At 65.2% G+C, this 55,051-nt stretch carries 57 protein-coding genes, 1 tRNA gene and 2 pseudogenes (2 of these 60 only partly in view); 19 read left to right on the forward strand and 41 right to left on the reverse strand.

Annotated features, from left to right (window positions below):
• Positions 1–400: the 5' portion of a host attachment protein gene (locus JQ603_RS31855; protein ID WP_212345817.1), read on the reverse strand. 62 nt of this gene lie to the left of the window's left edge; only the first 400 of its 462 coding nucleotides appear in the window; it begins with the start codon at positions 398–400; its stop codon lies off the left edge, out of view.
• 320 nt (positions 401–720) lie between these two features.
• Here JQ603_RS31855 and JQ603_RS31860 point away from each other — a divergent pair, with 320 nt between their 5' ends.
• Both JQ603_RS31860 and JQ603_RS31865 read left to right on the forward strand, forming a co-directional pair.
• Positions 721–999, forward strand: coding sequence for a hypothetical protein (locus JQ603_RS31860; protein WP_212345819.1), 279 nt, complete (start codon positions 721–723; stop codon positions 997–999).
• A 439-nt stretch (positions 1,000–1,438) separates the two neighbouring features.
• Positions 1,439–2,401, forward strand: a complete 963-nt coding sequence (locus JQ603_RS31865) for an AraC family transcriptional regulator (RefSeq protein ID WP_212345822.1) — start codon at positions 1,439–1,441, stop codon at positions 2,399–2,401.
• Positions 2,402–2,469: 68 nt separating this feature from the next.
• Here the strand turns inward: JQ603_RS31865 and JQ603_RS31870 are convergent.
• The 3 genes from JQ603_RS31870 to JQ603_RS31880 form a co-directional block, all read right to left on the reverse strand.
• Positions 2,470–2,546 (reverse strand) — tRNA-Arg (locus tag JQ603_RS31870).
• 153 nt (positions 2,547–2,699) lie between these two features.
• Positions 2,700–3,200, reverse strand: coding sequence for a hypothetical protein (locus tag JQ603_RS31875; RefSeq protein WP_212345825.1), 501 nt, complete (start codon positions 3,198–3,200; stop codon positions 2,700–2,702).
• A 172-nt stretch (positions 3,201–3,372) separates the two neighbouring features.
• Positions 3,373–3,939: a hypothetical protein gene (locus tag JQ603_RS31880; RefSeq protein ID WP_212345828.1), complete on the reverse strand. Its 567-nt coding sequence runs from the start codon at positions 3,937–3,939 to the stop codon at positions 3,373–3,375.
• Positions 3,940–4,121: 182 nt separating this feature from the next.
• On the opposite strand from JQ603_RS31880, the gene JQ603_RS31885 reads away from it, so the two are divergent.
• Entirely contained in the window at positions 4,122–4,508 is a 387-nt protein-coding gene (locus JQ603_RS31885; RefSeq protein ID WP_212345831.1) for a VOC family protein, read from the forward strand.
• Positions 4,509–4,568: 60 nt separating this feature from the next.
• On the opposite strand, the gene JQ603_RS31890 is transcribed toward JQ603_RS31885, so the two are convergent.
• Positions 4,569–5,066 (reverse strand): hypothetical protein, encoded by a 498-nt coding sequence (locus tag JQ603_RS31890; RefSeq protein ID WP_212345833.1) that lies wholly within the window; start codon positions 5,064–5,066, stop codon positions 4,569–4,571.
• A gap of 258 nt (positions 5,067–5,324) precedes the next feature.
• Between JQ603_RS31890 and JQ603_RS31895 the strand changes: the two genes are divergently transcribed.
• Positions 5,325–5,678 (forward strand): GrlR family regulatory protein, encoded by a 354-nt coding sequence (locus JQ603_RS31895; RefSeq protein ID WP_212345836.1) that lies wholly within the window; start codon positions 5,325–5,327, stop codon positions 5,676–5,678.
• On the opposite strand, the gene JQ603_RS31900 is transcribed toward JQ603_RS31895, so the two are convergent.
• The 9 genes from JQ603_RS31900 to JQ603_RS31940 all read right to left on the reverse strand — a co-directional run bounded on the left by JQ603_RS31900 (position 5,679) and on the right by JQ603_RS31940 (position 19,375).
• Positions 5,679–8,366 (reverse strand): PAS domain S-box protein, encoded by a 2,688-nt coding sequence (locus JQ603_RS31900; RefSeq protein WP_212345837.1) that lies wholly within the window; start codon positions 8,364–8,366, stop codon positions 5,679–5,681. It abuts the gene before it with no gap.
• A 123-nt stretch (positions 8,367–8,489) separates the two neighbouring features.
• A complete protein-coding gene (locus tag JQ603_RS31905; protein ID WP_212345839.1) occupies positions 8,490–9,404 on the reverse strand; it encodes a DMT family transporter in 915 nt (304 codons plus the stop codon).
• A gap of 79 nt (positions 9,405–9,483) precedes the next feature.
• Positions 9,484–10,278: an NUDIX hydrolase gene (locus tag JQ603_RS31910; RefSeq protein WP_212345841.1), complete on the reverse strand. Its 795-nt coding sequence runs from the start codon at positions 10,276–10,278 to the stop codon at positions 9,484–9,486.
• A gap of 4 nt (positions 10,279–10,282) precedes the next feature.
• A complete protein-coding gene (locus JQ603_RS31915; protein ID WP_212345843.1) occupies positions 10,283–11,236 on the reverse strand; it encodes a dihydrodipicolinate synthase family protein in 954 nt (317 codons plus the stop codon).
• Positions 11,237–11,265: 29 nt separating this feature from the next.
• Positions 11,266–12,144, reverse strand: a complete 879-nt coding sequence (locus JQ603_RS31920) for an SDR family oxidoreductase (protein ID WP_212345845.1) — start codon at positions 12,142–12,144, stop codon at positions 11,266–11,268.
• 168 nt (positions 12,145–12,312) lie between these two features.
• Entirely contained in the window at positions 12,313–13,173 is an 861-nt protein-coding gene (locus JQ603_RS31925; RefSeq protein WP_212345847.1) for a MaoC family dehydratase, read from the reverse strand.
• Positions 13,174–13,393: 220 nt separating this feature from the next.
• The gene (locus JQ603_RS31930; RefSeq protein WP_212345850.1) at positions 13,394–13,783 is read right to left on the reverse strand and encodes a Zn-ribbon domain-containing OB-fold protein; all 390 of its coding nucleotides are present in this window, start codon (positions 13,781–13,783) and stop codon (positions 13,394–13,396) included.
• Complete coding sequence (locus tag JQ603_RS31935; RefSeq protein WP_212345853.1) at positions 13,783–14,940, reverse strand: thiolase domain-containing protein; 1,158 nt, start codon at positions 14,938–14,940, stop codon at positions 13,783–13,785. The genes JQ603_RS31930 and JQ603_RS31935 overlap by 1 nt, the downstream gene beginning before the upstream one ends.
• 943 nt (positions 14,941–15,883) lie before the next feature.
• A complete protein-coding gene (locus tag JQ603_RS31940) occupies positions 15,884–19,375 on the reverse strand; it encodes an indolepyruvate ferredoxin oxidoreductase family protein (RefSeq protein ID WP_212345856.1) in 3,492 nt (1,163 codons plus the stop codon).
• 292 nt (positions 19,376–19,667) lie between these two features.
• Between JQ603_RS31940 and JQ603_RS31945 the strand changes: the two genes are divergently transcribed.
• On the forward strand, positions 19,668–20,906 hold the full coding sequence (locus JQ603_RS31945) for a cytochrome c (protein ID WP_212345858.1): 1,239 nt from the start codon (positions 19,668–19,670) through the stop codon (positions 20,904–20,906).
• A gap of 16 nt (positions 20,907–20,922) precedes the next feature.
• On the opposite strand, the gene JQ603_RS31950 is transcribed toward JQ603_RS31945, so the two are convergent.
• The gene (locus JQ603_RS31950) at positions 20,923–21,567 is read right to left on the reverse strand and encodes a trimeric intracellular cation channel family protein (RefSeq protein ID WP_212345860.1); all 645 of its coding nucleotides are present in this window, start codon (positions 21,565–21,567) and stop codon (positions 20,923–20,925) included.
• A 165-nt stretch (positions 21,568–21,732) separates the two neighbouring features.
• Between JQ603_RS31950 and JQ603_RS31955 the strand changes: the two genes are divergently transcribed.
• Complete coding sequence (locus tag JQ603_RS31955; RefSeq protein WP_212345862.1) at positions 21,733–22,125, forward strand: hypothetical protein; 393 nt, start codon at positions 21,733–21,735, stop codon at positions 22,123–22,125.
• Positions 22,126–22,310: 185 nt separating this feature from the next.
• Here the strand turns inward: JQ603_RS31955 and JQ603_RS31960 are convergent, their stop codons facing one another.
• From JQ603_RS31960 to JQ603_RS31970, 3 genes are all read right to left on the reverse strand, one after another.
• Complete coding sequence (locus tag JQ603_RS31960) at positions 22,311–23,120, reverse strand: isocitrate lyase/PEP mutase family protein (RefSeq protein WP_212345864.1); 810 nt, start codon at positions 23,118–23,120, stop codon at positions 22,311–22,313.
• A gap of 51 nt (positions 23,121–23,171) precedes the next feature.
• On the reverse strand, positions 23,172–23,522 hold the full coding sequence (locus tag JQ603_RS31965) for an antibiotic biosynthesis monooxygenase family protein (RefSeq protein WP_212345866.1): 351 nt from the start codon (positions 23,520–23,522) through the stop codon (positions 23,172–23,174).
• Positions 23,523–23,618: 96 nt separating this feature from the next.
• Entirely contained in the window at positions 23,619–23,927 is a 309-nt protein-coding gene (locus JQ603_RS31970) for an NIPSNAP family protein (RefSeq protein ID WP_018647290.1), read from the reverse strand.
• A gap of 148 nt (positions 23,928–24,075) precedes the next feature.
• Between JQ603_RS31970 and JQ603_RS31975 the strand changes: the two genes are divergently transcribed.
• The 3 genes from JQ603_RS31975 to JQ603_RS31985 all read left to right on the forward strand — a co-directional run bounded on the left by JQ603_RS31975 (position 24,076) and on the right by JQ603_RS31985 (position 26,422).
• Positions 24,076–24,774: a winged helix-turn-helix domain-containing protein gene (locus JQ603_RS31975; RefSeq protein WP_212345868.1), complete on the forward strand. Its 699-nt coding sequence runs from the start codon at positions 24,076–24,078 to the stop codon at positions 24,772–24,774.
• Between the two features lie 194 nt (positions 24,775–24,968).
• Entirely contained in the window at positions 24,969–25,979 is a 1,011-nt protein-coding gene (locus JQ603_RS31980; protein WP_212345871.1) for an alpha/beta fold hydrolase, read from the forward strand.
• A 191-nt stretch (positions 25,980–26,170) separates the two neighbouring features.
• Positions 26,171–26,422 (forward strand): GCG_CRPN prefix-to-repeats domain-containing protein, encoded by a 252-nt coding sequence (locus tag JQ603_RS31985; RefSeq protein WP_212345873.1) that lies wholly within the window; start codon positions 26,171–26,173, stop codon positions 26,420–26,422.
• Positions 26,423–26,585: 163 nt separating this feature from the next.
• Here the strand turns inward: JQ603_RS31985 and JQ603_RS31990 are convergent, their stop codons facing one another.
• Positions 26,586–26,867, reverse strand: coding sequence for a twin-arginine translocation signal domain-containing protein (locus JQ603_RS31990; RefSeq protein WP_212345875.1), 282 nt, complete (start codon positions 26,865–26,867; stop codon positions 26,586–26,588).
• Between the two features lie 190 nt (positions 26,868–27,057).
• The gene (locus JQ603_RS31995; protein WP_212345877.1) at positions 27,058–27,372 is read right to left on the reverse strand and encodes a hypothetical protein; all 315 of its coding nucleotides are present in this window, start codon (positions 27,370–27,372) and stop codon (positions 27,058–27,060) included.
• 106 nt (positions 27,373–27,478) lie between these two features.
• Between JQ603_RS31995 and JQ603_RS32000 the strand changes: the two genes are divergently transcribed.
• Positions 27,479–29,437, forward strand: a complete 1,959-nt coding sequence (locus JQ603_RS32000; protein WP_212345879.1) for an alpha/beta hydrolase domain-containing protein — start codon at positions 27,479–27,481, stop codon at positions 29,435–29,437.
• Between the two features lie 114 nt (positions 29,438–29,551).
• On the opposite strand, the gene JQ603_RS32005 is transcribed toward JQ603_RS32000, so the two are convergent.
• The 3 genes and pseudogenes from JQ603_RS32005 to JQ603_RS32015 all read right to left on the reverse strand — a co-directional run bounded on the left by JQ603_RS32005 (position 29,552) and on the right by JQ603_RS32015 (position 31,396).
• Entirely contained in the window at positions 29,552–30,316 is a 765-nt protein-coding gene (locus JQ603_RS32005; RefSeq protein WP_245003992.1) for a protein-L-isoaspartate(D-aspartate) O-methyltransferase, read from the reverse strand.
• An 85-nt stretch (positions 30,317–30,401) separates the two neighbouring features.
• A complete protein-coding gene (locus JQ603_RS32010) occupies positions 30,402–30,887 on the reverse strand; it encodes an adenosine-specific kinase (protein ID WP_212345881.1) in 486 nt (161 codons plus the stop codon).
• A gap of 166 nt (positions 30,888–31,053) precedes the next feature.
• A pseudogene (locus tag JQ603_RS32015) lies at positions 31,054–31,396 on the reverse strand (hypothetical protein).
• Between the two features lie 276 nt (positions 31,397–31,672).
• Here JQ603_RS32015 and JQ603_RS32020 point away from each other — a divergent pair.
• Together JQ603_RS32020 and JQ603_RS32025 are read left to right on the forward strand one after the other, a co-directional pair.
• Positions 31,673–32,307: pseudogene (locus tag JQ603_RS32020) on the forward strand (glutathione S-transferase family protein); the annotation flags it as partial.
• A 93-nt stretch (positions 32,308–32,400) separates the two neighbouring features.
• Entirely contained in the window at positions 32,401–32,553 is a 153-nt protein-coding gene (locus JQ603_RS32025) for a hypothetical protein (RefSeq protein ID WP_212346073.1), read from the forward strand.
• A gap of 21 nt (positions 32,554–32,574) precedes the next feature.
• On the opposite strand, the gene JQ603_RS32030 is transcribed toward JQ603_RS32025, so the two are convergent.
• The 3 genes from JQ603_RS32030 to JQ603_RS32040 all read right to left on the reverse strand — a co-directional run bounded on the left by JQ603_RS32030 (position 32,575) and on the right by JQ603_RS32040 (position 35,096).
• The gene (locus tag JQ603_RS32030) at positions 32,575–32,922 is read right to left on the reverse strand and encodes a hypothetical protein (protein WP_212345883.1); all 348 of its coding nucleotides are present in this window, start codon (positions 32,920–32,922) and stop codon (positions 32,575–32,577) included.
• 89 nt (positions 32,923–33,011) lie between these two features.
• Complete coding sequence (locus JQ603_RS32035) at positions 33,012–33,437, reverse strand: hypothetical protein (RefSeq protein ID WP_212345886.1); 426 nt, start codon at positions 33,435–33,437, stop codon at positions 33,012–33,014.
• 126 nt (positions 33,438–33,563) lie between these two features.
• A complete protein-coding gene (locus JQ603_RS32040) occupies positions 33,564–35,096 on the reverse strand; it encodes an acyl-CoA carboxylase subunit beta (RefSeq protein WP_018647278.1) in 1,533 nt (510 codons plus the stop codon).
• Between the two features lie 139 nt (positions 35,097–35,235).
• Here JQ603_RS32040 and JQ603_RS32045 point away from each other — a divergent pair, with 139 nt between their 5' ends.
• The 3 genes from JQ603_RS32045 to JQ603_RS32055 all read left to right on the forward strand — a co-directional run bounded on the left by JQ603_RS32045 (position 35,236) and on the right by JQ603_RS32055 (position 37,444).
• A complete protein-coding gene (locus JQ603_RS32045; protein WP_212345889.1) occupies positions 35,236–35,640 on the forward strand; it encodes a DUF4260 domain-containing protein in 405 nt (134 codons plus the stop codon).
• A 143-nt stretch (positions 35,641–35,783) separates the two neighbouring features.
• The gene (locus JQ603_RS32050; RefSeq protein ID WP_212345891.1) at positions 35,784–36,380 is read left to right on the forward strand and encodes a hypothetical protein; all 597 of its coding nucleotides are present in this window, start codon (positions 35,784–35,786) and stop codon (positions 36,378–36,380) included.
• Positions 36,381–36,451: 71 nt separating this feature from the next.
• On the forward strand, positions 36,452–37,444 hold the full coding sequence (locus JQ603_RS32055; RefSeq protein WP_212345895.1) for a dienelactone hydrolase family protein: 993 nt from the start codon (positions 36,452–36,454) through the stop codon (positions 37,442–37,444).
• A gap of 143 nt (positions 37,445–37,587) precedes the next feature.
• On the opposite strand, the gene JQ603_RS32060 is transcribed toward JQ603_RS32055, so the two are convergent.
• The 5 genes from JQ603_RS32060 to JQ603_RS32080 form a co-directional block, all read right to left on the reverse strand.
• Entirely contained in the window at positions 37,588–38,244 is a 657-nt protein-coding gene (locus JQ603_RS32060; RefSeq protein WP_212345898.1) for a carboxymuconolactone decarboxylase family protein, read from the reverse strand.
• A 66-nt stretch (positions 38,245–38,310) separates the two neighbouring features.
• Positions 38,311–39,129 (reverse strand): class D beta-lactamase, encoded by an 819-nt coding sequence (gene blaOXA, locus JQ603_RS32065; protein ID WP_212345901.1) that lies wholly within the window; start codon positions 39,127–39,129, stop codon positions 38,311–38,313.
• A gap of 75 nt (positions 39,130–39,204) precedes the next feature.
• Positions 39,205–39,468: an EscU/YscU/HrcU family type III secretion system export apparatus switch protein gene (locus JQ603_RS32070; protein WP_212345904.1), complete on the reverse strand. Its 264-nt coding sequence runs from the start codon at positions 39,466–39,468 to the stop codon at positions 39,205–39,207.
• On the reverse strand, positions 39,465–41,084 hold the full coding sequence (locus tag JQ603_RS32075) for a flagellar hook-length control protein FliK (protein WP_212345907.1): 1,620 nt from the start codon (positions 41,082–41,084) through the stop codon (positions 39,465–39,467). The genes JQ603_RS32070 and JQ603_RS32075 overlap by 4 nt, the downstream gene beginning before the upstream one ends.
• Before the next feature lie 56 nt (positions 41,085–41,140).
• Entirely contained in the window at positions 41,141–41,935 is a 795-nt protein-coding gene (locus JQ603_RS32080) for an ATP12 family chaperone protein (RefSeq protein WP_212345910.1), read from the reverse strand.
• Positions 41,936–42,010: 75 nt separating this feature from the next.
• Between JQ603_RS32080 and JQ603_RS32085 the strand changes: the two genes are divergently transcribed.
• On the forward strand, positions 42,011–42,457 hold the full coding sequence (locus tag JQ603_RS32085) for a hypothetical protein (RefSeq protein WP_212345912.1): 447 nt from the start codon (positions 42,011–42,013) through the stop codon (positions 42,455–42,457).
• 197 nt (positions 42,458–42,654) lie between these two features.
• Here JQ603_RS32085 and JQ603_RS32090 read toward each other — a convergent pair whose 3' ends face one another.
• From JQ603_RS32090 to JQ603_RS32100, 3 genes are read right to left on the reverse strand one after another with little or no spacing between them, the layout of a single operon-like run.
• Positions 42,655–43,896, reverse strand: coding sequence for an RluA family pseudouridine synthase (locus tag JQ603_RS32090; protein WP_212345915.1), 1,242 nt, complete (start codon positions 43,894–43,896; stop codon positions 42,655–42,657).
• Positions 43,897–43,948: 52 nt separating this feature from the next.
• Complete coding sequence (locus tag JQ603_RS32095) at positions 43,949–45,286, reverse strand: replication-associated recombination protein A (RefSeq protein ID WP_212345917.1); 1,338 nt, start codon at positions 45,284–45,286, stop codon at positions 43,949–43,951.
• The gene (locus tag JQ603_RS32100; protein ID WP_212345918.1) at positions 45,283–46,689 is read right to left on the reverse strand and encodes a DegQ family serine endoprotease; all 1,407 of its coding nucleotides are present in this window, start codon (positions 46,687–46,689) and stop codon (positions 45,283–45,285) included. Before JQ603_RS32100 ends, JQ603_RS32095 begins: the two co-directional genes overlap by 4 nt.
• 327 nt (positions 46,690–47,016) lie before the next feature.
• Between JQ603_RS32100 and JQ603_RS32105 the strand changes: the two genes are divergently transcribed.
• Positions 47,017–48,630: an OprO/OprP family phosphate-selective porin gene (locus tag JQ603_RS32105; protein ID WP_212345920.1), complete on the forward strand. Its 1,614-nt coding sequence runs from the start codon at positions 47,017–47,019 to the stop codon at positions 48,628–48,630.
• A 94-nt stretch (positions 48,631–48,724) separates the two neighbouring features.
• Here the strand turns inward: JQ603_RS32105 and JQ603_RS32110 are convergent, their stop codons facing one another.
• Positions 48,725–49,099, reverse strand: coding sequence for a winged helix-turn-helix transcriptional regulator (locus JQ603_RS32110; RefSeq protein ID WP_211410565.1), 375 nt, complete (start codon positions 49,097–49,099; stop codon positions 48,725–48,727).
• A 131-nt stretch (positions 49,100–49,230) separates the two neighbouring features.
• On the opposite strand from JQ603_RS32110, the gene JQ603_RS32115 reads away from it, so the two are divergent.
• The gene (locus JQ603_RS32115; protein WP_212345922.1) at positions 49,231–50,244 is read left to right on the forward strand and encodes a zinc-binding alcohol dehydrogenase family protein; all 1,014 of its coding nucleotides are present in this window, start codon (positions 49,231–49,233) and stop codon (positions 50,242–50,244) included.
• A gap of 126 nt (positions 50,245–50,370) precedes the next feature.
• Here the strand turns inward: JQ603_RS32115 and JQ603_RS32120 are convergent, their stop codons facing one another.
• Entirely contained in the window at positions 50,371–50,667 is a 297-nt protein-coding gene (locus JQ603_RS32120; RefSeq protein ID WP_212345924.1) for a DUF1330 domain-containing protein, read from the reverse strand.
• 9 nt (positions 50,668–50,676) lie between these two features.
• On the reverse strand, positions 50,677–51,465 hold the full coding sequence (locus tag JQ603_RS32125; RefSeq protein WP_212345926.1) for an SDR family NAD(P)-dependent oxidoreductase: 789 nt from the start codon (positions 51,463–51,465) through the stop codon (positions 50,677–50,679).
• A 188-nt stretch (positions 51,466–51,653) separates the two neighbouring features.
• Between JQ603_RS32125 and JQ603_RS32130 the strand changes: the two genes are divergently transcribed.
• The gene (locus tag JQ603_RS32130; RefSeq protein ID WP_212345928.1) at positions 51,654–52,631 is read left to right on the forward strand and encodes a Bug family tripartite tricarboxylate transporter substrate binding protein; all 978 of its coding nucleotides are present in this window, start codon (positions 51,654–51,656) and stop codon (positions 52,629–52,631) included.
• Positions 52,632–52,711: 80 nt separating this feature from the next.
• On the opposite strand, the gene rplQ is transcribed toward JQ603_RS32130, so the two are convergent.
• The 4 genes from rplQ to rpsM all read right to left on the reverse strand — a co-directional run.
• On the reverse strand, positions 52,712–53,128 hold the full coding sequence (gene rplQ, locus JQ603_RS32135) for a 50S ribosomal protein L17 (protein WP_212345931.1): 417 nt from the start codon (positions 53,126–53,128) through the stop codon (positions 52,712–52,714).
• 169 nt (positions 53,129–53,297) lie between these two features.
• On the reverse strand, positions 53,298–54,329 hold the full coding sequence (locus JQ603_RS32140) for a DNA-directed RNA polymerase subunit alpha (RefSeq protein ID WP_060736365.1): 1,032 nt from the start codon (positions 54,327–54,329) through the stop codon (positions 53,298–53,300).
• A 114-nt stretch (positions 54,330–54,443) separates the two neighbouring features.
• A complete protein-coding gene (gene rpsK / locus JQ603_RS32145) occupies positions 54,444–54,833 on the reverse strand; it encodes a 30S ribosomal protein S11 (protein ID WP_007603045.1) in 390 nt (129 codons plus the stop codon).
• Between the two features lie 121 nt (positions 54,834–54,954).
• Positions 54,955–55,051 carry the end of a 30S ribosomal protein S13 gene (rpsM, locus tag JQ603_RS32150; protein ID WP_018647258.1) on the reverse strand. It continues 272 nt past the right edge of the window, so only the last 97 of its 369 coding nucleotides appear in the window; the start codon falls outside the window, past its right edge; its stop codon occupies positions 54,955–54,957.

The following is a 55,051-nucleotide window of genomic DNA, read 5'->3' on the forward strand; positions in this document are numbered from 1 at the left end:
GGTCCTTGCTGACCTCGCCCTGAAGCGCCTTGCGCACGACATCGGAATAGTCGGCGCGGATCATGCCGAGCGCCCGCGGCGAGGCCACCATGGTCAGGGCCGACGTCTCGCCCGAACTGACGGCGGCGTCGAGCCGACCGGCGAGGCTCCGCAGGAAGGCGCGCTCGGCCTCATCGTGCCAATCGGTCTGCTCGACCGAGCTGCGTCCACCGCCGGCCGCGCCATGCAGCCGGCCCGGCGCATCGCTTCCTTGTGCGCTGGTCGACGGATTGGGCTGCTCGTGCACCTCCCTGGTGTGGAGGTTCGGAAACATCCCGTCGCCGAGGTTTTCCAGAATGAGCGCCTTGCGCCCGTCGCAAACGACCAGCCAGTCACCTTTGTCGATTCTCATCTTGTCCATTGCACAGCTCCAATCAAACCGTGAGCGTCGGCCGATGCAGGCGACCGGCCGGCCTTCGAATTCCGCGAAGGACTGCCCACGACGACAAGACTAGGGAGGAAGGCGCGACGGCGAATTGCGCAGGATCAAGGATGGCGGCGGTGTCACGCAACACAGGCGCAGCATGGCCAGGAGCGCAAAGCTGAGGTATTCTGATGGAGCTGGATCAGGCCCGCGGCGGAGTGGCTGGAGATTTGTTCATCAGTATTACATTTCGGTTCCGCCACAATTTGATCAGAACAGCTTCGATATCCTGTATTGCGTAAGCGGAGAAAGACATCATGAATCTCAAGATTGGCCTCGTCGTCGCGTCCATGTTCGGTGCCCTTGCGGCATCGCCGGCGGCGTCCGCCATGCCCGTTGCGCCTGCACCTGCCGTCCCGCAGGTCTCCGACGTCGAGCAGATCCGCATGGTCTGCGACGCCTGGGGGCGCTGCTGGTGGCGTCCGAACTATTATGGGTATTACGGCCCGCGGCCGTATTACGGGCCCCGATATTATGGGTACGGACCCCGTGTCTACGGACCACGCTATGGATACTACGGCTACCGCCGCTGGTGATCAGAAGGGGCCCTCGGGGCCCCTTCGCTTTTGCGAGATCACCCGTTCGGTCCGCCTGGAGCAATTCCAAAACTGATCTAGATCAAAGTGGAAATCCGCCGCGCCGTCATGCTGCGTCCATGGCCGATTTGATCGTTTTTCGATGTCCCCAGACGGGCATGAATGTGCAGACGCATCTGGAAAAGCAGCAGCGACCGGAGGGGCGGAGCTTCGAGTCCTTCGCCTGTCCCGCTTGCACGCGTCTCCATTTCATCGACCTCGTCTCCGGCCAGGCGATGAGCCGGGAACGTTGACGGTGACAATGATCCGACGGACCTCATGGCATGATGTCCGCAATACTACGGCCTGGAATCCGATTTACTGAAGCGGGATGTTTCGCCATTGATGGCAATGTACTGACGTTCATTTGATTGTCACATTGCAGCAACCGGCCAGACGCATGTTCGATGCCCTCGTCCCGTCCTCGGCGCTTCAACTGATCGGCTTTGCCGACGTCGATGCCTTTCGGCCGATCGAGTCGATGGAGGATGCGAGAAGCATTCCGCTCGACGTTGCGAACTTCGCAGCCGCCCGCGCTGTCGTCTCCCTGCCGGCGTGCCGCATCGTCGTGATGCGGTCGTTCGCGCGCATCCTTGATACCGCCTATCGGATGCCCGGCGGGATGGTGATCCTCTCGATGACCGACGACCTTCAGGCCAATTCCAAGGGCATGGATCTCGACGCCCGCTTCTTCGTTGCGCTCCGCGGCAACGACGAGTGCCATTTCGTCGAGCCCCAGACCAATCACTACGCGATGATCATCCTCTCGCCCGGCCTGAAAGACCGGGGCTGGTTCGATCATGCCGACGATTTGCGGGCCTATGTCGCGAACCGGCCCGCCCTGCTCCACACGCGCCAGCTCGTGCTCGACATCCTGCGAACCGCGTCGGTGCAGCCGTTCCTGTTCGAGACCACCGAGGCGGCCTGCCATCTCCAGGAAGGGTTGCTGCTCGCGCTCGACGATCTGTTTCGGATCGGTGCGGGCCCGGACCGGAGCACCTCGGTCCAGAGCGGGCGGTCGACCAGGCTGGTGCAGCGGATCGACGATTACGTCGCAGCCTATCCAACCGCTCCGATCTATACGGCCGATCTCGCCGGTGAGTTCGGCGTCTCGATCCGGACGCTCAGCGGGGCCGTCAGCAAGGTCCGTGGCATGAGCCTGCACCAGTACATTCGGCTGAAGAGATTGTGGGCGACCCGCGCCCAGCTCCTGAAGGGTGGCGGTGCCACCGTCGCCACCTGCGCGCGTGCCCAGGGCTTCCACCACATGGGCGAGTTCGCCGCGGCGTACCGTGCGATCTTCCACGAGACCCCCTCGGACACGCTGGCGCGCGGGCGGCAGAGCGGACTTTCGGCAGGATGACGCTGCCGGCGCGGCGAAAGCCGTCCGGTTTCAGCACGGCCTGGAATGGCGGTAACGCCGGCGGGGACTGGCGCGCTCGGAAGGATTCGAACCTCCGACCCTCGGAATCGAAATCCGATGCTCTATCCAGCTGAGCTACGAGCGCCCTGGCCCTGGGGTTGGGCCGTTGCCGCGAAGCGCCGGACCGTGGCTGGCGAGCCAGCGCGCCGGATGGCGTTCGGACGGGTTCGAATTAGCAGAGAGGCTGGCCAATAAAAAGCCCTTCCCGCCTCCCGGGAGGCGGGGCGTGACCGGCTTGTCACCAGGTCGTGTTGAAGAGGCCGAAATGCGGCTGCTGCGCCACCATCATGGGCCGGCCATACTGTGGCCCACCAAACTGCGGCCCACCATGATACTGCGGCGCCGGATGCGCTCTGGCGACCTTACGCTTGGGTTGAGCCTGGGCCTGCGGCTTCTTGGCGGCCTCGGCCTTCGAACCCGGCGTAAACTGGGCGAAGGTCTCGCGCACCCGCGCCTTGGCCGACATCTCCGCGAGGGCCGCTGCCGACGCGGTATCCGGCGGCTGCGGCGCCGCGACAGCGGCGGTCTTCACCGCAGGCGGGGCAATCGTCGGCTGGCTGGTGTCGAGCACGACACGCTCGGGCAAATGCCGATCGGACCGGATCCTGATGGCCGGCTGGTCGTTGCTAGCGGTCGCGACCGCCGGCGCTACGGGCGAGGCCGGCACAACGAAGTTCACCGCAAACAGCAGGGCGAGCAACGCTCCGCCAACAAACATGAAATACCGAAGGATGGGCATTGGCCGCACTCCGCCCCCCGCAATCCCCGCGTGGGCTCTCCGCCTTAACAGGCGATACTCTGATTGGTTCCTGGTCCTGCCCTTCGGTTCAAATGGCGACGCCAAGTTTTTTGGCCAAGGCCAGAACAAGGCCGGAAACGGTAACTTTTCCGCTACCGGACGGCGCCGCCGTTCATGCCCGTCGTGCGGCAACCAGCGAGCACTTCGCCTGATCGGCATTAACGTTGATGTAGCCGACGGGAATGCGCGCGAAGGTCTTGCGGCTCTTCATGCTGACGGTGTCGGACAGCACGCGGCTGCGAGCGGTGAGAGGCGTGCCATCGCGACGCACGAAAGCGCAGCTGATCTCGACATCCCTTACGGCATAGTCATTGTCGTTTCGCAGCGTGAGCGTCACCAGCGCCTTCGAGCCGAGGCCGCCGCGACGCCAGGTCTGAGATGAAATCCTGAGACGATCCAGCTCTGCCGCAGTGGCAGTCTGCGCTTCGGCCGTCGGTGACACCGCCGCATCGCCCGGAGCAGCCGGCTCGGCAACGGCTATGTCCGACTTGACCGGCTCGGTGCTGTTGCCTTTGGAGAGCGGCAGCAGCATCCAGATGCCGCAACCGAGGATGATGGCCGCCAGCAGCCACAACAGGCCTCGCCCAAACGAGACGCTCGCGACCGTCACCGCCCGGGCCAGTCGCTCGCCGGTCCCGGCAAAGCGTCCCAATCCGATCCGGTCAAACCTGGCGTTCATGGATGCATCACCGATGGCGGCCGAACTGCATTTGCACGACGAGCAGACCACTGCTTACCTAAATCCGGGAGAGGAACTAAGGTTCCCGCGCTTCAGGCGAGTCGGCAGGGACGGTGGCGACCACCGGCCAGGGCCGCTAACATGCGCCGCAACATCGAAAGACCCCGTTGGGAGACTATGAAATGCCAATCGCCGTCACTTGGGATCACGTCCATCTGCGCAGCCCCGATCCGGAGGCCACAGCGGCCTGGCTGCGGGACATCCTCGGCGGCGAGATCGTGCGCGCGCCGGGACGGATCGACGTGAACCTCGGCGGCGCAAGGATCTTCATCGCGCCGCTCGAGGGCGATAGCGCCGTCAACCCGCCGCCCCCGCACCCGCATCAGGGTCTCGACCATTTCGGTCTGACGGTGAAGGACATCGACACCGTGGCCGCCGAGATCAAGGCCAAGGGGGTCACCTTCACGCGCGAGCCGACAACGATCCGGCCCGGCGTGCGCATCTGCTTCATCCGCGGCCCCGAAGGCATCTCCATCGAGCTGCTCGAGCGCGACAAGAAATACACCTGACACCGGCGCAAGCCGCGTCAAGCAACAGCGCGAGACCGGGCGGAGCGCCGCCCGGTGCGGCTAGGTCATGCTGCCGGGCATGAAGCAGCGGATGGTGACGCCCATATAGCCGTAGATCGGCCACACCATGGTGCGTCCCACCCGGTTCGGCTCCGAGATCACGGCCTCTTCGGGCACATCGACCCAGACGAGTTCCTGCTGCTGGCCGTCGAGCACGTAGCCAAGGCGTGGGACGCGGACACGATAGTGCCCGTCCTTGCTCTCCCAGTCGGTGTCCGAGAGCGCGGAGCCGTCGGCATCGGAGCAGCACGGCCCCTTGCCGCTTCGCAGGCTGTCGAACCAAGCCTTCAAGTCGGCATTGGTGTTGACGAACTGGCCCCGGTCACGGGCGTGCCCGAAGGGAGCCGCGAGCCCAATCAAGGCAACGGCGCATGCCAGCCTCGTCACGCTTCGCCAGCGTGTCGCGCTACCAATCCACCGTCGTTCGCTTTTGCAAATCGTGGGACGCGCACTGTACAGACGCGGCTCATCGCCGCCGGAATCGATCCAGTTGCTCACGTTCGTCTTGCTCCAGCACCCCGCGGCCAGTGCAACAATGGTTATGCATTTCGCGGGCCAACTTGATTCGCAACGTCTGGCCTCGCCCCATGATGAGACAGTCATATCAGCGTCACAGACAAGCCGGGACGATTACGGTCCACGCGACAGGGCAACTTGCCGGCCGGCAAACTGCCGCGTTGCACGAGGAGATGTGCTTTGGCATAAAAGCCGTACCGGTTGCGCCATTGGGCGATGGCGGCCGGCCCACGGGACGTTATGAAGAACGGCCTTTATTCGATCCACGTCACGCTGCTCGATGGTCGAGTCGGCAAGGGCAGCGGTGTGATCCTTTTTCGCGACGGCAAGATTCTTGGCGGCGATGCCTATCTCTATTACACCGGCAGCTATGTGGTGAAGGACGAGCGCACCTTCAAAGGCGAGGTGCTGGTGCAACGGCACACGTCACCTCGCGGCGATGACAATCCGCTGTTCGGTGGCCCTGCCCCGGTCGGCATTGGCGTCAGCGGGACCTACACGGACACCCGCGCGGAGATGACAGGGACGGCGCTGGTCGGCAAGGCCAGCCTGATTTTCGGCGCCACGTTGCACAAGCTTGCCGAGGCCGACTAGCTATTCGGCTGCCTGCTCCAGCGGCGCCGTGCGCGGCAAGATCATCTGGATGCGCGTGCCGCCGCCCGGCTCGGAATCGAGATCGAGCCGGCCGCCGAGCCTGTTGGTGACGATGCTGTAGACGATGTGCAGGCCGAGGCCGGTGCCGCCCTGGTCGCGTCTTGTCGTAAAAAACGGATCAAATGCGCGGCGTCGGACGTCGAGCGACATGCCGCAGCCATTGTCGGCGAAGAGGATCTCGACATTGTCCTTGCCGGACTCGCGCACCTGGATGTCGATCATCCCGGGCCGGCCGTCCGGGAAGGCGTGCGCGACCGAATTGAGGAACAGATTGGTCAGCACCTGCCCGTACGGCCCGGGATAGCTGTTCATGGTCAGATCGGGCTGGCACTCGACGTTGAGCGTCAGGTTGTGTTTGCGCAGGCCCGGCCGCAGGCTCATCACCACCTGCTCGGTAAGATCGCCGAGGTCGAAGGTGCGCTGGTCCGAATAGTTGCGGTCGGCCGCAACCTGCTTGAACGACTGGATCAGCTCGGCGGCGCGGTTGAGATTGGAGACGAGCTGCGAGGACGCATCGCGGCTGGTGTTGAGGAAGTCGTTGAGCGTGGAGCGGCGAAGCTCGCCGCGCTCGACTTCGGAGGTGAACATCGCAGTCTTGCGCTCCAGCGCGGAGGCAACCGTGAGACTGATGCCGACGGGGTTATTGACCTCGTGCGCGACGCCGGCGACGAGACGTCCGAGCGCGGCCAGCTTCTCCGCCTCGATCAGCGAGGCTTGCGTCTCGCGCAGATTGCGTAGCGCGGTCTCCGCCGATTCCTTGGCCTTGCGCATCTCCTGCTCGCCGCGCTTGCGCTCGCCGATGTCGAGCGCGACGGTGACGATCCGCTCGATCTCGCCATCGGCATCGAGCAGCGGCAGCTTGTTGACCAGCCATTGCCGCATATTGCCGGCGGCGTCCTTGTACTCCTCCTCGTAGAAGCCGAGCCCCTTGCGCAGCTTGAGCACGCGCTTGTCGTTCTCGTCGGTCTTGGCCGCACCGTAACGCGACATCAGGTCGGCCGTGGTCCGGCCGAGCGCGTCGCCGGGCTCGATGCCGAAGATGCCGGCCATATAGCGGTTCATCAGCACGTAGCGCAGATCGCGGTCCTTGACGTTGATGACAGCGGGCACGGTGTCGATGACCTGCTGGAGCAGGCGCCGGCCCTCGGCGATGGCGTCCTCCGCTCGCTTCTGGTCGGTGATGTCGCGCAGCGTGCCTTCGTAGCGGACGATGTTGCCCTGCTCATCCCGCACGCCGGTGGCGCTGTCGGAGAGCCACAGGATATCGCCGCTGCGCTGGCGCACCTGGTACTCGAACTCGCGCACCATGCCGTCGCGCGCCATCAGCCGCTGGTATTCGTCGCGTGCCTCGGGATGGACGTAGATGGTGTGGGCGATGTCGTTGATGCTGTCGATCAGGTGCTGCGGGCTGTCGTAGCCCATCATCCGCGCCAAAGCCGGATTCGCGTTGAGGAGGTCACCGGCCGGCGTCGTGACGTAGATGCCGTCGACCGAACCCTCGAACAGTTTTCGATAGCTCTCTTCGGCCAGCCGCTGCTCGGTGAGCGCGCGCACCGCCGCCTCGCGCGCCGTGTCGGCCTCCTCCAGCGCGCGGCGGAACACTTCGGCGGCACGCGCGATGTCGCCGATCTCGTTGTCGAGATCGGCCGACGGGATCGAGGTGTCCTTCTGGCCGGCCGCGAGCGCGCGGATCGACCTCGCGATCTGGGCCAGCGGGCGCACCGTGCGCCGCACCACGAAGACGGCCGCGACGATGCCGATCAGCACGCCGATGGAGCCGAGCACGATGCTCTGCCAGCGCGCCTCCGTCAGCGTGCGGGCAAAATCGCGCGACAGCACGTGGCCGCGCCTTGCGCTGACCTCGCGCAGCAATTCGGTGACGCGACCGATCAGCCGGCCCTCGGTGCCCAGCACCTCGCGATCGATGTCGGCGATCTGACGCTCGCGGACGGCGACTGCCATGATCGCCTCGGCATAATCGTTCACCGCCGCCTTCAGCTTGGGATCGGTGAAATCCATCGCGCGCATGCCCTGTGCGGACTGCTCGGCCGCCGACGGGTTGCGCGCGAGCAATCCGAGCGCGATCCGGCTCTGCGCCTCGGACAGGCGGGAAGCGAGCTCGCGGTCCGCGGTGCCGGAGACCGCGGCGTCGAACTGGTCGCGCAGCGGCGGCAGGCCGGCGAGCAGCTGGGCGCGGCGGTCGATCAGGGTCGATATCCGCTCCAAGCCGTTGCGATAGGTCGCAAGCCGCTCGGTGACCCCGTCGATCATGTCCTGCTGCTCTGGCGCGAGCTCGATGCGGGTCTTTTTCAGGATGTCGCTGAGTGTCGAGGCCGCCTCGCCCACCTGCTTGAACTGGATGCCGGCGCCGGGATCGGTGACGAAGTCGCGCGCGGCAAGGCGCAGCTCGTTCATGCGGCGGTCGATGTCCTCGGCGAGGTCCCCGACGCTCTGCAGCCGCTGCAACTCGGCGAAGGTCGTGTCGATATGGCGGATCGCAATCACGCTCGCGGTCGAGGTGACGATGATCACCGCCAGCACCAGGATGAAGCTTCCGAACGTCAGCTGGCCGATGGACAGCGAAAATATTCGCTTTTTCTCAGGGGGCGGCGTCAATTCGGCGGACATCTGTTGCTTGAGGACCGGGCTGGTGGAAGCCCAATATACGACGTATTGCGGGCCCGGGGGAACATGCCTGCCGCCGCGGAATATCCTTAATATCGCAGGCCTCGGCCCGCCCCCCGCACCGGATTATGACGTCTTGACGCTTGCCGGCCGCCCGGCCGGGATCGTCATGGCGGCGACGCCGAGAACGACGCAGGCAAGCCCGATCCAGGCAGTCCGGCTCAAGGTTTCGCCGAGGAAAGCGACGCTGACGGCGACCCCGATGGGGACGCGCAAATAGGCCTGTGCGGTGGTGCCGACCGAGCCCAGGGTCTGGATCAGGCGGAAGTAGATCGCAAACGCCGCGGCGGTCGAGAAAGTCGCCAGCGCGAGCAGCGCCAGCACGGAGCTGAGCGAGGGCGACAGCGTCCAGGGCTGCTCGACGACCAGCGAGGCCGGGATCAGGACCGCCGCCCCCGCCAGCAATGAGCCGGCCGCAGGGGCCATCGGATCAAGGCCCTTGAAGCCGCGGCCGAAGATCGCGGCGCAGGCGTAGCAGATGGTGGCGGCGACTATCGCGGCCTCCGCAACGAGGCCGCTGCCGATGTCATGAAAGGCATCGACGCCGACGATCAGCAGGATGCCGGCCATCCCCGCCACGACGCCGAACAGCTTTCGCGGTGTCGTCGCCTCGTGGCGGGTGACGATTGCGGTGAGCAAAAAGGTGAAAATCGGGCCGGCCGAGTTGAGGATGGTGGCGAGCGCGGCATCGACATGGCGCTCGCCCCAGGCGATCAGCGTCCAGGGGATGACGCTGTTGAGCACGGCCTGGAACGCGAAGCGCCGCCAGGTCGGACCATCCGTCGGCATCTCGATGCCGCGCGCCCGCATGACGATGAGCAGCAGCAGGCCCGCGATCGCGGTGCGCGCCGCGATCAGCGTGATCGGCGGGATGGTGGCGACGCCGAGCTTGATGAAGGTGTAGGAACCGCCCCAGAGCGTTGCGAGCGCGACCAGCAGCGCCAGCTCGACAGCGAAGTTGGTGTCCTGCCGGCTGTCCATTGTGCGTCCCGTCCATTCCGCAATGGACGGAACCTAGCGCGTCCGCGCTCGCCGATACTTCGCTGCGTGTCGAAGTATATCAGCCGACTGCGCCGACCTCGAACACCTCACCGTCGTAGCCGGCCTCGCGGGGAATGCGGAGCTGGCGGCCGGTTTCGGTCTTGGTCATGACCGGCATCACGGTGACGATCGACATGCCCTTGGCATGGTCGAGCGCAGATTTCACCGTCGGCTGCTTCGCCAGCCGGATCAGATTGCGCGTGGTCGGGAACGGCAGCTTGAAGCGGCCACTGTCGCCGCCCTCCACGGCCTCGCGCGCTGACACCCAGATCGAGTCGGTCGATTCCCGTCCATCATGCGCGCCGAGCTGGTCGGGCGGCGCTGCCGCAAGGAAGAACCAGGTGTCGAAGCGCTTCGGCATGCCCTCCGGCGTGATCCAGTGGGCGTAGGGCACGAGCGTGTCGAGCGCGAGCTGGAGGCCGTTGTCGGCGAGGATGCTCAAAAAGCTGATCTTGTGCTCGTTGAGCGCGACGCGGTGCTTGTCGGCGATCTCGCCGGCGCGTTTGGCATCAACAGGCGCGCCCGTCTCCCTCGAGCGCGCCAGCAGGATGCCGCTCTCCTCAAAGGTCTCGCGGATCGCGGCGATACGAAAACCGCGGTCCGCTTCGCTGAGGCCCTCGCCGCCTGAATACAGGTCGGCGCGGGCGACGATCTCGTTGTCGCCGGCATCGACACTGCCGCCGGGAAACACCAGCGCGCCCGAGTTGAACTCGATCTGATGATGGCGCACCATCATGAAGACCTCGACCTCCTTTGCGCCGTCACGGAGCAGAAGGATGGTCGACGCCGGGCGTGATGCTGATGTCTCGGCCATGCGACTAACCCGCGGCGCTGGATTGCGGGCCGAGATTGGCGCGCTTGTCGAAACGGGCAACGCGCGACAGCAGATAGTCGACCTCGGCCTTCGCCGTTGCCGTCATCGTCGCGCCGGGCTTGCGCTGCGCGCTGGAGGCGATGATGCCGCGCTTCTGGAGCACGTATTTGCGCACGGTCAGGCCGACGCCGGGCTGCTGCTCGTAGCGGATCAGCGGCAGATGCGCGTCGAACAGATCATGCGCGGCATCGCGCTTGCCGGCCTTCGAGAGGTTCACGACGTCGATCAGGAGCTCCGGGAAGGCGTAGCCGGTCATGGCACCGTCGGCGCCGCGCTCCATCTCGAAATCGAGGAACGTGCCGCCATTGCCGCAGAGGATCGAGAGCGGGCGGAGCGAGCCGTCCTTCTGGAAGCCGCGCAGCGTCGAGATCTTCTCAAGGCCGGGCCAATCCTCGTGCTTGAGCATCACGCAGTTCGGATTATCCATGACGATCTTGCGGATCACGGCGGGGGTGAACACGACCTGCAAGGTCAGCGGATAGTCCTGGAGCACCCAGGGCACGTCCGGGCCGATGGCCTCCGCGGCCTGCTTGAAATAGCCGATGATCTGGTCATCGGTGCGAAGCGAGGGCGGCGGCGCGATCATGACGCCGGCCGCGCCCGCATCCATCGAGGCCTTCGCCAGCGAACGCATGGTGGCGAAGCCCGGCGCGGAGACGCCGACGATCACCTGCATCTTCTTGGCGCGCTTGACGTAGCGCACGGCCACCTGCTCGGCCTCGGCGGCATCGAGCTTGGGGGCCTCGCCGAGGATGCCCAGCACCGTCACGCCGTCGCAGCCGACCTCCTCGTAGAAATCGGTCAGGCGGTCGATCGAGCGCTCGTCGATCCGGCCGTCATCGTGGAACGGTGTCGGCGCGATTGCGAAGGTGCCCTTGGCGTCGGCAGTGAGTTTCATCGTTGTCCTTGTCTCTCTCTTTCGTGTGGCTAAAACCGCCGCGCCCCCATCTTGATCTGCTCCTCGGAGAAGAAGATCTCCTTGGCATGCTCAACGACGTCCTGGGCTTTCCAGCCCGAGTGCGGCGGTTTCCAGCCTTCCATTTCCATCATCCGCATTTCGCGCACGCCGCGGGGCCCGGACACGCCCAGCACCTTGCCGGTCTGGTCGCCCGACAAGTCGCTGACCATGTATAGCACGGCCGGCGCGATGCCGTCCGGTCCCAGCGCGGCCCCCGGGTTCTCCTTATAGCGGGGCAGGTCTGCGGTCATGCGGGTCAGGGCGCCCGGGGCCAGGGTCCAGATCCGGATGTTGTACTTCCGGCCCTCGATCGCGAGCACATTGGACAGGCCCCAGATGCCGCCCTTGGCCGCGCCGTAATTGGTCTGGCCGAAATTGCCGATCAGGCCCGATGTCGAGGAGGTGTTGACGATGACGCCCCCGCCGTTTTCCCGCATCCAGCGAAACACCGGCATGGTGCAACAAAAGGTACCCTTCAGGTGGACCTTGATGACCCTGTCCCAGTCGGCTTCGGACGCCTTGGCGAAGGTCTGGTCGCGCAGGATGCCGGCATTGTTGACCAGGATGTCGGCGCGGCCAAAGTGCTTGATGGCGTCGTCGAACACCGACTGGCCGCCCTCCATGGTGGAGATGTCGGCGCCGTTGGCGACCGCCTTGCCGCCCTCGGCCTCGATCGCGTCGACCACAAGCTGCGCCATCGACTTGTCGGCGCCCGAGCCGTCACGGGGCCCGCCGAGGTCGTTGACGACGACCGAGGCCCCTTCCCGCGCGAATAGCTTCGCATAGGCCTCACCGAGCCCCCCGCCCGCGCCGGTGATCAGCGCAACCTTGCCGTCGAGTAGTCCCATGGTGGCTTCTCCCTGATTGTTTTTGTTCTCTCGTGTCCCGGACGCGATGCAGCGTGAAACGCTGCGTCGCAGAGCCGGGACCCGGTTCTTTCTTCGCCTGAGCTCTCTGGGCCCCGGCTCAGCGGCGCATCACTGCGTGCTGCGCCGCGTCCGGGGCACGAGACCTTCCTAACCCAGCACCGTCTTGCCGTTCTTGATCACGGTGACGCCGCGCGACTTCACCTTGGCTTCGAACGAGATCACGTTGCCGTCCTTCCAGAGGTCCATGGTCACGGTCTCGCCGGGATAGACCGGGGAAGAGAATCGCGCGACGTGCTGGCGGAAGGCGCTTGCGTCGTAGTCGGCATAGGTCTGGAGCACGCCGCGGCAGGTGATGCCGTAGGTGCACATGCCGTGCAGGATCGGGCGCGGGAAGCCGGCCTTCTTGGCGAACTCCGGATCAGAGTGCAGCGGGTTGCGGTCGCCGCAGAGGCGGTAGACCAGCGCCTGGTCGGGGCGCGTGACGATGTCGATGGTCCTGTCGGGCGAACGCGAGGGGATCTTGTGCGGATCGGGCTGGGTCAGGTTCGGCCCGCCAAAGCCGCCGTCGCCGCGGGCAAAGCGCGAGGCGACCAGCGTTGCGAGCTTCTCGCCCTTCTCGTTTTTCAGCACGGTCTGGTGGCTGATGACGACGCCCTTGTCCTTGCCCTTGTCGTAGACCTCGAGCACGGAGGAATCGGCCGTGATGTGCGCGGCGACCGGCAGCGGCTGGTGGAAGGTGATGTCGCGCTCGCCGTCGACCACCATGACGCGGTTGAGGTTCATCTCGCCCGGCCCCGAGCCCCACGCGGCGACGGAGGCGAAGGTCGGCACCACCTTCAATGGCCGCGGCGTGAACGTGCCCTCGTTGACGAAGGCGAGCTCGTTCTCGTCCATGGGGTCGGCGCCGAGGCCGATGCCGTAGGCGTAGAGCATCACCTCACGGTCGGTGTAGGCGTATTTCTGGCCGAGGTTTTTCAGGCCTTTGAGCTCTTCGTATCTGGCGGACATTTTTCTGGTTTCCTCCCGGCATTCGTCTCAGCGAGCAGCGGCGCTCGTTAATGTGCCCTCTCCCCTTGCGGGAGAGGGCTGCACCGCTCTTGCAACAAACTCACTCGGGTGAGGGGTTGGCTCCGCAGTGACACTTCTCGTGTGGAGAGAGACCCCTCGCCCGGCAGCCTTCGGCTGCCACCCTCTCCCACAAGGGGAGAGGGTTACATCTTGCTTCGCGTCAAGCCGGCGTGAAGAACGGCAGCGGTGCGCCGTCGGTCGGCTTGAACACCACCTTCACCTTCTGGCCGATCTTGAGCTTCTCGAGATCGCAGTCGACGAAATTGGTCTGCACCGACGGTCCCTCCTTCAGCGTGACGTAGCCGATGGCGTAGGGACCCGTCGGCGACTTCCGCATCAGGCTCCAGGTGTAGATCGTGCCCTCGCCCGAGGCTTCCTCCCACACCGTCTTGTCGGAGTAGCAGAACGGACAGATCGAGCGCGGGAAGTAATGCGCTTCGCCGCAAGCGGTGCAGCGCTTGATCATGAACTTGCCCTCTTTCGCCGCATCCCAGAACGCGGCGGTCTCGGGGTTGGTCACCGGTGCCGGATATTTCTTTGCATCTACCATCACACGCGCTCCAGAATGGCCGTCGAGGCGGCGTGGCGGACGCCCAGAAGGCCGCCGGTGCCGTGGGCGATGGCGAGATCGCAATTTTTCACCTGCACCTTCGGATGCGCCTCGCCGCGCAGCTGCCTGACGGCCTCGATGATCTTGGTCATGCCGCCGCGGTTGACGGGATGATTGCTGCAGAGGCCGCCGCCGTCAGTGTTGAACGGCAGCTTGCCGACGCCCGAGATCAGATTGCCGTCGGCAACGAACTTGCCGCCCTCACCCTTCTTGCAGAAGCCGAGGTCTTCGAGCTGCATCAGGACGGTGATGGTGAAGCTGTCATAGATCGAAGCGTACTTGATGTCCTTCGGCGTGATGCCGGCTTCCTCGAACGCGCGCGGTCCGGACCACACGCCGGCGGAGTACGTGAGGTCGAGATCCTTGCCGCCGCGCGGACCCTTCATCGCCTCGCCATGGCCGATCAGCTTGACCAGCGGCTTCTTCAGGCTCTTGGCGATCTCGGGCGTGGTCACGATCAGCGCGCCACCGCCGTCGGAGACGACGCAGCAATCCATGCGATGCAGGGGATCGGAGATCATCGGCGAGTTCAGGACGTCCTCGACGGTGACGACGTCCTTGAGCATCGCATGCGGATTGTATTGCGCGTGATGGGAGGCTGCGACCTTGATCCAGGCGAGCTGCTCCGAGGTGGTGCCATAGTCGTGCATGTGGCGCATGGCACACATGCCATAGGCATTGTGCGTGGTCGCGCCGTAAGCGGACTCGAAATCGACCTCGGCGCCGGCCGCACGCGGCGGCATCACGCCGGTGCGCGGCTTGCCGGCGAGCGTGACAAGCGCGATCGAGCACTTGCCCGCCGCGATCGCCTCGGCGGCATGGCCGAGATGGATGATGTAGGAACAGCCGCCGGTCTCGGTGGAATCGACGTGGCGAAGCTTCTTGGTGTTCAGGCCGAGATAGTCGACCATCGGCCAGGCACCGCCAGGCGCATCGCCCGCGCAGAAATAGCCGTCGACATCGTCCTTGCTGATCCCGGCATCCTCGATCGCGCCCTTGGCGACCTCGGCGTGGAGCTGGGCGGTGGATTTGTCCGGCGCATGCCGGGTCGGGTGTTCGTAGATCCCGGCAATGTAGGCCTTGCCCTTGATGGTCAAAACAGAGGTCTCCGCTCGCGTTTCTTCTTGGCTCTTTTTTCTGAACCGCACCGGCCTGATTGGCAAGCGCGGAAATATTCCGTCGGGCGAGAGGGCAGCGGGTGAGCGCAAGTGGGGGATGCTCTCGTGTCCCGGACGCGCTGCAGCGTGCAACGCTGCTGAGCAGAGCCGGGACCCATGCGGTCCCGGACTCGGTGCGACATGGGCCCCGGCTCGGCAGCGCACCACTTCGTGCTGCGCAGCGTCCGGGGCACGAGACTTTACCTGCAGACACACCTCCGCATCCTCGCGGCGACTTCGCCCGAGCTTTGCGTCCGTCTTGCTTCCCTCCTTGAACAGAGGGCGCAGGGAAGACCGGGTGCCGGCTGGGCACCCACGGTCCGCTGTGCGCGAATTGCGCGAAGAACAGATGCACAGCGGCATACAGGTGAAGCCAGACAACCGGCCTTCCCTGCGCAGTGGCCTTACGGCTTATATCGCGCTCTCCCCGGGGAGCGATGCACTATTGCCCCCGTCGCCTTGCGAGCGATCGCAAGACTTGACGCACAGACCCCGGGCGTCAGGACCACACGATTTTGCCGTACGCGAGACCGCACCCGTCGTGCCGCGAGACAATCGCTCGCGTGACGCCGCCCGCGTCCACCGCCGCTCACCCCGCGTTTCGTGACGATCGCGATACGCCCCTCTGACTGGGATGAGGTGGCGGAGCAATACGACAATTCCGAATTTCGGTAAAGTGGAATGTTTTTGCGCCGGCGGATTGACCCATGGCGTGGGTGTTTTGCCTGACGGGCAGCACAAGGGATGGTGTCGCAGTGTCGTAGGGTGGGTTAGCGAAGGCGTAACCCACCGCTTTGTTCTCAGCGGAGGCAGAAGCGGTGGGTTACGCCTCGCGAACCGCGCTTCGCGCATTCGCAAGGCTAACCCACCCTACGGGACTGCCCTACTCCGCCGCGATCTGCCTCGGCGCCGATGGCGGGCTCGCCAGGTCAGCGGCGAGCTGGGCGTAGCGGGCCTTGGCGTCGGTCACGGCCTTCTCCTTCACCGGGCCGTAGCCGCGGATGCGGTCGGGCAGAGACAGGAGCTCGACGGCGGTGTCGATCGTGACCGGCGACAACAGGCCGAGCACGGTGGCGACGTCCTTTTCGTAGCCGGCGATCAGGTCGCGCTCGAGCTTGCGGTCGGCGCTGCGGCCGAAGATGTCGAGCGGCGTGCCGCGCAGGAACTTGAATTTCGCCAGCACGCGGAAGGTCTTCAGCATCCACGGACCGAAGGCGCGCTTCTTCGGGCGCCCCAGGGCGTCGACACCGCTCGCCAAAATCGGCGGAGCCAGATTGAAGCTGAACTTGAAGTCGCCCTCGAACTGGTCGCGCAGCTGCTGCTCGAAGGCGCCGTCGGTGAAGAGGCGCGCGACTTCGTATTCGTCCTTGTAGGCCAGGAGCTTGGCGTAGTTCACGGCGACCGCGCGCGGCAGCGCATCGCCATAGCCGCCCTGCCCGGCGGCGTCGCGGACCTGATCGACCAGCTTGCGATAACGCTTGGCGAGACGGGTGTTCTGGTAGGCGGTCAGATGCTTGGCGCGGTGCTCGATGACCTCGTCGAGCGTCATGGCATCCAGCGTCTTCGGCGCAACCACTTCGTCCGTTCCCTTCAGCATGTCGGCAAGGCGCTTGGGGTCCGCGACCGCGAGGCGGCCGAGGCGGAAGGCTTCCTTGTTCATCTTGATCGAGACGCCGTTGACCTCGATGGCCTGCTCGATCGCCTCAGCCGACAGCGGGAACAGCCCCTTCTGATAGGCATAGCCCATCATCATCATGTTGGTGGCGATGCTGTCGCCGAGCAGCTGTTCGGCCGGCCTGGTGAAGTCGAAGAACACGGAGTCCTTGTGCAGCGCCGTCTCCAGCACCGCATTGAGCTTGCGGGTCTGGAAGTTGAAGTCGCGGTTGAGGATGAAGTCGGCGGTGGGAATGACGTGGCTGTTGATGACGCCGCGGGTGCGGTTGGAGTCGCAGAGCGAGATGGTGTCCTTGGCGACCGCGACCACTTCGTCGGCGGCGAGCACGAGGTCGGCCGTGCCGGTGACGATGCGCGAGCAGGTCACCTCGGCCGGATGATCGGACAGGCGGACATGGCTGAGCACCGCCCCGCCCTTTTGCGCCAGGCCCGACATGTCGAGGATCATCGAGGCCTTGCCCTCGATATGCGCGGCCATGCCGAGCAGCGCGCCGATGGTGAGCACGCCGGTGCCGCCGACGCCACCGACCGCGATGTTGTAGGGCTTGTCGAGCGTCGGGCGCGACGCGGGCTCCGGCAGCGCGCCGATGTCGCCGAGATCGGCCGGCGCGCGATGGCGCGGCTTGCCGCCGTCGACGGTGACAAAGGACGGGCAGAAACCCTTCAAGCAGGAATAGTCCTTGTTGCAGGACGACTGGTTGATGGCGCGCTTGCGGCCGAACTCGGTCTCCAGCGGCTCGACCGAGATGCAGTTCGACTGCACCGAGCAGTCGCCGCAGCCTTCGCAGACGGCCGGATTGATCATGACGCGACGCGCCGGATCTTCCATCAGCCCGCGCTTGCGGCGGCGGCGCTTCTCGGCGGCGCAGGTCTGCACGAAGACGATCGCCGACGTGCCCTTGTATTCGCGGCACATCTTCATGACGTTTTGCAATTCGTCGCGGTGATATTTCTTCACGCCGGGCGCGATGGTGTCGGCCGGATAGGCGTCCGGATTTTCCGAGACGAGATAGATCTCGCTGATGCCCTCGGCGTGAAGCTGGGCCATGATCTTCTGCGGCGAGAGATCGCCGTCATGGCGCTGGCCGCCGGTCATGGCGACGGCGTCGTTGTAGAGGATCTTGTAGGTGATGTTGGCCTTGGAGGCGATCGACTGGCGGATGGCGAGACTGCCGGAATGGAAATAAGTGCCGTCGCCGAGGTTCGCGAAGATGTGGTTTTCGTTGGTGAACGGCGCGATGCCGACCCACGGCACGCCCTCACCGCCCATATGCGTGAAGGTCTCGGTCGAGCGGTCCATCCACAGCGCCATGAAATGGCAGCCGATGCCGGCGAGCGCGCGGCTGCCCTCGGGCACTTTGGTGGATGTGTTGTGGGGACAGCCGGAGCAGAAATAAGGGGTGCGGGAGACAGGCGCGACCGCCTGCATCTGGGTGGCCTGGCGGCCGTTGAACCAGTCGGCCTTGACGCGGAGCATCTCCGCGATCTCGGGGTTGAGATTAAGTCGGAGAAGTCGCTCGGTCAGCGAGGTCGCAAGCGAGGCGACGCTGAGCTCGGCGGCGAAGGTCAGGAAGCGCTTGTCGTGCTCGTCCATCTTGCCGACGATGCGCGGCCGCACGTCGTCGCGCCAGTTGAACAGCACCTGCTTGACCTGGTTCTCGACGATCTCGCGGCGCTCCTCGACGATGAAAATCTCCTCGAGGCCGACGGCGAATTGATGCACGCCTTCCGGCTCCAGCGGCCAGGGCATGCCGATCTTGTAGAGGCGAAGACCGATCTTGGCCGCGACCTCCTCGGTGATCCCGAGCTCGCGCAGCGCCTGACGCACGTCCTCATAGCTCTTGCCGGAGGCCATGATGCCGAAGCGCGCGTTCGGCGAATCCATGGTGACGCGGTTGACCTTGTTGGCGCGCGCAAAGGCGATCGCGGCAAAGCCCTTGTAGTCCTGCAGGCGGCGGTCCTGCTCGAAGCGGTCGTCGGGCCAGCGCAGATTGAGGCCGCCGGGCGGCAGCTCGAAATCGGTGGGGATGATGAAGGGCTTCATCTCATCGGTGAGGTCGATCTCGGCGGTGGTCTCCACCGTCTCCGTGATCACCTTCATGCCGACCCAGCAGCCGGAATAGCGCGACATCGCGATACCGAGCAGGCCCATCTCGATCATCTCGTGGATGCTCGAGGGATAGAGATACGGCATCAAGGCCGACATGAAGGCGTGGTCGGACTGATGCGGGACGGTCGAGGATTTGGCGCCGTGGTCATCGCCGGCAAGACACAGCACACCGCCGTTCTTGGCCGAGCCTGCGGCATTGCCGTGGCGGAACACGTCGCCGCAGCGATCGACGCCGGGGCCCTTGCCGTACCAGATGCCGACGACACCATCGTATTTGGCACCCGGCGAAAGATTGAGCTGCTGCGAGCCCCAGACCGCGGTTGCCGCCAGGTCCTCGTTCACGCCGGGCTGGAACTTGATGTTGTACTGCTCGAGATGTTTTCGCGCGGCGAACAGCTGCTGGTCGTAGCCGCCGAGCGGCGAGCCGCGATAGCCGGAGATGAAGCCCGCGGTGTTGAGGCCGTTGGCGCGATCGCGCCGGATCTGGGCCATCGGCAGGCGGACCAGGGCCTGGATGCCCGTGGTGAAGACGTGTCCGGTGTCCTGGGTGTATTTTTGATCGAGACTGATCGGACCCTGGTTGATTCCCATGCTGTCCTCTTTCCGCGCCCTGTTCAGGTCTTTGTCAGTTGCATCGCTTAAGCCGTTGCCTGCCCATCGTTTTTAGCTAGGGCGCGCCGACCACCTGCGCCACTCTATGTCGGATATTTAACGCGGCGCATCACAAATCTGGACCAAAGGGAGCGCCGGGTAAAAATCGCAATTTCGTGGCTGCAAAGGCATCGGGCATTTTCAATTTGTGTCACCATACCCCCGCCGTCGCGAAATGAATGGATGCTCCCTTCGCACGGGTGCGGTCGATTGGTCGCAGGAGAGGCTTTCGATGCGGACGATTCTGACTGGCTTGGCTCTTGCGGGTTTGGCGTTGTGCAGTGCGGTTGCAGGCACGGTTACAAGCGCGGCCCATGCCGCCGAACCGTCGCCGGAGCTGATCTCCTATGGCAAGGCGTTGGTCGAGGCCGGAGGCTGCGCGGGCTGCCACACCGCCGATCCGGCGAGGCCGTTCGCGGGCGGAAAGCGCATCGATACGCCCTTCGGCGTGATCTACGCGCCGAACCTGACGCCCGACCGCGACACCGGAATCGGCGCCTGGGCGGAGGCTGATTTCACCCGGGCCCTGCGCTACGGCATCGCGCCTGATGGATCGAACTACTATCCGGCCTTCCCCTACCCTTACTTCACGCGGATGACGAAGGACGACACGCTGGCGATCCGCGCCTATCTCGGCTCGCTCGCACCCGTGGTGAGCCGCAACAAGCCGCCGGAGCTGCGCTGGCCGTTCGGCTATCGCGGCCTGATGCGGATCTGGAATGCCATGTACTTCAAACCTGGCCTGTTCGAGCCGGACCAGAACCAGAGTGCGGCGTGGAACAGAGGCGGCTATCTCGTCACCGGGCTCGGCCATTGCGGCGCCTGCCACACGCCGAAGAACTATTTTGGCGCCGACAAGCAGGCACAGGCACTCTCGGGCAACGAGGTCGGCGGCTGGTATGCGCCAAGGCTCGATGGTGCCGGGCGCACCGGGCTGAAATCCTGGAGCGAGGCGGACATTGCCGAGTATCTGCAAAGCGGACGCAACGCGAAGAGTCATGCCGGCGGTCCGATGGCCGAGGTGGTCGTCAACTCCACCGCGAAGATGAGCGATGCCGATGTTCGTAGCATTGCGCTGTATCTGAAGAGCCTGGCGCCGGCGCGGCGCGAGACGATCGTGACGCCGCCCGATGATGCCGAGATGAAGGCCGGCCAGTCGGTCTATGCAAAGCTCTGCATCGCCTGCCATGAGGCCGACGGCACAGGAGCGCCGCGGATCTATCCGCCGCTGCCGGGCAACGCGCTGCTGCAATCGGTCAATCCGGCCTCGACCTTGCGCATCATCCTCGACGGCGCCTACACCGTGACGACGCCGCGCGCGCCGAACACCGGCGAGATGCCGGGCTATGCCAAGCAATTGTCCGATGCGGAGATCGCCGCGGTGACGAATTACATCCGCAATTCCTGGGGCAATGCGGGCCCGCTGGTGACGCCGTCGCAGGTGGCGAAGGCGCGGAAGGAGGAACCGTAGCTCCTTCTCGTCACCTCTACCTCTCCTCCTCACCCGTGAACACGAATTTCGGCATCTCCCATTTGTAGTGCACCGCGAGCAGGCGGAAGCTGATGCCGAGGACGAAGGTGAGAATGGTCCAGAGCTCCGCGTTGAGCTGCAAGCCGAACGCGGTCGCGTAGAACAGGCCCGTTACCACCGAGACGCTGGCGTAGAGCTCGGAGCGGAACAGCAGTGGCACGTCGTTGCAGAGCACGTCGCGGAGCACGCCGCCGGCGCAGCCAGTCACCATGCCAGAGACGATCACGATGGGCAGCGTCGCATCCATCTGCCAGGCAACGTCGCAGCCGGTCATGGTGAAGACGACGAGGCCGATGGCGTCGAGCACGATGAAGGCGACCTTCAGCCGGTGCACGAGACGCGCGATCAGGATGGTGACGAAGGCGGCGCCGCCGGCGAGCGCGAGATAGACGGGGTTGGCGACCCAGGCCAGCGGATAGTGGCCGAGAAAAAGATCGCGCAGCGTGCCGCCGCCGAGCGCGGTGATGCAGCCGAGGAAGCAGACCCCCAGCCAGTCCATGCTGCGGCGTCCGGCAGCCAGCGCAGCCGTCATGCCCTGTGCGGCCACCGCGACCAGCGACAGGAAATGCAGCACGGTATCGGTTGGTGGCAGGCTCCACATTGCCGTGTTCCCTCATCCCCGATGGAACTTAAAGCCCGGGGCTCCCGGCGGAACAGGTTCCCGATTCCCGAGGCGGGGGCAACATGAGACGAAAGCATCAGAGCAGGCGGAACGGAATCTCGCAGCTGAGGCTTGTCCCGTCGTCATAACCGAGGAGACCAATCGATGGCTGACGACCGTTTTCCCAACGATCCGTATCGCCCGAACCTCGCCGACGATGAGTATCTTCGCGCGGCACGCCGGGATGCCGACCTGCAGGCCGACCCCGAGCTTGGCGAAGGCCCCGCCTCCAGCGGCAAGATCGCGCTGTTTGCCGTGGCCGTCGCCCTTGTGCTCGGCGCCGTGTTCTACGGCCTGAACAACACGAGCACAACGAACCAGGCCAGCAACGCGCCGACCTCGCAGACCGCCCAGCAGACGCAGCCGGCCAATCCGGCCGCGCCTCCCGGCATGCGCGACGTGACGCCGCGCAACAACACCGAGCCGGGCACGACCACGGGTGCTGCGCCGACCAAGCCGGCCCCGGATAAGCAGACTCCGTCTGACGGCGCGAAGTAACAGTCACAAGATAGTGTCATCGCCGGCTTGACCGGGCGATCCAGTACTCCGAGGCGGGAGTGATTGATTGATAGGCCGCGGCGTACTGGATGCCCCGCCTGCGCGGGGCATGACACCGAGAGGATGAGAAAGCGGCGGACTCAAAGGGTTCCGCCGCTTTTTCGCTTTCCGGGATGGTCGTTCGCCTAGCTGAACATCTTGTTGAGCTCGCCGCCGGGGTAGCCGCTGCCAAGCTCCGTGAACGTTCCCTTCTCCGCCATCTCCTTCGCGGCGCGCATGAAGCCGCCCCAGGCGGCGCGGGCGAGCGATCCGCCCACGCTGATGCGGCGCACGCCGAGATCTTCGGCTTCCTTTAGCGACAGGCCGGACGCGCCAATCAGAAGATTGAACGGCTTCGGTGCGACAGCCTTCACCACCGCGGCGATGTCCCCGCGGCTCTTCAGGCCCGGCGCGTAGAGGCAATCGGCACCTGCATCCGCGTAGGCGGTGAGCCGGTCGATCACGAGCTTGAGATCGGTCACGCCCCAGAGATAGGCTTCGCAGCGGCCGACCAGCAGCGTGCCGCTGTCGCCGATCGCCTTGCGCGAGGCCTTGATGCGCTCGACCGCCAGCGCGTGGTCGTAGAGCGGCTTGTCCTTGTCGCCGGTGGAATCCTCGATCGACAGGCCGGCGACGCCGGTGCGCACACAGCGCTCGACATTGTCGGCGACTTTGTCCGGCTCGACGGCAAAGCCGCCCTCGAAATCGGCGTTGACGGGAATGTCGACGGCCGAGCTCAATGCTGCCAGATGCTGACAGACATCTTCGACGGAGACGTGGTTGTCGGCCTTGCCGATGGTCCAGGCAAAGCCCGCGCTCGATGACGCGATCGCCTTGAAACCGAGATGCTGCAAGGCTTTCGCGCTGCCGACGTCGACCGGATTGGGCAGGATGAAGCAGCCGCTCTCGTGCATCTCCTTGAACGTCGCGCGCTTATCGGCGGTCGTCACATGCATGTTTCTCTCCCTTGTTGGCCGCGCAGACATAGGCACGCATCATCGCGCGCGCTAGTGCGCATCATGCACCGCGCGGCTGTCCTTCGGCGCCTCGTCGCGATCGTTCATGCCGTAGTCGCGTACGACGCTGGCGATGCGCAGGTGATAATCGGCAAAGATCTGCGCCCTGCCCCTGGCCTGGGTGCGGCGGTGCTCCATGGTGTTGCGCCAGGCCTGGACGGCCGCCTCATCCCGCCAGAACGACACAGAGAGGATCTTGCCCTTCTCGGTCAGGCTCTCGAAGCGCTCGACCGAGATGAAGCCCTCGATGGTTTGCAGGAGCGGCTTCAGATCGGCTGCGAGGTCGAAATAGGTCTGGCGGTGTTCCGGCTTGGGCCAGACCTCGAAGATCACGGCGATCATGGGCGTCTCCTCTTATGTGAGCACGATCGCTTTCGGAAAACCGCGTTGCACTTTGCGCTAACGCGGCCCTTCGGGTCCGGATCATGCTGGCGTGGCCTACAATACCACCTTGCGCAGGAAGGTGCGCTCTTCCGCGAGGATGAATTTGTGTTCCTCGGCGAAGTGGAAATTTGCCATGCCCTCCGCATCCTGCCGCAGCCGGGCGCGATAGGCCTCATAGGCGGCGAGGCTCTCGAAGGTGATCAGCGCAAACGCGATGTTGTTGGTGCCCTCATGCGGCATGAAATAGCCGATCAGGTCGCCGCCGCATTTCGGAATGATGGTGAGCCAGCGCTTCGAATATTCCTCGAACTGCGCACGCTTGAACGGATCGAGCTGGTAGCGGATGAAGACGGTGACGGACATGACGGGCTCCCGATTTTTCCTTGCGCGAAGCGCGAGCGACGCCGTCGCCGCTGAAGCAACTGGATTGCTTCGCTTCGCTCGCAATGACGTGTTTGCAGCGACACGTTACACGCTTGCCCGACCACAATGCTTCGGCTACCATCGAAGCATGAAATCAGGACCCGACATCGCCCTGGTCGCCTCGCTGGTCGGCGACCCCGCCCGCGCCAACATGCTCACGGCGCTGATGAACGGCCGCGCACTGACCGCGAGCGAGCTGGCGCAGGAAGCCGGCATCACACCGCAGACGGCGAGCTCGCATCTGGCCAAGCTCGAGGCCGGCGGACTGGTGGAGCCGGAGAAGCAGGGCCGCCATCGCTACTACCGCCTCACCGACGACGACGTCGCCGGCGTGCTCGAAGGGCTCGCGGGCCTCGCCGCACGCACCGGCCACATGCGCGTGCGCACCGGGCCGAAGGATCCGGCGCTGCGGCGCGCGCGGATCTGCTACGACCATCTCGCTGGCGACCTCGGCGTGCAGATGCTCGACTCCTTGCGCGAGCGGCACCTGGTGAAGCAGAAGAAACAGGAGATCGAGCTGACCGCCGAGGGCGAGCGCTTTCTCGCCAGGCATTTGCAGATCTCGCCCGACATGCTCAGCCACCCGCGCCGCCCGGTCTGCAAGGCCTGCCTCGACTGGAGCGAGCGGCGCCATCATCTCGCCGGCACGTTAGGGGCCGCCATGATGCAGCGCTTTGCCGAGCTGAAATGGGCCGCGCGCGATCCCACGCCCGGCAGCCGCGTCGTGAACTTCACCCGCGCCGGCGAGAAGCAGTTTGCGGCGCTGTTCGGCAATGGGAAGGACTGATCACACGAGAAGCGTGGGATCGCACGTTTGCGTGTGATTGGATGATCTCGTCATGGCCGGGCTTGACCCGGCCATCGATCGCTTTAAGCGCAGTGTCATTCCGGGATGGTCCGAAGGACCAGACCCGGAATCTCGAGATTCCGGGTTCGCGCTACGCGCGCCCCGGAATGACGGCTCCAAACACGAGATCCCAAATGAACCGCCTCCTCCCGGCCGCGCTCGCCGCCGCCCTCCTTGCTTCCCCGTTCACCTCTGTCCACGCCGCCGAGACCACGCCGCGCGAACCTTACGGCATTGCGCTCGAGGGCTTTGCCTATCCCTATCCCGTTCACCTGCTCCCCGTGGTCAATGACGGCGAGCAGCTCAGCATGGCCTATATGGACGTCGCTCCCCAGCAGCCGAACGGCCGCACCGTGGTGCTGCTGCACGGGCGCAATTTTCCGGCAAGCTATTGGGCGCCCGTGATCAAGATGCTGAGCGAAGCGGGCTATCGCGTCGTGGTGCCGGATCAGGTCGGCTTCGGCAAATCCTCCAAGCCGGTGGGCGAGCTGCATTTCGACAATCTGGCGCGCAACACCATCGCGCTGCTCGACCATCTCAAGATCGACAAGGCCGAGATCGTGGCGCATTCGCTCGGCGGCATGCTGGGCGTGCGCATCGCCCGCGCCTATCCCGATCGCGTTGCCCATCTGGTGCTGACCGCCCCGATCGGCCTCGAAGACTACCGCTTCTACGTGCCGCCGACGCCGACCGAGAAGATGATCGAGACCGAGGACAAGCTCACCGCGGACGGCTATCGCAAGCAGCTGCAGACCAACTACGCGATCAAGCTGCCGGGCGAGGCGATCACGCCGTTCGTCGATGCCCGCTTCAACATCAAGGGCAGCCCCGACTATCCGCGCTGGCTGCGCGCCTTCGTCTCTTCCGGCCAGATGATCTATCGCGAGCCGGTCGCGCATGAGATCCCGCTGATTGCGCTGCCGACGCTGTTCATCATGGGCGCCGACGACCACAACGCGCCGGGCCGGCCGCTCGCGCCAGAGGCGCTGCGCGCAAAAATGGGGCAGAACGCCGAACTCGCAAAGCAGCTCGCCGCGAAGATGCCGAACGCGCGGGCCGAGGTGATTCCCGACACCGGGCATCTCGTCTTCCTGGAGGCGCCGGAGAAGTATCGCGAACTGGTGCTGGGCTTTCTCGGCCGCTAGCGACAGCTGCGTGTCGCCTGAGGCAGGATGCGGGGAACGTTCATGCCGCATTCAGGTCATGATTGGCAGGTTTCGATCGCGCCGTGTCGGCATGTTGCAAGTTTAACGTGTCGAATCGTGTCTTTTGATTCATTGTGCGCCGCAAGCGCCCTGCCCCAACAATCTGCCCCAAGGACGAGAAGGAAGATCAAATGAAATATCTCTTCGCCGCCGCCATGCTCGCGAGCGCCGTCGTCGGTTTCAGCGAGGCGGCCAGTGCCATGCAGGGCTGCGGCCCCGGCTGGGCCCGCGGCCCCTATGGTGGCTGCCGCCCGATGCGCGGTGCGGTCGTTGTGCGCCCCGCCCCCGTCGTGGTCGCCCCTGCGCCGGTCGTCGTCGTGCCGCGTGCCCGCGTGTGCCCCTACGGCTTCCGCTGGTGGGGTGGCCGCTGCCGCCCGATCTGATCTCGTCTTTTCGTACTGCGAGGTGGCCGCGCGGGATCAGCCCGCGCGGCCATTTTCTTTTGAAGGCCTCCAAACAGCCGTCGGCGGAGTTTTTGCAACAGCCACGAATCAAAACGGGGACCGCGATCGCGATCCCCGTCGAAAGCCTGGCCTCGCGCGAAGCTTACCAGTGATGGCGACGCCAGTGCCGGCGGCGCCAGCCCCAGTGACGGCGGCGCCAGCCCCAATGATGGCCACGGCCGTGCCAATGAACCTGTTCAGGCTTCAGCTGCGCGGCTTCCTCGCTGGTGGTGACAGCGGGATGAGCGTCGGGATTGCCTTCCGGCATGCGGTTCGGACCGCCGACCGGCTGCGGTGACAGCGGCGCGGCCTGGGCGGTCGCCGCGAAGGCGGCGGCGCCCGCCGTCACACCCAATGCAAGTTTCAAAAAGTTCCGGCGCTCCATGACATTTCCTCTAAGCTATCGAGCAAGTGATGCAGAGGAAGTGTCGCGGTAAAGACATGAACCCAAGCTGAATCGCGCATTCAGATTCGTTGCGACGTGGAGAGTTCGTAGCCCGCATGAGCGGCAGCGACATGCGGGAACGCTTGTCCCGGATATCGCTGCGCTCATCCGGGCTACGGGGCCGCTTCAGCTATTTCGCAAACTCCTGCGCCAGCACCAGCGTCTCGCGCGAACGCTTCACGTCGGGCCAGTCGCGGTTGAAATCGGCGACGAGCCTTTTCAGCGCATCGCCCTTCAGCATGGCAGCGAGCTCGGCCTCGTCATCGAACTGATACATCGCCTGGTGCAGCGAGGGATCGTCGAGGCTCCAGAACCGCCAGGCTTTGCTCACGCCGAACGCCTTCACCGCATCGGGCACGTGCTCGGTCTCGTACCATCTGTCGAAGGCGGCGCGCTTGTCGGCATCGGTGACGGTGGCACGGACGACGAAGAAGGCTGCTGGCATCGGATTTCCTCCTGCTGTTTGGCGCCAGAATAGCTGGTTATAGTCGCCGCAACAAAAAGCCCGCGGGACGGAACTTGCCGTCACGCCAATCAAGGGAAGGACAGCCATGCGCAGGATCATCTCGGCTCTCATCGCGATCACCTGCCTGTGGCCCGCGGCCTCGCCGGCCGAAATCATCCGCTTCGACATCCTGGAACGCGTGCCCGCCTTCGCCGGACGCAGTTTTGGCACTGTCGGCACCTATGAGCGCATCACCGCGCGCGCGACCTTCGCGCTCAACCCGTCCGACGACCGCAACGCTGTCATCACCGACCTCGTGCTCGCTCCGCGTGGCGCCGACGGCAAGGTCGAGGCCACCGCCGACGTCGTGATCCTCAGGCCCAGCGATGCCAGCCACGGCAACGGCACGCTGCTGCTGGAAGTCCCCAATCGCGGCCGCAAGCTGGCGCCGCAACTGTTCGACGATTCCGCCCAGCCCGGCGCCAACATTGCAGACAAGGCCGAGGACGCCGGCATCGGCTTCCTGCACCGCCAAGGTTTTACGATGGTCTGGGTCGGCTGGCAGGGCGACATCCCCTCCAAACCGGGACAGCTCGCGATGACCGCGCCGGTGATCAAAGCCGTCACCGGCCCCGCACGCGAAGAGGTGATCTTCGACAACACGACCAATCCCGCGCGCGCGACACTGACCTGGCCCGCAGCCGACGCTGGCAACCTCAACGTCACCGTGCGCACGGCCTGGGCCGACGCGCGGCAAACGCCGTCAGGCCTTGCGGCAAAGCTCGTCGATCCCTCGACGGTGGAGATCACCAGACCTGACGGTTTCGACGCCGGTGCGCTTTACGAGATCACCTACACCGCGCGCGATCCGGTGCCGCTCGGCATGGGCTTCGCCGCCGTGCGCGATGTCGTCAGCTTCCTTCGCCACGACGAGACGCAAACGAACCCGCTGCTCAATGGCCTACACCCATCGGTCAGCCGCGCCATCGGCTTCGGCGTCTCGCAATCCGGCCGTTTCCTGCGCGACTTCCTCTATCTCGGCTTCAACGAGGATCTCCAGGGCCGCACCGTGTTCGACGGCTTGATGCCGCATGTCGCGGGCACGCGGCGGATGGCGACCAATGTCCGCTTCGGCCAGCCCGGCCGCAATCCGCGCCATCCGCAGGATCCGGCGTGGCAGGCCGATCTGTTCCCGTTCACCTACGCGACCTTGAGTGATCCCTATTCCGGCAAGACCGACGGCCTGCTCCGCCGCTGCTCGCTCTCGGCCACCTGCCCCAAGGTCATGCAGACCGACAGCGAGCACGAATGGTGGGCCTCGCACGCCTCGCTGCTGGTCACCGATCTCGCCGGCAATCATCTCGATCTGCCCGACAACGTCCGCGCCTATATGATCACGGGCACGCCGCATTTCGCCGAAGCTGCGGAGGTCATGAAGAAGGGCTTGCCGGCGATGTCGCTGCCGCAGAACCCGATGCATGCGGGCATGCCGATGCGCGCACTCCTCACCGATCTCAACGCCTGGATCAGCGACGGCATCAAGCCGCCCGCAAGCCGCGTCCCCATGCGCGCCCACGGCACGCTGGTGCCGGCGCAGGGCGCGGTGCCGACCGACATCCCCGGCCTGCCCTATGCCGGCATCCACACCCTCGCCGCCTTCTCCGACCAGAGCGTGCTGCCGCCCAAGGAGATCGGCCGCTATCCCGTGTTCGTGCCGAAGGCGGACACTGACGGCATGGCGATTGCCGGCATCCGTCAGCTCGCATTGGCGGTGCCCCGCGCGACCCACACCGCCTGGAATCCGCGCGCGCAAGGCTTTGGGCCGACCGCGCTCTATCCGCTGCAGGGCGCCGTGGTGCCGTTCGCACCGACCGAGGCCGCACGCAAGGAGGTGCACGATCCCAGGCTGTCGATCGCGGAGCGTTATGCGGATGACGGAGCGTATGTCGCTGCGGTGAGGCGTGAGGCGGCACGGCAGGTGGCGGAGCGGACCCTGCTGCCGGAGGATGCGGAGCGCGCGGTCGAGGCCGCGAAGCAAGGGAAGCTGGCGAAGCTTGGGCAGTAAGGGAGCCACGCTGCCGTAGGGTGGGCAAAGCGGAGCGTGCCCACCACCTCTGTCCCTAGCAAAAGGCCGTGGGCACGGCGCAAACGCGCCTTTGCCCACCCTACGGACTAGCTTCTAATTTTGTGAGCGCGTGAACGGGACAAAGCGCACGAGGGCAACGGTGCGAGTCGTCGTCTTGCCGGGGGCGACTTTTTCGACGACCGTGAGCTGCTGGGTCGTATAAGCTGGTCCCACCGGCATGACGAGCCGGCCCCCCACCTTCAGCTGCTCGATCAGCGGCGGCGGTGGTTGCCCGAGCGCCGCAGTCACGACGATGGCATCAAAAGGACCGCATTCGGGCCAGCCATCGTAGCCGTCGCCGAGCCTGACGCTCACGTTGTCATATGCGAGGTCTCTTAGTGTTTTCGCGGCGGTCTCGGCCAGTTGCGGGATGATCTCGATGGTACAGACCTTTTGCGCCAGGCGCGCAAGAATGGCGGCCTGGTAGCCCGAACCTGTACCGACTTCGAGCACAACATGATCGGGCGCGACCTCGGCCAACTGGGTCATCAAGGCGACGACATAGGGCTGCGATATGGTCTGGCCGAGGCCGATCGGTATCGGTCGATCCGCGTACGCGACAGAGCAGGATCGCTCGGGGATGAACAGATGGCGCAGCGTTTGCGCCATGGCCCCAAGGACCCTCTCCGACAGGCCTTGCTGTCCCAGAACACCGGAGGCGGACCGGGCGTAGGTCCGGATAGTTTCGACCATGGCGGCGCGCTCGCGGACGCATTGTGTGTCCTGTGGTGCGTCCTGTGCGGTCGCTTCCCGCGCGACGACAGCCATGGCAAGCACGAGCAGGACAACCGTGGCAAACACGAGCAGCAAGGCCTTCATGATCGTGCGCTCTCCAAGAGGTACACAATTCACGTCGACCGCTGAGCACAACGAATGGATTCGGCCGATCACCGGTATCCAGTCGCTACAGCTTGTAGCCGATCTTTCGCAGCAGGTCTTTCCGCCACGCAATGTCCTCGTCGGTTTCGACACCCACCGGGGAGGAGCCATCCACCACCCCGAGCACGCCGCGGCCCTGCTCCGTTTGCGCAACGATCACTTGTGTGGGGTTGGCCGTCGCACAGTAGATGCGGCAGACCTCCGGCGCCGCGCACACCGCAGCCAGCACGTTGACTGGAAAGAATCCGTCGCCCAGGAAGATCAGGAATGTATGGCCGGCGCCGATGGCCGTTGCGTTGTCGCGTGCAAGCGCGATCGCGGCTTCGTCGTTCCCCGACCAGCGCACCAGCCGCTTGCCGGAGGCCTCACAAAAGGCCAGCCCGAAGCGGATGCCGGGGACAGCCCCCACCAGCGCCTCGTGGAGGTCCTCCACGGTCTTGATGAAATGCGACTGGCCGAAGATGAAGTTGGCGGCGTCAGGCTTGACGATGGGCACCACGGTGAGTTCCATGGCTGCGCTCCTTCAAGGTAGACACGCAACACATCGTAGGCCACCGGGAGGCGATTGCAAGCGACTGGTGCGGCTGATTTCGCGCCGCGGCGCTTCGACCTTTGCCCGTCGAGCTACGGCAGCCAAGTCCCCTCGCAGAGCGGTCGTCCTTACGCGTGCGCCCGCGTCACATCAGTTTCATGGGCGCATCGCTGACCATCCGAAGGTCGATGCTGCCGATCAGTTGAGACCGAAGCGCTTCCGCAGCACCGATGGCGCTCTCGGTCTGCCGCAATGTGCTGACATTCGATCCGAGCGAGACGATTCCGCCCAGCACCAGAGCAATCGATCCGAGCGCAGCGATCTGATCCGAACAGACCGAGGATCGTAACCAACAGCAGCGCCGCCCCACCGCCGATGGCGATCTTGGACGCCAGAATGTACTTGCGGCAGCGCTCGGCGATCTCGGCAAGCCGCTCGATCCGATCTTCGATGTCAGAGATTTCGTCGGTCGGGTCGTCTTCGGTCATCTTTGAGCAAGCTCGAGGTCCCGTAGGATGGGCAGAGCGAAGCGAAACCCATCCTACGAGGTCTGACGAAGCTCGGGCAGTAAGGGAGCCACGCTGCCGTAGGGTGGGCAAAGCGGAGCGTGCCCACCACCTCGGTACCTAGCGAAAGATCGTGGGCACGGCGCAAGCGCGCCTTTGCCCACCCTACGAACGCCGCCCGTGGAGAAAAAACGTCGCTCACTGTCGGAACGCGCGGCCCTCATCCGTCCTATGCGTAAGACAGCACGGAGACTCCACATGGCCGACCTCACCCTCACCACCTTCGACTGGGTTCCCGAAAAGCCGCGCGGTTTCGTGCGTGACCTCCGGGTGCGCTGGGCGCTTGAAGAGGCGTCCCTGCCCTATCGCGTCGCCAGCACGCCGTTCGGCGACCGCGGGCCTGAGCACCTCGCGCACCAGCCGTTCGGCCAGGTGCCGTGGCTGACCGACGGCGACCTCTCCATCTTCGAGAGCGGCGCGATCCTGCTGCATCTGGGCGAACTCAGCGCGAAGCTGATGCCATCAGATCCGCGCGGCCGCAGCGAAGCGACGAAATGGGTGTTCGCGGCGCTCAATTCGGTAGAGATGGCAAGCCTGCCGTGGTCCATGTTCAAATTCACCGGCAGCGACGACGGCTCACCGGCCGCAAAATTCGTCGACGGTTTCCTGAAGATCCGCCTCAAGCATCTCGAGCCGGTGTTGGCCGGCCGTGAATGGCTGGCAGGCTCCTTCTCCGTCGCCGATATCCTGATGGCGGACGTGCTGCGCCCCGTCGATCGTTTCGACGGCTCGCGGATCATCCGGCCTGCCGCGCCTATCTCGCGCGCGCCACCGCCCGCCCCGCTTTCATCAAGGCCCGCGCGGATCAGATGGCGCATTTCGCCGCGGCGGATAAGCGCGCGGGACGTGACGCGCCTCACACAATCAATCCAGTGCGCTGGCATACAGTCGCCACCGCCGGAACCAAGCAATTCGAAAGTCGACACATGACCCGCATCGAATATCTCAAGCAACAGATCGCCCGCGCCGAGCGGCTGGCCAAAGCCATCCTCGACCGGCAGGCCGCCGAGCGGCTTCAAGCCTTCGCCGCCGAATGCCGCACGGAATTGTCGGAGCTGACGCTCAAGACCGCCGCGTGAGGCCTGGTGGCGCTGGATGCGTCACACCAGCTTCAAGGGCGCATCAGCGACGACCCTGAGGTCGATGCTGCCGATCAACGCCGAACGCCGCGCCTCCGCAGCAGTGATGGCGTCGTCCGTCTGCCGCAACGTGCTGACGTTCGAACCGAGCGAGACAATCCCGCCGAGCACGAGTGCTATCGATCCGAGCGCTGCGGTTTGACCTGTTCCGAGCAGGCCGAGGATCGTCACCAACAGCAGCGCCGCCCCACCACCGATGGCGATCTTGGACGCCAGAATGAACTTGCGGCAGCGCTCGGCGATCTCGGCGAGCCGCTCGATCCGATCTTCGATGTCGGAGATTTCGTCGGTTGGATCGTCTTCGGTCATTGGCTACGAAATTGAGGCTGTCGCGGAATGAACTGAACCTACATATAGGGCGGGTCAGGCGAAGCCGTAACCCGCCGGTCGCAACGTCGCTAGACGGCTGATTGAGGTCCGCCCCTTACCTCCAACTGCTTCGCGAGAAGCCAGCCGGACAACCCGTACGAAGAGTAGAGTTCGAATCCCCGGATGCCCTTGGCGCTTAGCACTGCGTCAGCCGAAGCGAGGTCCGCGGCCCATGGCCCCGGCGCCCCGGACATCCGATAAGACTCTTTGATCTCAGTTTGACGATCGAGAAGAAGCTTCTCGACCGGAACTTCCGTCAACGAAAAGATGATGTTGCCAAACGCGTCGTCCCAAAAGTGGTAGCCTTCCACACCATCAAACACGACGATGCGGTCCAACGACGGGTCTGATGCCGGATGCGGCCTGGTATCAGGCCGTGCACGCAACGTGATGCGGCGTGCCTCGCAGTGGACCTCATAAGAAATCAGAAAATAGTCATGGAGCGACGGCAACACGACTTACACCTGATCTTTGGTTCGCACGCACGTTCCTCTCAACCGGTAGCCCGCATGAGCGAAGCGACACGTGGGACCCCTGGGCAAGAACCCGGATGTCGCTGCGCTCATCCGGGCTACGTTTCCTCACAACGGCAAATTGTCGTGCTTCTTCGCCGGCATTTCCGTCTTCTTGTCCTTCAGCATCGCCAGCGCACGGGCGATGCGCTTGCGGGTGGAGTGCGGCATGATGACGTCGTCGATGTAGCCACGCTCGGCCGCGATGAACGGCGACAGGAAGCGGTCTTCGTATTCCTTGGTGCGGGCGGCGATCTTGTCGGGGTCGCCGATGTCGGAGCGGAAGATGATCTCGACCGCGCCCTTGGCGCCCATCACCGCGATCTGGGCGGTCGGCCAGGCATAGTTCATGTCGGCGCCGATTTCCTTCGAGGCCATGACGTCGAAGGCGCCGCCATAGGCCTTGCGGGTGATGACGGTGACGAGCGGCACGGTGCACTGCGAATAGGCGAACAGCAGCTTTGCGCCGTGCTTGATCAGGCCGCCATATTCCTGCGCGGTGCCCGGCAGGAAGCCCGGCACGTCGACGAAGGTGACGATCGGGATGTTGAAGGCGTCGCAGAAGCGAACGAAGCGCGCGGCTTTCCGCGAGGCATCGCTGTCGAGCACGCCGGCCAGCACCATGGGCTGGTTGGCGACGAAGCCGACGGTGCGGCCGGCGATGCGGCCGAAGCCGGTGACGATGTTCTTGGCAAAACTCTCCGCGATCTCGAAGAAGTCGCCCTCGTCCACGACCTTCAGGATCAGCTCCTTCATGTCGTAGGGCTTGTTCGGATTGTCGGGGATCAGCGTGTCGAGGGAATCGTCGAGGCGCTCGATCGAATCGAAGCTCGGCCATTCCGGCACGCCGTCGGTGTTGTTGGACGGCAGGAAGTCGATCAGGCGCCGCATCTGCAAGAGCGTCTCGACGTCGTTCTCGAAGGCGCCGTCCGCGATCGAGGACCGCGTGGCGTGCACCGAGGCGCCGCCGAGCTCTTCCGCCGTGACGACCTCGTTGGTGACGGTCTTCACCACATCGGGGCCGGTGACGAACATGTAGCTGGTGTTCTTCACCATGAAGATGAAGTCGGTCATGGCCGGCGAATAGACGTCGCCGCCGGCGCAGGGGCCCATGATGACGGAGATCTGCGGGATCACGCCCGAGGCCAGCACGTTGCGGCGGAACACGTAGGAATAGCCGGCGAGCGCCGCGACGCCTTCCTGGATGCGGGCACCGCCGGCGTCATAGAGGCCGATGATGGGCGCCCGCGCCTTCATCGCCATGTCCTGGAGTTTTGTGATCTTCAGCGCGTGCGTTTCCGACAGCGAGCCGCCGAACACCGTGAAGTCTTTGGCAAAGACAAACGTCTTGCGGCCGTTGACGGTGCCCCAGCCGGTAACGACGCCGTCGCCCGGCACCTTGCTCTTCTCCATGCCGAACTCGGTGGAGCGGTGCTCGACGAACATGTCGAACTCCTCGAACGATCCCTTGTCGAGCAGGAGCTCGATGCGCTCGCGGGCGGTCAGCTTGCCGCGGGCGTGCTGCGCCTCGATGCGCTTCTCCCCGCCGCCGAGCTTTGCGCCGGCACGACGATCTTCAAGGGCGTCCAGGATATGTTTCATTTGCTCCCGCCAGGTCTTAAGTGATGCGGGGTTCTAACACGGCATTTTGCGGGCCGGAAAGCCGCTTTCGCCGTCGCAGGGCTGCCTTGCCGTAGCGGGAAAGCGCAAGGAATTACAAAGTTTTGTCCGGGAGGCGAGCATGACGGAAGGAACGGCCGAGACGGGGGCTGCGACAGGCGGCGTCAACATCCTGCTGCGGCTGGAGGGCCTGACCCTGTTTGTGGGCATGGTGATGCTGTACTGGGCCTGGGACGGGTCGTGGCTGGTGTTTGCCCTGCTGTTCTTCGTGCCCGATCTGAGCTTCCTGGCATACCTGTCCGACGCCAGGTTCGGCGCGATGGTCTACAACGCCGCCCACAGCTACATGGCGCCGGTGACGCTGCTGACGCTGGGCTTCGGCCTCGCCTCGCCCCTCACCCTGTCCATCGCCTTGATCTGGCTCGCCCATATCGGCATCGACCGGGCGCTCGGCTACGGCCTGAAATATTCCGCCGGGTTCGGCTTCACCCATCTGGGGCGGATCGGGCGGCAGAAGGACGCCTGACCCGGCCCGGAAAATTGGCGGCCCGGCCGGTTGACCGGGCCAGCCGATTCAGGCTTGCTTCAAGGCCTTGCGATCAGGCGCCGAATGTTGCGTGAGCCCAGTCGGTACGGCGGCTGTCATCATGGCCTGGCTCCAGCAACATCATGTCTGCGACGGTCGTCCCACTGCCGCCGAACCCATCGTCCGAAACCATCGACTTCCTGCGGCACATGGCCAGCATGGTGTCGGGACGGAACGGCGAGATGCTGCTGCGGGCAGCCCGCCTGATCGAATCGCTGAGCCAGCGGGCGATGTCGGCCGAGCGGCTCTATCATCAGGCGCAGGAAGAGAGCTCGCGCAGCACCGAGCTGCGCGAGGCCGCCGAGCTCGCCTCCGATGCCATGGTCGGCCAGATCGAGGCGCTGCGCACCCAGCTTGCCGAGGTCACCGCGGCAGCCGCCGCGGAGCGCGCGGCATTCGATGCCGAACGCAACAAGCTGCTCGGCCTGATGCAGCACGCGGAAAGCCATATCGTCCAGCTCACCGCTGAGCTCGACAGCTTGCGCGCCTCCGTGGACAGTTTCAACGAGACCGTCGTCTCGGTGCCGATCGAGGTGCTGCGGCTGGCGCGGACGCAGTTCGATTATCTCTCCAGCGGCTTTGCCAGGCGCGGCGACGTGATCTCGCAGGCCATGAGCGAGATCGGCGGCTTCGCGATCGACCAGGCGCTGATGGCGAAGAAGACGGTCGACAAGGGCTGAGTCCGGCCCGCGACAAATTGACAGCGCTCGGGCGCGTTGTTCTACTGAACGAAAATATCAGGGAGTATCCGATGCCGACGGCATTCCGCGCCGCGATGGTGCTCATTGCGCTCTGCGCTTCCACCGTGCTCGCCAATGCGCAGGCGCTTCCGAAGGAAGTCGCCACCCGCGCCGAGATCTACCCGATCCCCTCGCTCACCCTGTCCGACCAGCAATTCCTCAGCGGCGATGCAGCCGCCGGCAAGCCGGTGACGGTCGCCGGCGAATTCCGTGTCGCGCAGGGCACGGGCAAGCTCCCCGTCGTGGTGCTGGTGCACGGCTCCAGTGGAGTCGGTGCCACCACCGAGGCCTGGGTGCACGCTTTCAATGCCATGGGCATCTCGACCTTCGTCATCGACGGCTTTACCGGCCGCGGACTGACGGTGGTGGGGCCAAACCAGGCTCTGCTCGGCCGGCTCAACCTGATCGTGGACATCTACCGCTCGCTGGAGATTCTGGCGAAACATCCGCGCGTCGACCCCGACCGTATCGTGCTCATGGGCTTCTCGCGCGGCGGACAGGCGACGCTCTATGCGAGCCTCGACCGCTTCAACAAGCTCTGGAACAAGTCCGGCATCCAGTTCGCGGCGTACATTCCCTTCTATCCGGATTGCTCGACCACCTATGTCGGCGATAGCGATGTCGCCGCACGGCCGATCCGAATCTTTCACGGCACGCCCGACGATTACAATCCCGTGAGGAGCTGCAGGGCCTTCGTCGAGCGGCTCAAGGCTGCCGGGCGCGACGTGGTGCTGACCGAGTATCCCGACAGCGCGCACGGATTCGACAGCGGCCTGCTCGGCGTCAACACGGTTGCGGTGTCAGCCAATGCGCAGACCGTGCGCAATTGCCAGATCAAAGAAGGCGACGGCGGCGTGCTGATGAACGGCGCGACGCAGGCGCCGTTCTCCTACAAGGATTCCTGCGTCGAGCTGAACCCGCATGTCGGCGGCAATCCGGCGACGGCTGCGGAGTCGCGGAAAGCGGTGGAGGAGTTTTTGCAGGTGTTGTTCAAGTTGGGTTAGGCGCGGAGGCGGTTCGGCTTGCACCGATGCCGTAGGGTGGGCAAAGCGATAGCGTGCCCACCACTAGATCATGGTGGGCACGGCGCTACGCGCCTTTGCCCACCCTACGGCACCGCAATTTTGTCGCGGGTTTCTCGCGAGCCCTACGGCTCGCCCGGCCTAAACGGCTCCTGCTTGTCCGGCGGCACCGTCTCTTCCGCCATGGCCAGCAGCATCGCCACCATCACGTAGTTGCCGGCAACCGCGGTGAGATCGACGATCTGCTGATCGCTGAACACCTTCTTCGCCCGCGCATAGGTCTCGTCGCTGACCTTCTTGGTCGTGGTGATCTCGGTGACGAAGTCGTAGACCACGGCCTCGTCCTCGGCCATGTTCGACGGCCGCTTGCTGGCCTTGAGCTCTGCGATGATGCCGGGCGACAGGCCCGCTTTCGCCGCAAGCGGCGCGTGCGCGAACCACTCCACCTGCGAGCGCCATTGCCGGCCGATGATCAGGATCGCGAACTCGTTCAGCTTGGTCGGGACCGAGGTTTCCCAGCGCAGATAATAGAACAGGTCGAACAGGCGCTGGCCGAGCACGGGGCTGCGGATCATCGGATTGTAGGGTCCGCCGATGCCGACGCTCGATACCTTCATGATCTGCTCGCCAAGCGGTCTCTGCTTCGCATCCAGCTGGTCCATGGTGAGCTGCGGAAAGCGCGGCTCCTTGCTGGTGGCGGGTGCAGCAAACATGGTGGCGGCGAGCCAGCCGCCGGTGGCGGCAAGCGTGAGCGACGACAGCCAGAGCGGCATTGAGTTCATTGTTGTCCTCCCGGTTCTCTTTCTTGGCCGGGAGGATGCTAGTCGAGCGGCGCCGGCGCGACAGCGCTAGATCGCACCGATCTCGGCAAGGCAGGCTTGCGTCAGGCTCATGCGCTCGCCGACAAGGCGCGGCTCCTTGCAATCCATGTTGAGCGCGAACACGGTGTGCGTCTCGCCCTTCTCGGCCCAGCCGACCATCCAGCCGAGCGACGGCTCGCCGCGCTCGGCGCCCAGGAGCCCGGACTTGGCACGGATGACGCTGTCGCCGACCTTGGTCACCGGCAGGATGTCGGCGACCAGATCCTGGCTGCGCTTTCCGATCGGCAGCGCGCGGCGGCGCAGCCGGTCGACGAAATCGATCTGCTCGACCGGATCGATGCGCAAATTCCCGGTGAGCCAGAACTGGTCGATGCCGCCGCCGATGTCGCGATTGCCGTAGTCGAACTCGTCGACATATTTCTGCATGCGTTCCTGCCCGATGCGGCGCGCGATCTCCTGATAGACCGGTACCGCGCTGACCGCGATCGCGCTGCGCAGCGTGTGGTCCTTGTTCCAGGCCTCGATCGGCCGCTTCACGCCGTCCCAGGGAAACACGTCCTTGTCGGGGTCAACGACAACACCAGTCTCGAGCGCGATCAGCGAGTTCGGAATCTTGAAGGTCGAGGCCGGCAGCTTGCCCTCGCCCGAACGCTCCTTGTCGCTGGCGACGATCAGATAGTCCTCGACCTTGTAGCCGACGAAAGTGCCTGATGTGCCGAGATCGGTGAAGCGCTTTGCGAGGCTATCGCGGATCTCGTTGCGCGGCGGCGCGACGTGGGCGAGCGCGCGTGACGGCAATGTGGCAGCAGCGGCGAGAAGGCCAAGGGTGGAGCGGCGGGTGAGCAAGACTGATATCCGTTGAACTATGAAGGCACGCGCGACCATGCAGCCGCTACGTGGTGAAACGATGACAGGTGGTTTCTACCGCCCCCGGCCCGACAGCCGCAGCACGAACACCAGCACCTCCGCGACGGCCTTGTAGAGGTCGGGCGGAATCTCCTCGCCGAGCTCGACCTTGGAGAGCGCGCCGGCCAGGATCTCGTTCTCCTCGATCGGGATGTCGTTGGCCTTGGCGATCTCGACGATCTTCTCGCCGATCGTGCCCTTGCCCTTGGCGACGACCACGGGCGCGCCAGAGCCCTTCTCGTAATGCAGCGCGATCGCGAGCTTGCACGGATCGCTCATGTGGCGCGGTCCAGGAAGTGGCCGGCGCGGGCCGGCGCCGGCTGCGGCGGCGTGCCGTCGCGCACGACGATGTCGCCGGGCTTGAGCTCGGCCCGCGTCATCGCCTGGCTGAGCTCGCCGATGCCGGCGCGGAGCTGCTGCGCGGTCGCCGGCCGCTCCGCCCACATCCGCACGAAGGTCTTGTCGCCGTTCAGCGTGATCAGCGCGTGCACGGGGCCGGCCGGCTCGACATTGAGCGTGAAGCGCGCACGCCAGGCGCGCTTGGCCGGATCGGCCTGCTCGCCACCGCCATCGCGCGAGATCTCGAACTGCGCCATCGCGGTGCCTTGCGGGGTCGCGAACGGAATCTCGAAATTCCACTGCGGCACGGCCGGATCGATGCGGTGACCGCTGGCATCGGTGCGATCGGGGAGCGAAGCGACCTGCAACAGCGTCTGCCGCGCGATCGCGGCATCGGTGTCGTCGAGCAGGCGATGCACGGTTGCGGCCAGCGGTGTATCAGGCGCGAGCGATGGCGCGGCGACAGCCTGCGGCACCGGCAGCGCGCCGCGGATCGGCGGCGGCGTGGTTGCGCGCGCGGCGGCCTCGAAGATGTGACCATCCGGCACGGCCTTGTTCGAGCCCGGCAAGTTGCCGAGCATCCGCGGCAGGTTTTGCGTAACCTCCTGCAGCAGGCTCGCGGCAAGGCCTGCGGACATGGTTCGCGGCACCGCAGCTTGCGGATTGCCGCCCGCTATCTCCGCCAGCACGGCGGCGGCAAGCGCAGCGCCCCGTGGCAATTGCGTCACTTCTACCGCCGGTGACGGCAACGCCGCCTGTGCCGTATCGCCCGCCAGCTGAGCCGTGGCAGCTGCGGTCTGCGTCGTGGCCGCAGCACTGGTCGGCGGCGCGGCGCCTTGGGCCGGCGCCTGCGGCACGGTGGTCTCAAGGGTGGCCAGTGTCTGGCGCAGCACCAGCAGTGCGGCCTTCAAGTCCGGCGTCGCGCCGGGAGACGGCGTTGTGCCTGCGGCCAATGACGCCTCGAGAAACAGCCCGGACTTCTGGAACGCGGATTCGATGTCGCCGCCATCGAGGGCGGTGTTGAGCGGTGTCTGCTGCGCCAGCACGTCGAGCACCGCCTGCTTAAGGCCCGCAGGCAGATCGCTGCCGGTGACGACGGAGGCCAGATTGGCGAACAGCGGCGCCTGGCTGCCCTGTTTCGTCACGGCCTCGGCCGAAGCGGCAGTCACGGCGACCTGCTCGAGCGGCGTCAGCGTGTTGCGTGCCGCGGTCGCGGACGGCGCGAGCGAGGGGCTATCCCCGAGAGAGGCCGCGCGCGGTGTCAGCGTGACCTGATCGGCGGTCGCCTCGCCTGCCCCGTTCATGACAGCGAGCCGGATGGTGCCATCGTTCTGCGAGACCGCGAGCTGGAGGTTTTGCCCGGGGGTCAGCGACACCTCGGACATCACGTCCATCGACAGGTTGGCGATCGCGATCCGCACCAGATTGTCGGCCATCACGCTGACGACCCTGGCGTCGACGACGCTGCCGGCCTGAAGCACGAGATCGGGCGTCGCCGCATCAGCGACGGGGCTGGCGGCACTGACGGGAACGATCGAGCTTATCGGCGTCGGCATCTCAAGGGGCCCGGGGACTGCAACTCCCACCCTAAGGCCCCCTCGTAAACCTCTCGTTAAGGACCTTGGACCGCGGGCGGCTTCGCGGCCGCCAGAACCGCCACGGCGGCCTCAAAATCCTTCAGGCGGGCGGCACGACGGGCGGCCGCCTCCTCGTCCACGCCCCATTTCTCGACGTTCCAGTCCTCGTCGACATGGGCGGCGGCCCAGACCTGGTCCGCATCGCGCACGCCATGGGCCAGCGCCAGTGCCAGCAGCGCCGAGCCGGTCAGGGTCGTGACCATGTGGAGGGCTGCGACCGACCAGGCATCTCCTGGCAGTGCGGCCCGCGCCGCCTTCAGCGCCTCGTCCGGCTGCTTCACATGCATGACGCCCTCGGACAGGATGAAATGCGCGCCCAGCGTATCCGCGGCCCAGAACAGCACGGGGTCCCAATGCGCGGCCTCGCGGGCGACCAGCCCCTCGGGATGGCCGGCGCGATAGAACAGCAGGTCGGACTCGAAGTACTTTGCGAGATCGTCGCTGACGAGCTCGACACGGTCGACGACGCCCTCGACCACACTGTTGGCGATCCGCGTCAGCGGCATGGTGACAGGGTCGATCGTCTCGCCCTGGGCCGCCCACTCGGCGGCCACCGCATCGGCCAGCGCGCGCGCGGGGATCACCACCTGGCGGCCGGACGGCGTGCGGATCGGCTTGCCGTCGAGCGTGATGGCGAAGCCGCCCTCGGCATCCGTGACGCCGGCCTCCTTGTAGAAGCGCTTGCGCAACGGCGTACGCGCGGACGCACGTGCCGATTCCCGTGGATCCGGCGGGGGCTGCCCCGCAGCTTCTTCGAACAATTCGCGCATGTGAGTTTTGGGTCCCGGTCGCCGGATGCTAGGCTTTTAAGATAAGACCTGTAGCCGATAAAGCGAGCAGCGGGCATGAGGGAACTTGGGGGCATTGGAGCCCTGTTGGCAGGACTTTGGCTGGCCGCGGCCGAGGCCGGCTTCCGCACCCCGGAATCGCTGGTCCGCAACGTCTATGCCCATTACGGCGAGGGCGCGCCGGAGCTGTCAAAGGGCCTGCCGCGGGACACTGCGACCGCCCGTCAGTTCTTCGATCTGCCCCTGCGCAAGGCCTGGAGCACGCCGAGAGTCGAGCCCTACGATTTCCTGGTGCAGAGCCCGAACTGGAAGCTCGGCCCTGTCGCGATCGCGGTCGTCCGCCGGCAATATGACAAGACCTATGTCGCGGCGAATTTCGACAATCACGGCCGCCGGGTGGCGCTAAACTTCGTCCTGGTCAACGGCCCCGAGGGTTGGCTGATCACGGACGTCGAGAGCCCGCACGACTCCTTGCGGATGTTTCTGGAGCAGTTTCGGAATTGAGGACGTGTGTGGGGAAGCTGGTCGCCAAACATTCCGCTGTCGTCCTGGCGAAAGCCAGGACCCATACCGCGTGATCTATCTGGAGGACGAAGTCGAAGTACCAAACGACGAGTCTTCGTCAAACTCCTCTCTGTGGTAATGGGTCCTGGCTTTCGCCAGGACGACCTTGGGGAAACGCCTTAGCCCAAAGCTCAGCCCTACTCCTCCGGTGCGTTCTCGATCGGGTCGAACCGGCTCGCATCGAGCCCGAGCAGATTCCACGACTGCTGCATGTGCGGCGGCAGCGGCGCGGTGGCGTCGATCACGCCGCCGCGCGGATGCGGAATGACGATGCGGCGCGCAAGCAGGTGCAGACGGTTTTGCAGGCCGCCCGGCAGCTGCCAGTTCTCGATGTTGAAATATTTGGGATCGCCGACGATGGGATGGCCGATATGTTCCATGTGGGCGCGCAGCTGGTGGGTGCGGCCCGTCACCGGTTTCAGCGACACCCAGGTCAGCTTGTTGCCGGCGGTCTCGACCACGGCGTAATAGGTCACTGCGTGGCTGGCGCCCTCGTCGCCATGCTGCGCGATGCGCATGATGGTGTCGTCCTCGCTCTCTTCCTTCGCGAGGAAGGTGGAGATGCGGCCCTGCTTCGGCTTCGGCAGACCCGGCACCAGCGCCCAATAGACCTTGCGGGCCGATCGCGAACGAAATGCGCCGGTCAGATGCGAGGCGGCAAAGCGCGTCTTGGCAATCAGCAGACAGCCCGAGGTCTCGCGATCGATGCGGTGCACGAGGCGCGGCTTCTGGCCCTTGGCATCGCGCATCACCTCCAGCATCTGGTCGATGTGGCGCGTCATGCCCGAGCCGCCCTGCACGGCAAGGCCGGCCGGCTTGTTCAGCACGAGGACGTCGTCGTCCTCCCAGATCGTCATCTCCTTCAGCGCCTTGAGCGTCTTCTGCGCAGCCTCCGAGAGCTCGCCGACGGCCTTCGGCGCGTCGAGCTTCAGCGGCGGAATGCGGACGCTCTGCCCTTCCTCAAGCCGATCCTTGCTGTCGACGCGCTTGCCGTCCACGCGCAGCTCGCCTTTGCGGACGACGCGCTGGATGTGGGAGAACGACAGGCCGGGAAAGCGCGCCTCGAGGAAACGGTCGACGCGCATGTTGTTCTCGTCGGCCGTGACGGTCACGGTCTGCACCTTGGTCGGCAGCAGCGCCTCGACCGGCTTCTCCGGCGCAGGCCTTTCCTGGGCGGCAGCTTTGGGCGGCCGCCGCTCGGCACGCTCGGAGCCACGCCGCTCGGCACGCTCTCCGGCAAAGCGCGGCGGCTTCCCGCCCGGCTTGGCGCCCGGACGCGGCCCGGCCTTCTTCGCGCTGCGCGCCTTCAACGGGCGTGCGTCATCGCGCTCGTCACGCGAACGGGGCTTCGGGTTCATTCTCTTGATGCGGCGGCTCATGATTGCCTGCGTACCCTAAAAGCGGCCTTCCGTCACGACGAAATGGCCGCCTCTAGCGCGAGCCGCCCCGCTCCTTGCGCAGCTTGGCCCAGTAATCCAGCCGCTTCCTGATCTCGCGCTCGAAGCCGCGCTCGGGGGGATCGTAGAACGTCTGGCGGCCCAGGGCTTCCGGGAAGTAGTCCTGGCCGGAGAAAGCATCGGGGGCGTCGTGGTCGTATTCGTAAGCCGCGCCGTAGCCCTCCGACTTCATCAGCTTGGTCGGCGAGTTCAGGATGTGTTTTGGCGGCAGCAGCGAGCCGGCCTGCTTTGCGACCTGCATCGCGGTGCCGAAGGCGGTGTAGACCGCATTCGATTTCGGCGCGGTGGCGAGATAGACCACCGCCTGCGCGATGGCGAGCTCGCCCTCGGGATGGCCAAGAAAGTCGAAGGCGTCCTTGGCGGCATTGGCGATGACGAGCGCCTGCGGATCGGCAAGGCCGATGTCCTCCACCGCCATGCGCACGACGCGGCGGGCCAGGAACAGCGGGTCCTCGCCGGCGTCCAGCATGCGCGCGAGATAATACAGCGCGGCGTCGGGATCGGAGCCGCGCACCGACTTATGCAGCGCCGAGATCAGATTGTAGTGGCCGTCGGCCGACTTGTCGTAGATCGGCGCGCGGCGCTGCAGGATGTCCTGCAACTGCGCGGCGTTGAAAATCTCGTCTGCTCGCGCCGAACGCCAGACCTCTTCGGCGAGCGTCAGCGACGCGCGACCGTCGCCGTCGGCCATGCGCACCAGCACCGCGCGCGCCTCTGCATCGAGCGGCAGCTTCCTGCCCTCGACCTGCTCGGCATGCGCGAACAGCTTCTCGATCGCGGCGGCGTCGAGCGAGCGGAACACCAGCACGCGCGCGCGGGACAAAAGCGCCGCGTTGAGCTCGAAGGACGGATTTTCGGTGGTGGCACCGATCATCACCACCGTGCCGTCTTCCATCACCGGCAGAAACGAATCCTGCTGCGCGCGATTGAAGCGATGGACCTCGTCGACGAACAGCAGCGTGCCCTTGCCCATCTCGCGGCGGGCGCGCGCGGCATCGAACGCCTTCTTCAGATCGGCGACGCCTGAGAACACGGCCGAGATCTGCTCGAAATGCAGATCTGTCGCGTCCGCCAGCAGCCGCGCCACTGTGGTCTTGCCGGTGCCGGGCGGGCCCCAGAACACCAGCGAGCCCAGCGTGCGCGTCTCCAGCATGCGCGTCAGCGCGCCGTCGGGGCCGAGGATGTGATCCTGGCCGACGACCTCCGACAGCGCGCGCGGACGCAAGCGATCCGGCAGCGGATGCGGGGCCTCGTGATCGAGCCCCGCCGCGGCGAAGAGAGTTTGCGTCTCCTGTGGTCGCTTCGGACTCATCCGCCCAGCGTGACGTTGATCTGCTGACCGCCGCGCACCAGCGTGATGCGCCAGATCCGCTGGCGCTCGCCCGCGGCCTTCTCGAGATCGCCAGTCTTGCTGATCTTCTGGTTGTTGACGGCGAGGATGATGTCGCCCTTCTGGAAGCCGACACTCGCCGCCGCGCTGTCGCCGCCGAGATCGGCGATCACGACGCCCTCGGTGTCGGCGTCCAGATGCAGCTCGTCGGCAACCGCCGGCGTGATGGTCGAAACCTTCGCGCCCTGGAACGGCGAGCGCGCGGTAATTACGAGCTCGTTGCGGCCGGTGTCGGGCGCGGTCTCCAGCGCCACTGTCAGCTTGACCGGCTTGCCGCCGCGCTGCACGTCGATCTGCGCCGTGCCGCCGAGCGGACGCGTCGCGAACCGATAGTCGAAGGCGTTGGGATCATCCACGGTCTGACCGTCGATCCCGGTGATGAGATCGGAGGATTTCAGGCCGGCCTTGGCCGCGGGGCCGTTCGACACCACGCTCGCGACCAGCGCGCCGGTCGGCGAGCGCAGCCCGAGGCTCTCGGCGATCTCCGGCGTCACCGCCTGCAATTTCGCACCGAGCCAGGGACGCTTCACCGCCTTGCCGCCGCTCTTGGCGGAGGCGACGACGACGCGCACCATGTTGGCGGGAATCGCAAAGCCGATGCCCTGCGAGCCACCGGAGCGCGAATAGATCGCGGTGTTGATGCCGGCGAGTTTGCCGCTCATGTCGACCAGCGCGCCGCCGGAATTGCCGGGATTGATCGCCGCATCGGTCTGGATGAAGAACTGGTAGTCGGTGATGCCGACCTGCGTGCGCGCCAGCGCTGAGATGATGCCGTGCGTCACCGTCTGGCCGACGCCGAAGGGATTGCCGATCGCGAGCACGATATCGCCGACCAGCAGCTCGTCGGAATTGGTGAAGTCGAGCGTCGGAAATTTCTCTTTGGTATCCTTCAGGCGGAGCACGGCCAGGTCAGTGCGCGAATCCTTCAGCAGGATCTCTGCCTCGAACTCGCGCTTGTCCGACAGCGACACCCTGACCTGGTCCGCGCCCTCGATGACATGGACGTTGGTGACGACGAGGCCGGAGGCGTCGACGATGACGCCGGAGCCAAGCGAGCGCTGCATCTGCTCGGGCTGCTGGCCGGGTACGCCGAAGAAGCGGCGGAAGATCGGATCGTCGAGCAGCGGATTGCGGTTCTGCACTACCTTCGCGGCATAGACGTTGACGACCGCCGGCTGCACCCGCTGCACGATCGGCGCATAGGACAGCCGCAGTTCGGCCGGCGACGACGGGACCCGACGGTCCTGCGCCGTGGCCGGATTGAAGTGGGCCGAAAAGGCTATGCACAATGCCGCCACCGCGGCAGTCCAGGTCGATCGAAACATTCCTACCTCTTGGAAAAGACGACGGAATATAGGCGTGTTCGCCCCCCAATAGAAGGGCGCCGGGCGGCAATATTCGGCCCCTTCCCCGGTGCGTCCGGCATGCAAGCGAACCGTGCGAATCGGTAATTTACCCGGGCGGTGGATTGGCATGATGCGCGTCATCTTGCATGGTGGTGGGAAGCGGATTCGGTTGCGGCGAATTTGCACCAGTGGGAACCCACGCAACCGGGCGCAGCGTCGCGGGGCAGTCATCGTTCATACCTAGGCTCTCCGTTCGCGACTTGAGGAAGTCACTTGGGGAAGTTCGTCAAACGATGGAGGCGTAACGTGAGCAGGACAAGACTTGCAGCCACGGCCATTGGTCTCGCCGGAGCGCTGGCGGCCTCGCAGGCCCAGGCCCAATCGGCAAGCAGCAGCGAGCAGGAGATCGCTCTCCTCAAGCAACAGCTGAAGCTGCTGGAGCAGAAGCTCGACAAGCTCCAGAGCCAGACTGCGGCGAACACGGCGGCCACGGCGAAGGCGAAGGCCGAAGCCAAGGCCGAGGCGAAGGCCGAAGCGCGCTCGGAGGCGAAGGCGGTGGTGGCAAACGCGAACGCGGCAATCCCCGTCAAGGGACCGGCGCCCGCCTCTGGCGTGGTCGTGACGATGCCGAATAACCGACCGACCATCTGCACCGCCGACCAGGCCAACTGCGTGGCGATCACCAGCCGCTTGCATTGGGATGTCGGCGGCTACGACTACCGCCCCAACACGGCGGCCACCGTGCCCCAAAAGCTCGACAGCGGCGAGAACGTCCGCCGCGCGCGCATCGGCGTCACCGGAAAATTCTTCAACGACTGGAATTTCGCGCTGGTCTACGACTTCGGCGGCTCCTCCGACGGATTTGGCGGGGCGGCTCCGGGATCGCTGCCCGGCGGCGGCGTGTCCGGCGTCGAGAACGCCTATCTCAGCTACACCGGCCTGAAGCCGTTCGGCGGACGGATGGCGATCGAGGCCGGCATCATGGACCTGCCCTACACCATGGACGAGGCGACGAGCTCCAACGACATCATGTTCATGGAGCGCGCCTCACCCGGCGTGATCGCGACCAACATCGCCGCCGGCGACTTCCGCTCCGCGGCCGGCACGCGCTGGTTCACCGACCAGCTCTGGATCGGCGGCTATGTCACGGGACCGTCGACCGGCGCGATCCACTCCGCCTCCAGCGCGGCTCCGGCGGGCACGAGCGAGCAATATGGCGCCGTGGCGCGTATCGCCGGCAACCCGATCAGCGGCAAGGACTACTCGGTGCATATCGGCGCCGACGCGCAATGGCTGATCCAGCCGCCGCGCAACCTCATCGCCAACACGCAGACGGTGACGCTCAGCGATCGCCCCGAACTGCGGCTTGATCCGACGACGCTGATCTCGACCGGCGCGATCGCCAACACCTCCGGCGCGCAGGTCTACAGCGTCGAGGCCGCGGCGACCTACGGTCCGTTCATCGTTCAGGGCGAGTACTTCTGGTACAATGTCGATCGCACCGCCAACACCGGTGTGCCGCTGGTCGGCGCGCCGAGCCTGAAATTCCAGGGCGGCTACGCGCAGGCCGGCTACGTGCTGACCGGCGAGGGCCGCACCTACAACGCGGCGAATGCGGCCTATAACGGCGTCAAGCCGGCGCATCCGTTCTCGCTCGACGGCGGCGGCTGGGGTGCGTGGGAGATCGCGGGACGCTTCTCGACGATCGATCTCAACAACCAGCTCGCGACCGCCAACGGCGTCGCCGGCGGCCGGCAGACGGTCTACACCCTTGCGCTCAACTGGTATGTCAACGGCAACGTCCGCTTCATGCTCGACTATCTGCACGGCACGGTGTCGCGGCAGGCCTCGCCGATCTCGACCGCCGATGTCGGCTCGAAGTTCGACGCGGTCGCGATGCGCACGCAGTTCGCGTTCTGAACTCGTCGTCCCGGGGCGCGCGACAGCGCGAACCCGGGACCCATAACCACCAGCGGATGCGTTCGCAGGGACGACACCGAGCACGCCGCGCTGCTTACGCCGCGCGCTTCTTCTTCACGACCACCGGCGGCGGCGCGCAGGACAGCCGCTGCTGATGGCTCTCGCCCCAGGCCTTGAGGATGTCGATCACCGGCTTGAGGCTCTCGCCGAGCTCGGAGAGGCAATACTCCACCCGCGGCGGCACTTCCGCATAGACCTTGCGGATGACGAGCTTGTCCTCCTCCAGCGCGCGCAGCTGTTTCGTCAGCATGCGCTGGGTGATGCCGGGCATCCGGCGGCGTAATTCGCCGAAGCGCTGGGTTCCGCTCTGCAGGTGATAGAGGATCACGCCCTTCCACTTGCCGTCGATCAGGTCCAGCGTCGCCTCGACCGAGCAGCCGGGACGACGGGCAAAATTGCGCCGTTTCATGCGTGTTTTTCCAATAGTATCCAAACAGGGACTATATCCCCGAATTTACAGTACTTGCCAAATGGACGCCAGCGGGACAGTTAGCAGGCCAGGCGCACGCGACAAGCTGCGCCAACTGATGGAGACACGCCATGAAGGCCGTCGGCTACAAGAAGTCGCTTCCGATCGAGGACGCGAATTCACTGATCGATTTCGAGACCGCAAAACCCGAGCCCAAAGGGCGCGACATCCGCGTCGCCGTGAAGGCGATCTCGGCCAATCCGGTCGATTACAAGGTGCGCAAGCGCGCTGCCCCGCCCGAGGGCGAGGTGAAGATCCTGGGCTATGACGCCGCCGGCGTCGTCGATGCGGTCGGTCCCGATGCCACGCTGTTCAAGCCGGGCGACGAGGTGTTCTACGCCGGCTCGATCCTGCGCCAGGGCACCAACGCCGAATTCCATCTCGTCGACGAGCGCATCGTCGGCAACAAGCCGAAGAGCCTGTCGTTCGCGCAAGCGGCCGCTCTTCCCCTCACCTCCATCACGGCGTGGGAATTGCTGTTCGACCGGCTCGGCGCCGTGCCCGGCAAGAGCGTCGATCCGCGCACGCTGCTGATCACGGGCGGCGCCGGCGGCGTCGGCTCGATCCTGATCCAGCTCGCGCGCCGCCTGACCGGGCTCACGGTGCTCGCAACCGCGACGCGGCCGGAATCGCAAAAATGGTGTCTCGATCTCGGCGCGCATGCCGTGATCGACCACGGCAAGCCGATGAAGGAGCAGATCGAGAAGTTGAAGCTGCCGCCGGTCGCGCTGGTGGCGAGCCTCACCTTCACCGATCAGCACTACAAGGCGATCGCGGAGTTCATGGCGCCGCAGGGCCGGTTCGGTCTGATCGACGATCCCCCGGAATTTACGATGAGCACCTTCAAGGGCAAGGCGATCTCGGTGCACTGGGAATCGATGTTCACGCGCTCCTCGTTCCAGACGCCCGACATGATCGCGCAGCATCACCTGCTCAACGACGTCGCGGACCTCATCGACAAGGGCGTGTTGCGCACGACGCTCGACCAGACCTTCGGCACGATCAACGCCGCCAACCTCAAGCGCGCGCACGCGCTGCTCGAGAGCGGCAAGTCGCGCGGCAAGATCGTGCTGGAGGGGTGGTAGCAGCGACAGCGCCGGTGCGTAGGGTGGGTCAGCGCAGCGTAACCCACCTCTTCTTGTACGGCGGAGGCACCCAGTGGTGGGTTACGCGATCGGACTGCGCTTCGCGCAGCCGCACGCTAACCCACCCTACGTTTCCGCTACGCCCTCAACAAAGATCAAGCGCCGCTCCAGCGCAGCGGCGCGGATCTTCAACGCCTCGGCATATTCCGGCGAGGCGTACCATTCCTTCAGCCTCGCCATCGACGGGAATTCGACGATGACGATGGCCTTCGGCGGAAGGTTGCCTTCCGCCAGATCGGCCTTGCCGCCGCGGACGAGATAGCGCCCGCCAAACTGCGCGATCGTCTTCGCGGCGAGCGCGCGATAGGCTTCAAATCCCTCGAGATCGCGCATCTCGACTTCGGAAATCACATAAGCGCTCATAGGCGGCTCTTACGCGATCGTATTGACGATGCCGCCTTCCGCCCGCAGCGCCGCGCCGTTGGTGGCGGACGCCTCCCTCGAGGCGACGTAGACAACCATGTTCGCGATCTCGTCGACGCTCGCAAAGCGCTGGATCAGCGAGCTCGGGCGATGCTGCCTGACGAAATTGGCGGCGGCTTCATCCACGGATTGTCCGTTTTGTTTGGCGAGCCCCTTCACGAAGGTCTCGACGCCCTCCGACATGGTCGGGCCCGGCAGCACGGAATTGACGGTGACGCGGGTGCCGCGGGTGAGCTGCGCGAGGCCGCGCGCAACCGAAAGCTGCGCCGTCTTGGTCATGCCATAATGGATCATCTCGACGGGAATGTTCAGCCCGGACTCCGAGGAGATGAAGACGATGCGGCCCCAGTTACGCTTGAGCATGCCCTTCATGTAGGCCCGCGACAGCCGCACGCCACTCATCACGTTGACGTCGAAGTAGCGGCTCCATTCCTCGTCCGGGATGTCGAAGAAGTCCTTTGCCTCGTAGACGCCGGTATTGTTGACGAGGATGTCGACCTCGGGCAGCGCCGCGATAAGCGCCTTGCAGCCCGCAGCAGTGGAGACATCGGCGGCGATGCCGCGGACCTTGGCGCCCGTCCCTTCCAGCTTGCGCACGGCGGCATCGACCTTGTCCTGGCCGCGCCCGTTGATCACGACGTTAGCACCCGAGCCAGCAAGGCCCTTGGCGATGGCATGGCCGATGCCGGCCGTCGAGCCGGTCACCAGGGCGGTCTTTCCGGAAAGGTCGATGTTCATGCAATATCTCCGTCAGTTCGGTGATCGTGATATCGGACGCGGCGGATCGGGCCGCAATCGGCACTCACCAATCAGTGACGCGTTGCGGAGCTTTCCCGCGACAACTTGGACATCCGCTCTACGAATGGAACGATTATTGCTAGGCTGCACCGAGCACTCTTGCTCTGGCGAACACGGAAAATCTCTGCATGAAATCAACGGCTCTCACTGTTGTCCTCGGACTGCTCGGCCTGATGGGCGGCAATTCGCTAGCACTGGCTGAAGCGGCCTATCCGGAAAAGCCGTTGCAATTGATCGTCCCCTTCCCGCCAGGCGGCGCCTCCGACGTCGTGGCGCGCATCATCGGCGGCGAACTGGAGACGCGGCTCGGCAAGCCCGCGGTCATCATGAACCGCCCCGGCGGCGGCACCACGATCGCGGCCAAGGAAGTCGCGCGCGCGGCGCCCGACGGTTACACCCTGTTCTTCAGCTCGAACTCGAGCTTCACGCTGCCGGCGGCCGTGAAGGAAAGTGTGCCCTACGACGCCGCCAAGGATTTCGAGCCGATTGGACAGACCGGCAAGATCACGCTGGCGCTGGTCACCTACAAGGATAATCCCATCACGGACGTGGCTGCGCTGGTCGCCGAGGCGAAGGCCAATCCCGATAAGCTGTCGCTGGCGTCCTTTGGCGTCGCAACTGTCTCGCATTTTGCCGGCGAGCTGTTCAAATCGGCCGCCGGGGTCAAGATGGTCCACCTGCCCTACAAGGGCAGCGCGCCGGCGATGAACGACCTGATCGGCAAGCACATCCAGTACCATGTCGACACCGTGATCGCCGTGAAACCGCAGATCGAGGCCGGCACCGTCAAGGTGCTCGCGGTGTTCTCGGGCAAGCGTACGCCCTACCTGCCCGACGTGCCGACGCTTGCCGAGCTCGGCTACACCGGAATCGACTTCTCGTCATGGGGCGCGGTGGTCGCGCCCAAGGGACTGCCGCCGGCGGTTCGCGACAAACTGACGGTCACGCTGGAGGAGATCATCAAGAGCCCTTCCGTCGTCGATCGTTTCAGCAAGGTCGGCTTCGAACCCGGCTTCATGCGCTACAGCGATTGGGAGGGAGCCATCGGCAAGGAGACCGCCGAGATGAAGGAGATCGCGCAAAGGGCGGGGATCAAGGAAGAATAGTCTCGCGGATCTTCGACCGTCCCAAAAACAAAAGCGGCGCCCGAGGGCGCCGCTTTCAATTCCGTGCCTGCTGAAACGGCTTACGCCGCCTCGGCTTCCTTCTCCTGCACCGGGCCGGAATCCTGGCCCTTGGCATCGACGTCGCGATCGACGAACTCGATCACGGCCATCGCGGCGTTGTCGCCGTAGCGGAAGCCGGCCTTGATGATGCGGGTGTAGCCGCCCTGGCGGTCCTTGTAGCGGGGGGCCAGCGTGTCGAACAGCTTCTTGACCTGATCCTTGTCGCGCATCTCGGAGATGGCCTGGCGACGCATGGACAGGCCGCCCTTCTTGCCGAGGGTGATCAGCTTCTCCACGATCGGGCGCAATTCCTTGGCCTTCGGGAGCGTGGTGACGATCTGCTCGTGCTTGATCAGCGCGGCGCACATGTTGGCGAACATCGCGCGGCGATGCTCGGCGGTGCGGTTGAGCTTACGATGAACCTTGCCGTGACGCATTTTTGTATTCCTTGAATTTCCATTCGTCGCGACGGTTCGTCGGACTTGTTGCTCAGGTGGGCTGCCTGCGTTCGCCCAGTCAGTCATTCCGGGGCGGCTCGCAGAGCCGAACCCGGAATCTCGAGGTTCCGGGCTCGATGCTCGCGCATCGCCCCGGAACGACGAAAACTCAGTAATGATCCTCGAAGCGCTTGGCGAGCTCGTCGATGTTCTCCGGCGGCCAGCCCGGCACTTCCATGCCGAGGTGCAGACCCATCTGGGCCAGCACTTCCTTGATCTCGTTCAGCGACTTGCGGCCGAAGTTCGGGGTGCGGAGCATTTCGGCTTCCGACTTCTGCACGAGGTCGCCGATGTAGACGATGTTGTCGTTCTTCAAGCAGTTGGCCGAACGCACCGACAGCTCGAGCTCGTCCACCTTCTTGAGGAAGGCCGGGTTGAAGGCGAGGTCCGGGATGATCTCCTGGGCGACTTCCTTGCGCGGCTCTTCGAAGTTGACGAACACGTTGAGCTGATCCTGCAGGATGCGGGCGGCGTAGGCCACCGAGTCATCCGGCGAGATCGCGCCGTTGGTCTCGATCGTCATGGTCAGCTTGTCGTAGTCGAGGATCTGGCCCTCTCGGGTGTTCTCGACCTTGTAGGAGACCTTGCGGACCGGCGAGTACAGGCTGTCGACCGGGATCAGGCCGATCGGCGCGTCCTCGGGACGGTTGCGCTCGGCGGGGACGTAGCCCTTGCCGGTCGAGACCGTGAACTCCATGCGGATCTCGGCGCCCTCGTCGAGCGTGCAGATCTGCAGGTCCGGATTGAGCACGGTGACGTCGCCGACGGTCTGGATGTCGCCGGCGGTGACGACGCCCGGGCCCTGCTTCTTCACGACCATGCGCTTGGGGCCTTCGCCCTGCATCTTGATCGAGATGTCCTTGATGTTCAGCACGATGTCGGTGACGTCCTCACGAACGCCAGCGATCGAGGAGAACTCGTGCAGCACGCCGTCGATGTGCACCGACTGCACCGCCGCGCCCTGGAGCGAGGAGAGCAGGATGCGGCGCAGTGCGTTGCCGAGAGTCTGGCCGAAGCCGCGCTCGAGCGGCTCGGCGACGATCGTCGCGAAACGCGAGGGGTCACTGCCGGGCGTGACCTGGAGCTTGTTCGGCCGAATCAGTTCTTGCCAATTTTTCTGGATCGTCACTGTTTCACCCATACAGGCCAGTCAATTTGAGGCATCAAATACTGGCGTTGGAGAAAGGCCGCAGAGCATTCCCGCGGCTTCTTGCAAAGTCATTGCGGGCGCCGATGCGCCCGCAACTCGTAGAAATCAAACGCGCCGACGCTTGCGGGGACGGCAACCGTTGTGCGGGATCGTGGTCACGTCGCGGATCGAGGTGACGGTGAAGCCCGCGGCCTGGAGCGCGCGGAGCGCCGACTCGCGGCCCGAACCGGGACCGGCGACTTCGACTTCCAGCGTGCGCATGCCGTGCTCCTGCGCCTTCTTAGACACGTCCTCGGCGGCAACCTGCGCGGCATACGGGGTCGACTTGCGCGAGCCCTTGAAGCCCATCGTGCCGGCGGAAGACCAGGCAATCGTGTTGCCCTGCGCGTCGGTGATGGTGATGGTCGTGTTGTTGAACGACGAGTTCACGTGCGCAACGCCGGAGGCGATGTTCTTGCGCTCACGACGGCGAACGCGGGTGGCTTCCTTGCCCATTGAGTCCCTTTCCTGAAGATCTCAAACGCCGCCGTAATGCCAGCGGCTACACCTGTGGAACGAAAAGCGCGTGGCGAACGGGTATCCCCTTTCGCCACACGCCGCGATGGAATGCGAAAACTTACTTCTTCTTGCCGGCGATGGCCTTGGCCGGCCCCTTGCGCGTACGCGCATTGGTGTGGGTCCGCTGACCACGCACCGGCAGACCGCGACGATGA

This window comes from Bradyrhizobium liaoningense, assembly GCF_018130825.1.
In the GTDB taxonomy this organism is placed as follows: Bacteria; Pseudomonadota; Alphaproteobacteria; order Rhizobiales; family Xanthobacteraceae; genus Bradyrhizobium; species Bradyrhizobium liaoningense_B.

Coding starts and splice junctions, on each gene's coding strand:
- JQ603_RS31860 (WP_212345819.1), top strand. CDS start 721: ATGAATCTCAAGATTGGCCTCGTCGTCGCGTCCATGTTCGGTGCCCTT.
- JQ603_RS31865 (WP_212345822.1), top strand. CDS start 1,439: ATGTTCGATGCCCTCGTCCCGTCCTCGGCGCTTCAACTGATCGGCTTT.
- JQ603_RS31875 (WP_212345825.1), bottom strand. CDS start 3,200: ATGCCCATCCTTCGGTATTTCATGTTTGTTGGCGGAGCGTTGCTCGCC.
- JQ603_RS31880 (WP_212345828.1), bottom strand. CDS start 3,939: ATGAACGCCAGGTTTGACCGGATCGGATTGGGACGCTTTGCCGGGACC.
- JQ603_RS31885 (WP_212345831.1), top strand. CDS start 4,122: ATGCCAATCGCCGTCACTTGGGATCACGTCCATCTGCGCAGCCCCGAT.
- JQ603_RS31895 (WP_212345836.1), top strand. CDS start 5,325: ATGAAGAACGGCCTTTATTCGATCCACGTCACGCTGCTCGATGGTCGA.
- JQ603_RS31900 (WP_212345837.1), bottom strand. CDS start 8,366: ATGTCCGCCGAATTGACGCCGCCCCCTGAGAAAAAGCGAATATTTTCG.
- JQ603_RS31905 (WP_212345839.1), bottom strand. CDS start 9,404: ATGGACAGCCGGCAGGACACCAACTTCGCTGTCGAGCTGGCGCTGCTG.
- JQ603_RS31910 (WP_212345841.1), bottom strand. CDS start 10,278: ATGGCCGAGACATCAGCATCACGCCCGGCGTCGACCATCCTTCTGCTC.
- JQ603_RS31915 (WP_212345843.1), bottom strand. CDS start 11,236: ATGAAACTCACTGCCGACGCCAAGGGCACCTTCGCAATCGCGCCGACA.
- JQ603_RS31920 (WP_212345845.1), bottom strand. CDS start 12,144: ATGGGACTACTCGACGGCAAGGTTGCGCTGATCACCGGCGCGGGCGGG.
- JQ603_RS31925 (WP_212345847.1), bottom strand. CDS start 13,173: ATGTCCGCCAGATACGAAGAGCTCAAAGGCCTGAAAAACCTCGGCCAG.
- JQ603_RS31930 (WP_212345850.1), bottom strand. CDS start 13,783: ATGGTAGATGCAAAGAAATATCCGGCACCGGTGACCAACCCCGAGACC.
- JQ603_RS31940 (WP_212345856.1), bottom strand. CDS start 19,375: ATGGGAATCAACCAGGGTCCGATCAGTCTCGATCAAAAATACACCCAG.
- JQ603_RS31945 (WP_212345858.1), top strand. CDS start 19,668: ATGCGGACGATTCTGACTGGCTTGGCTCTTGCGGGTTTGGCGTTGTGC.
- JQ603_RS31950 (WP_212345860.1), bottom strand. CDS start 21,567: ATGTGGAGCCTGCCACCAACCGATACCGTGCTGCATTTCCTGTCGCTG.
- JQ603_RS31955 (WP_212345862.1), top strand. CDS start 21,733: ATGGCTGACGACCGTTTTCCCAACGATCCGTATCGCCCGAACCTCGCC.
- JQ603_RS31960 (WP_212345864.1), bottom strand. CDS start 23,120: ATGCATGTGACGACCGCCGATAAGCGCGCGACGTTCAAGGAGATGCAC.
- JQ603_RS31965 (WP_212345866.1), bottom strand. CDS start 23,522: ATGATCGCCGTGATCTTCGAGGTCTGGCCCAAGCCGGAACACCGCCAG.
- JQ603_RS31970 (WP_018647290.1), bottom strand. CDS start 23,927: ATGTCCGTCACCGTCTTCATCCGCTACCAGCTCGATCCGTTCAAGCGT.
- JQ603_RS31975 (WP_212345868.1), top strand. CDS start 24,076: ATGAAATCAGGACCCGACATCGCCCTGGTCGCCTCGCTGGTCGGCGAC.
- JQ603_RS31980 (WP_212345871.1), top strand. CDS start 24,969: ATGAACCGCCTCCTCCCGGCCGCGCTCGCCGCCGCCCTCCTTGCTTCC.
- JQ603_RS31985 (WP_212345873.1), top strand. CDS start 26,171: ATGAAATATCTCTTCGCCGCCGCCATGCTCGCGAGCGCCGTCGTCGGT.
- JQ603_RS31990 (WP_212345875.1), bottom strand. CDS start 26,867: ATGGAGCGCCGGAACTTTTTGAAACTTGCATTGGGTGTGACGGCGGGC.
- JQ603_RS31995 (WP_212345877.1), bottom strand. CDS start 27,372: ATGCCAGCAGCCTTCTTCGTCGTCCGTGCCACCGTCACCGATGCCGAC.
- JQ603_RS32000 (WP_212345879.1), top strand. CDS start 27,479: ATGCGCAGGATCATCTCGGCTCTCATCGCGATCACCTGCCTGTGGCCC.
- JQ603_RS32005 (WP_245003992.1), bottom strand. CDS start 30,316: ATGAAGGCCTTGCTGCTCGTGTTTGCCACGGTTGTCCTGCTCGTGCTT.
- JQ603_RS32010 (WP_212345881.1), bottom strand. CDS start 30,887: ATGGAACTCACCGTGGTGCCCATCGTCAAGCCTGACGCCGCCAACTTC.
- JQ603_RS32025 (WP_212346073.1), top strand. CDS start 32,401: ATGACCCGCATCGAATATCTCAAGCAACAGATCGCCCGCGCCGAGCGG.
- JQ603_RS32030 (WP_212345883.1), bottom strand. CDS start 32,922: ATGACCGAAGACGATCCAACCGACGAAATCTCCGACATCGAAGATCGG.
- JQ603_RS32040 (WP_018647278.1), bottom strand. CDS start 35,096: ATGAAACATATCCTGGACGCCCTTGAAGATCGTCGTGCCGGCGCAAAG.
- JQ603_RS32045 (WP_212345889.1), top strand. CDS start 35,236: ATGACGGAAGGAACGGCCGAGACGGGGGCTGCGACAGGCGGCGTCAAC.
- JQ603_RS32050 (WP_212345891.1), top strand. CDS start 35,784: ATGTCTGCGACGGTCGTCCCACTGCCGCCGAACCCATCGTCCGAAACC.
- JQ603_RS32055 (WP_212345895.1), top strand. CDS start 36,452: ATGCCGACGGCATTCCGCGCCGCGATGGTGCTCATTGCGCTCTGCGCT.
- JQ603_RS32060 (WP_212345898.1), bottom strand. CDS start 38,244: ATGAACTCAATGCCGCTCTGGCTGTCGTCGCTCACGCTTGCCGCCACC.
- JQ603_RS32070 (WP_212345904.1), bottom strand. CDS start 39,468: ATGAGCGATCCGTGCAAGCTCGCGATCGCGCTGCATTACGAGAAGGGC.
- JQ603_RS32075 (WP_212345907.1), bottom strand. CDS start 41,084: ATGCCGACGCCGATAAGCTCGATCGTTCCCGTCAGTGCCGCCAGCCCC.
- JQ603_RS32080 (WP_212345910.1), bottom strand. CDS start 41,935: ATGCGCGAATTGTTCGAAGAAGCTGCGGGGCAGCCCCCGCCGGATCCA.
- JQ603_RS32085 (WP_212345912.1), top strand. CDS start 42,011: ATGAGGGAACTTGGGGGCATTGGAGCCCTGTTGGCAGGACTTTGGCTG.
- JQ603_RS32090 (WP_212345915.1), bottom strand. CDS start 43,896: ATGAGCCGCCGCATCAAGAGAATGAACCCGAAGCCCCGTTCGCGTGAC.
- JQ603_RS32095 (WP_212345917.1), bottom strand. CDS start 45,286: ATGAGTCCGAAGCGACCACAGGAGACGCAAACTCTCTTCGCCGCGGCG.
- JQ603_RS32100 (WP_212345918.1), bottom strand. CDS start 46,689: ATGTTTCGATCGACCTGGACTGCCGCGGTGGCGGCATTGTGCATAGCC.
- JQ603_RS32110 (WP_211410565.1), bottom strand. CDS start 49,099: ATGAAACGGCGCAATTTTGCCCGTCGTCCCGGCTGCTCGGTCGAGGCG.
- JQ603_RS32115 (WP_212345922.1), top strand. CDS start 49,231: ATGAAGGCCGTCGGCTACAAGAAGTCGCTTCCGATCGAGGACGCGAAT.
- JQ603_RS32120 (WP_212345924.1), bottom strand. CDS start 50,667: ATGAGCGCTTATGTGATTTCCGAAGTCGAGATGCGCGATCTCGAGGGA.
- JQ603_RS32125 (WP_212345926.1), bottom strand. CDS start 51,465: ATGAACATCGACCTTTCCGGAAAGACCGCCCTGGTGACCGGCTCGACG.
- JQ603_RS32130 (WP_212345928.1), top strand. CDS start 51,654: ATGAAATCAACGGCTCTCACTGTTGTCCTCGGACTGCTCGGCCTGATG.
- rplQ (WP_212345931.1), bottom strand. CDS start 53,128: ATGCGTCACGGCAAGGTTCATCGTAAGCTCAACCGCACCGCCGAGCAT.
- JQ603_RS32140 (WP_060736365.1), bottom strand. CDS start 54,329: ATGGGTGAAACAGTGACGATCCAGAAAAATTGGCAAGAACTGATTCGG.
- rpsK (WP_007603045.1), bottom strand. CDS start 54,833: ATGGGCAAGGAAGCCACCCGCGTTCGCCGTCGTGAGCGCAAGAACATC.